Origin of the sequence: Streptomyces sp. NPDC050988 (assembly GCF_044456225.1) — a bacterium.
Taxonomy (GTDB): domain Bacteria; phylum Actinomycetota; class Actinomycetes; order Streptomycetales; family Streptomycetaceae; genus Streptomyces.
The window spans coordinates 57,672-114,475 of sequence record NZ_JBITFQ010000021.1 but is presented as its reverse complement, the minus strand read 5'-3'; the positions used below and the strand labels follow the sequence as shown (position 1 = coordinate 114,475).

At 70.2% G+C, this 56,804-nt stretch carries 52 protein-coding genes, 1 tRNA gene and 1 riboswitch (2 of these 54 cut by a window edge); of the genes, 31 read left to right on the top strand and 22 right to left on the bottom strand.

Annotation, left to right across the window (positions count from 1 at the left end; translation table 11 throughout):
- The 5 genes from ACIBEI_RS33790 to ACIBEI_RS33770 all read left to right on the top strand — a co-directional run.
- Window positions 1-112, top strand: partial view of an N-6 DNA methylase gene (locus ACIBEI_RS33790; protein WP_398894133.1) — the 3' portion only. Its footprint begins 1,952 nt before the window's first position; 112 of the gene's 2,064 nt are visible here — the last part of the coding sequence; the start codon falls outside the window, past its left edge; its stop codon occupies window positions 110-112.
- A 154-nt stretch (window positions 113-266) separates the two neighbouring features.
- Window positions 267-890: a hypothetical protein gene (locus ACIBEI_RS33785; protein WP_398894048.1), complete on the top strand. Its 624-nt coding sequence runs from the start codon at window positions 267-269 to the stop codon at window positions 888-890.
- A gap of 38 nt (window positions 891-928) precedes the next feature.
- Window positions 929-2,410, top strand: a complete 1,482-nt coding sequence (locus ACIBEI_RS33780; RefSeq protein WP_398894131.1) for a protein kinase — start codon at window positions 929-931, stop codon at window positions 2,408-2,410.
- Window positions 2,411-2,594: 184 nt separating this feature from the next.
- On the top strand, window positions 2,595-3,242 hold the full coding sequence (locus ACIBEI_RS33775) for a SurA N-terminal domain-containing protein (protein ID WP_398894046.1): 648 nt from the start codon (window positions 2,595-2,597) through the stop codon (window positions 3,240-3,242).
- A 55-nt stretch (window positions 3,243-3,297) separates the two neighbouring features.
- Window positions 3,298-4,284, top strand: a complete 987-nt coding sequence (locus ACIBEI_RS33770) for a nucleoside triphosphate pyrophosphohydrolase (RefSeq protein ID WP_398894045.1) — start codon at window positions 3,298-3,300, stop codon at window positions 4,282-4,284.
- A 33-nt stretch (window positions 4,285-4,317) separates the two neighbouring features.
- On the opposite strand, the gene ACIBEI_RS33765 is transcribed toward ACIBEI_RS33770, so the two are convergent.
- On the bottom strand, window positions 4,318-5,538 hold the full coding sequence (locus tag ACIBEI_RS33765; RefSeq protein ID WP_398894043.1) for a globin domain-containing protein: 1,221 nt from the start codon (window positions 5,536-5,538) through the stop codon (window positions 4,318-4,320).
- A gap of 170 nt (window positions 5,539-5,708) precedes the next feature.
- Between ACIBEI_RS33765 and ACIBEI_RS33760 the strand changes: the two genes are divergently transcribed.
- The 9 genes from ACIBEI_RS33760 to ACIBEI_RS33720 all read left to right on the top strand — a co-directional run bounded on the left by ACIBEI_RS33760 (window position 5,709) and on the right by ACIBEI_RS33720 (window position 17,079).
- On the top strand, window positions 5,709-7,004 hold the full coding sequence (locus ACIBEI_RS33760) for a cytochrome P450 (RefSeq protein WP_398894041.1): 1,296 nt from the start codon (window positions 5,709-5,711) through the stop codon (window positions 7,002-7,004).
- Between the two features lie 211 nt (window positions 7,005-7,215).
- Window positions 7,216-8,151: a transglycosylase family protein gene (locus ACIBEI_RS33755; protein WP_398894040.1), complete on the top strand. Its 936-nt coding sequence runs from the start codon at window positions 7,216-7,218 to the stop codon at window positions 8,149-8,151.
- 225 nt (window positions 8,152-8,376) lie between these two features.
- Window positions 8,377-8,547, top strand: a riboswitch (cyclic di-AMP (ydaO/yuaA leader).
- A gap of 4 nt (window positions 8,548-8,551) precedes the next feature.
- Window positions 8,552-9,250, top strand: coding sequence for a transglycosylase family protein (locus ACIBEI_RS33750; protein WP_398894039.1), 699 nt, complete (start codon window positions 8,552-8,554; stop codon window positions 9,248-9,250).
- Between the two features lie 427 nt (window positions 9,251-9,677).
- Window positions 9,678-10,958, top strand: a complete 1,281-nt coding sequence (eno, locus tag ACIBEI_RS33745) for a phosphopyruvate hydratase (RefSeq protein ID WP_186001238.1) — start codon at window positions 9,678-9,680, stop codon at window positions 10,956-10,958.
- Between the two features lie 171 nt (window positions 10,959-11,129).
- Window positions 11,130-11,606, top strand: coding sequence for a septum formation initiator family protein (locus ACIBEI_RS33740; protein WP_125534845.1), 477 nt, complete (start codon window positions 11,130-11,132; stop codon window positions 11,604-11,606).
- 74 nt (window positions 11,607-11,680) lie between these two features.
- The gene (locus tag ACIBEI_RS33735; protein ID WP_398894036.1) at window positions 11,681-12,202 is read left to right on the top strand and encodes a DUF501 domain-containing protein; all 522 of its coding nucleotides are present in this window, start codon (window positions 11,681-11,683) and stop codon (window positions 12,200-12,202) included.
- Window positions 12,203-12,467: 265 nt separating this feature from the next.
- Window positions 12,468-13,409: an exopolyphosphatase gene (locus ACIBEI_RS33730; RefSeq protein WP_398894035.1), complete on the top strand. Its 942-nt coding sequence runs from the start codon at window positions 12,468-12,470 to the stop codon at window positions 13,407-13,409.
- 468 nt (window positions 13,410-13,877) lie between these two features.
- Entirely contained in the window at window positions 13,878-15,278 is a 1,401-nt protein-coding gene (locus ACIBEI_RS33725; RefSeq protein WP_398894033.1) for an NAD(P)/FAD-dependent oxidoreductase, read from the top strand.
- Window positions 15,279-15,789: 511 nt separating this feature from the next.
- Window positions 15,790-17,079 carry a class I SAM-dependent methyltransferase gene (locus tag ACIBEI_RS33720; RefSeq protein ID WP_398894031.1) on the top strand — a complete coding sequence of 430 codons (1,290 nt, stop codon included), beginning with the start codon at window positions 15,790-15,792 and terminating at the stop codon, window positions 17,077-17,079.
- 107 nt (window positions 17,080-17,186) lie between these two features.
- Here the strand turns inward: ACIBEI_RS33720 and ACIBEI_RS33715 are convergent, their stop codons facing one another.
- On the bottom strand, window positions 17,187-19,724 hold the full coding sequence (locus ACIBEI_RS33715; protein ID WP_398894029.1) for an ABC transporter permease: 2,538 nt from the start codon (window positions 19,722-19,724) through the stop codon (window positions 17,187-17,189).
- Window positions 19,725-20,131: 407 nt separating this feature from the next.
- Window positions 20,132-20,902: an ABC transporter ATP-binding protein gene (locus ACIBEI_RS33710; RefSeq protein WP_398894027.1), complete on the bottom strand. Its 771-nt coding sequence runs from the start codon at window positions 20,900-20,902 to the stop codon at window positions 20,132-20,134.
- Between the two features lie 393 nt (window positions 20,903-21,295).
- Between ACIBEI_RS33710 and ACIBEI_RS33705 the strand changes: the two genes are divergently transcribed.
- From ACIBEI_RS33705 to ACIBEI_RS33695, 3 genes are all read left to right on the top strand, one after another.
- Window positions 21,296-21,378 (top strand) — tRNA-Leu (locus ACIBEI_RS33705).
- Window positions 21,379-21,570: 192 nt separating this feature from the next.
- Window positions 21,571-22,746 carry a 4-hydroxybenzoate 3-monooxygenase gene (locus ACIBEI_RS33700; RefSeq protein ID WP_398894026.1) on the top strand — a complete coding sequence of 392 codons (1,176 nt, stop codon included), beginning with the start codon at window positions 21,571-21,573 and terminating at the stop codon, window positions 22,744-22,746.
- A gap of 185 nt (window positions 22,747-22,931) precedes the next feature.
- Window positions 22,932-23,828 carry a Bax inhibitor-1/YccA family protein gene (locus ACIBEI_RS33695; RefSeq protein ID WP_383954101.1) on the top strand — a complete coding sequence of 299 codons (897 nt, stop codon included), beginning with the start codon at window positions 22,932-22,934 and terminating at the stop codon, window positions 23,826-23,828.
- 138 nt (window positions 23,829-23,966) lie between these two features.
- Here the strand turns inward: ACIBEI_RS33695 and ACIBEI_RS33690 are convergent, their stop codons facing one another.
- Complete coding sequence (locus tag ACIBEI_RS33690; RefSeq protein ID WP_200396381.1) at window positions 23,967-24,197, bottom strand: DUF4287 domain-containing protein; 231 nt, start codon at window positions 24,195-24,197, stop codon at window positions 23,967-23,969.
- Window positions 24,198-24,299: 102 nt separating this feature from the next.
- Between ACIBEI_RS33690 and ACIBEI_RS33685 the strand changes: the two genes are divergently transcribed.
- Window positions 24,300-24,611, top strand: a complete 312-nt coding sequence (locus ACIBEI_RS33685) for a hypothetical protein (protein ID WP_398894024.1) — start codon at window positions 24,300-24,302, stop codon at window positions 24,609-24,611.
- An 85-nt stretch (window positions 24,612-24,696) separates the two neighbouring features.
- Here the strand turns inward: ACIBEI_RS33685 and ACIBEI_RS33680 are convergent, their stop codons facing one another.
- From ACIBEI_RS33680 to ACIBEI_RS33670, 3 genes are all read right to left on the bottom strand, one after another.
- Complete coding sequence (locus ACIBEI_RS33680) at window positions 24,697-25,488, bottom strand: hypothetical protein (protein WP_200396379.1); 792 nt, start codon at window positions 25,486-25,488, stop codon at window positions 24,697-24,699.
- Between the two features lie 326 nt (window positions 25,489-25,814).
- Entirely contained in the window at window positions 25,815-27,035 is a 1,221-nt protein-coding gene (locus ACIBEI_RS33675) for an acetyl-CoA C-acetyltransferase (protein WP_398894022.1), read from the bottom strand.
- 351 nt (window positions 27,036-27,386) lie between these two features.
- Window positions 27,387-28,418 (bottom strand): SGNH/GDSL hydrolase family protein, encoded by a 1,032-nt coding sequence (locus tag ACIBEI_RS33670; protein ID WP_398894021.1) that lies wholly within the window; start codon window positions 28,416-28,418, stop codon window positions 27,387-27,389.
- 145 nt (window positions 28,419-28,563) lie between these two features.
- Between ACIBEI_RS33670 and ACIBEI_RS33665 the strand changes: the two genes are divergently transcribed.
- Window positions 28,564-29,955, top strand: a complete 1,392-nt coding sequence (locus ACIBEI_RS33665) for a cystathionine beta-synthase (RefSeq protein WP_398894019.1) — start codon at window positions 28,564-28,566, stop codon at window positions 29,953-29,955.
- Window positions 29,956-30,459: 504 nt separating this feature from the next.
- Here ACIBEI_RS33665 and ACIBEI_RS33660 read toward each other — a convergent pair.
- The 5 genes from ACIBEI_RS33660 to ACIBEI_RS33640 all read right to left on the bottom strand — a co-directional run bounded on the left by ACIBEI_RS33660 (window position 30,460) and on the right by ACIBEI_RS33640 (window position 34,394).
- Window positions 30,460-30,885 (bottom strand): hypothetical protein, encoded by a 426-nt coding sequence (locus ACIBEI_RS33660; protein WP_398894130.1) that lies wholly within the window; start codon window positions 30,883-30,885, stop codon window positions 30,460-30,462.
- A gap of 122 nt (window positions 30,886-31,007) precedes the next feature.
- On the bottom strand, window positions 31,008-31,940 hold the full coding sequence (locus ACIBEI_RS33655; RefSeq protein WP_398894017.1) for an ABC transporter substrate-binding protein: 933 nt from the start codon (window positions 31,938-31,940) through the stop codon (window positions 31,008-31,010).
- 117 nt (window positions 31,941-32,057) lie between these two features.
- Entirely contained in the window at window positions 32,058-32,720 is a 663-nt protein-coding gene (locus ACIBEI_RS33650; RefSeq protein ID WP_398894015.1) for an ABC transporter permease, read from the bottom strand.
- Between the two features lies 1 nt (window position 32,721).
- Window positions 32,722-33,363, bottom strand: a complete 642-nt coding sequence (locus ACIBEI_RS33645; protein WP_398894013.1) for an ABC transporter permease — start codon at window positions 33,361-33,363, stop codon at window positions 32,722-32,724.
- The gene (locus ACIBEI_RS33640; protein WP_398894012.1) at window positions 33,360-34,394 is read right to left on the bottom strand and encodes an ABC transporter ATP-binding protein; all 1,035 of its coding nucleotides are present in this window, start codon (window positions 34,392-34,394) and stop codon (window positions 33,360-33,362) included. Before ACIBEI_RS33640 ends, ACIBEI_RS33645 begins: the two co-directional genes overlap by 4 nt.
- A 141-nt stretch (window positions 34,395-34,535) precedes the next feature.
- Here ACIBEI_RS33640 and ACIBEI_RS33635 point away from each other — a divergent pair, with 141 nt between their 5' ends.
- The 3 genes from ACIBEI_RS33635 (at window position 34,536) to ACIBEI_RS33625 (ending at window position 37,833) form a co-directional block, all read left to right on the top strand.
- Window positions 34,536-36,170 (top strand): aromatic amino acid ammonia-lyase, encoded by a 1,635-nt coding sequence (locus ACIBEI_RS33635; protein ID WP_398894010.1) that lies wholly within the window; start codon window positions 34,536-34,538, stop codon window positions 36,168-36,170.
- A 92-nt stretch (window positions 36,171-36,262) separates the two neighbouring features.
- Entirely contained in the window at window positions 36,263-37,144 is an 882-nt protein-coding gene (locus tag ACIBEI_RS33630) for a MurR/RpiR family transcriptional regulator (RefSeq protein WP_398894129.1), read from the top strand.
- A 104-nt stretch (window positions 37,145-37,248) separates the two neighbouring features.
- Window positions 37,249-37,833, top strand: a complete 585-nt coding sequence (locus ACIBEI_RS33625; protein WP_398894008.1) for a hypothetical protein — start codon at window positions 37,249-37,251, stop codon at window positions 37,831-37,833.
- 14 nt (window positions 37,834-37,847) lie between these two features.
- On the opposite strand, the gene ACIBEI_RS33620 is transcribed toward ACIBEI_RS33625, so the two are convergent.
- The 6 genes from ACIBEI_RS33620 to ACIBEI_RS33595 form a co-directional block, all read right to left on the bottom strand.
- Complete coding sequence (locus tag ACIBEI_RS33620; protein WP_398894006.1) at window positions 37,848-38,222, bottom strand: hypothetical protein; 375 nt, start codon at window positions 38,220-38,222, stop codon at window positions 37,848-37,850.
- A gap of 83 nt (window positions 38,223-38,305) precedes the next feature.
- On the bottom strand, window positions 38,306-38,788 hold the full coding sequence (locus ACIBEI_RS33615; RefSeq protein ID WP_398894004.1) for a roadblock/LC7 domain-containing protein: 483 nt from the start codon (window positions 38,786-38,788) through the stop codon (window positions 38,306-38,308).
- 38 nt (window positions 38,789-38,826) lie between these two features.
- A complete protein-coding gene (locus ACIBEI_RS33610; RefSeq protein WP_398894128.1) occupies window positions 38,827-39,747 on the bottom strand; it encodes a transcriptional regulator in 921 nt (306 codons plus the stop codon).
- Between the two features lie 176 nt (window positions 39,748-39,923).
- The gene (locus ACIBEI_RS33605; protein ID WP_055617535.1) at window positions 39,924-40,322 is read right to left on the bottom strand and encodes a hypothetical protein; all 399 of its coding nucleotides are present in this window, start codon (window positions 40,320-40,322) and stop codon (window positions 39,924-39,926) included.
- A 134-nt stretch (window positions 40,323-40,456) separates the two neighbouring features.
- Window positions 40,457-41,821 carry an APC family permease gene (locus tag ACIBEI_RS33600; protein WP_398894003.1) on the bottom strand — a complete coding sequence of 455 codons (1,365 nt, stop codon included), beginning with the start codon at window positions 41,819-41,821 and terminating at the stop codon, window positions 40,457-40,459.
- Window positions 41,822-41,934: 113 nt separating this feature from the next.
- Window positions 41,935-43,404 carry a diaminopimelate decarboxylase gene (locus ACIBEI_RS33595; protein ID WP_398894002.1) on the bottom strand — a complete coding sequence of 490 codons (1,470 nt, stop codon included), beginning with the start codon at window positions 43,402-43,404 and terminating at the stop codon, window positions 41,935-41,937.
- Between the two features lie 139 nt (window positions 43,405-43,543).
- Between ACIBEI_RS33595 and hutU the strand changes: the two genes are divergently transcribed.
- From hutU to ACIBEI_RS33565, 6 genes are all read left to right on the top strand, one after another.
- Window positions 43,544-45,217: a urocanate hydratase gene (hutU, locus tag ACIBEI_RS33590; RefSeq protein ID WP_398894000.1), complete on the top strand. Its 1,674-nt coding sequence runs from the start codon at window positions 43,544-43,546 to the stop codon at window positions 45,215-45,217.
- 170 nt (window positions 45,218-45,387) lie between these two features.
- Window positions 45,388-46,596: an allantoate amidohydrolase gene (locus ACIBEI_RS33585; protein ID WP_398893998.1), complete on the top strand. Its 1,209-nt coding sequence runs from the start codon at window positions 45,388-45,390 to the stop codon at window positions 46,594-46,596.
- Window positions 46,593-47,954, top strand: a complete 1,362-nt coding sequence (locus ACIBEI_RS33580; protein ID WP_398893996.1) for a formimidoylglutamate deiminase — start codon at window positions 46,593-46,595, stop codon at window positions 47,952-47,954. Before ACIBEI_RS33585 ends, ACIBEI_RS33580 begins: the two co-directional genes overlap by 4 nt.
- A gap of 41 nt (window positions 47,955-47,995) precedes the next feature.
- A complete protein-coding gene (hutI, locus tag ACIBEI_RS33575; RefSeq protein WP_398893994.1) occupies window positions 47,996-49,180 on the top strand; it encodes an imidazolonepropionase in 1,185 nt (394 codons plus the stop codon).
- 342 nt (window positions 49,181-49,522) lie between these two features.
- Window positions 49,523-49,894, top strand: a complete 372-nt coding sequence (locus ACIBEI_RS33570; protein ID WP_398893993.1) for a YciI family protein — start codon at window positions 49,523-49,525, stop codon at window positions 49,892-49,894.
- A gap of 43 nt (window positions 49,895-49,937) precedes the next feature.
- Window positions 49,938-51,167: an RNA polymerase sigma factor gene (locus tag ACIBEI_RS33565; protein WP_398893991.1), complete on the top strand. Its 1,230-nt coding sequence runs from the start codon at window positions 49,938-49,940 to the stop codon at window positions 51,165-51,167.
- Window positions 51,168-51,318: 151 nt separating this feature from the next.
- Here ACIBEI_RS33565 and ACIBEI_RS33560 read toward each other — a convergent pair whose 3' ends face one another.
- The 4 genes from ACIBEI_RS33560 to ACIBEI_RS33545 all read right to left on the bottom strand — a co-directional run bounded on the left by ACIBEI_RS33560 (window position 51,319) and on the right by ACIBEI_RS33545 (window position 54,763).
- On the bottom strand, window positions 51,319-51,588 hold the full coding sequence (locus ACIBEI_RS33560; protein WP_398894127.1) for a DUF397 domain-containing protein: 270 nt from the start codon (window positions 51,586-51,588) through the stop codon (window positions 51,319-51,321).
- 152 nt (window positions 51,589-51,740) lie between these two features.
- A complete protein-coding gene (locus tag ACIBEI_RS33555; protein WP_398893989.1) occupies window positions 51,741-52,073 on the bottom strand; it encodes a hypothetical protein in 333 nt (110 codons plus the stop codon).
- A 136-nt stretch (window positions 52,074-52,209) separates the two neighbouring features.
- A complete protein-coding gene (locus tag ACIBEI_RS33550) occupies window positions 52,210-53,580 on the bottom strand; it encodes a DUF418 domain-containing protein (RefSeq protein ID WP_398893988.1) in 1,371 nt (456 codons plus the stop codon).
- A gap of 283 nt (window positions 53,581-53,863) precedes the next feature.
- Entirely contained in the window at window positions 53,864-54,763 is a 900-nt protein-coding gene (locus ACIBEI_RS33545; RefSeq protein WP_398893986.1) for an RNA polymerase sigma factor SigF, read from the bottom strand.
- A gap of 249 nt (window positions 54,764-55,012) precedes the next feature.
- Here ACIBEI_RS33545 and ACIBEI_RS33540 point away from each other — a divergent pair, with 249 nt between their 5' ends.
- From ACIBEI_RS33540 to ACIBEI_RS33530, 3 genes are all read left to right on the top strand, one after another.
- Window positions 55,013-55,450, top strand: coding sequence for an STAS domain-containing protein (locus tag ACIBEI_RS33540; protein WP_398893984.1), 438 nt, complete (start codon window positions 55,013-55,015; stop codon window positions 55,448-55,450).
- Window positions 55,451-55,721: 271 nt separating this feature from the next.
- Window positions 55,722-56,225: an ATP-binding protein gene (locus ACIBEI_RS33535; protein WP_398893982.1), complete on the top strand. Its 504-nt coding sequence runs from the start codon at window positions 55,722-55,724 to the stop codon at window positions 56,223-56,225.
- 318 nt (window positions 56,226-56,543) lie between these two features.
- Window positions 56,544-56,804, top strand: the beginning of a protein-coding gene (locus ACIBEI_RS33530; protein ID WP_398894126.1) for an LPXTG cell wall anchor domain-containing protein. It continues 426 nt past the right edge of the window; 261 of the gene's 687 nt are visible here — the first part of the coding sequence; the start codon lies at window positions 56,544-56,546; its stop codon lies off the right edge, out of view.

Genomic DNA, 56,804 nt, shown 5'->3' with positions numbered 1-56,804 from the left:
CCGGGCGCTCGCCGGGTTCGAGGAGGCGCTACGGCTGGCCGGCCGCCTCGGCGAGCAGCTGGTCCGCGGCATGTACGACGGTCTGACGGACGGCACGGTCGAGCCCGGCTGAGACGGTTGGGGCGGACGGAGTGATCAGCACGACAACGGTTCGGTACAACCCGGGAACAGTTGTCCTTGTCGGCCTATACGCTCGGACTTCCAACTCGTAGGTTCGTCCTCCGTCCGACCCTTCGTCCGTCCTCATCAGGTCTCCAGGAGCAACCATGCAAGGCCACGGCCAGGCGCAGCCGGTGAAGCCGCCACCCTCGACCGGGTTGCTGGTCTTCCTGCGCGTGTTCTTCGTGGTGATCTCGGTGTGCAGCTTCGGCCTGCTCGGCTGGACGATGATGCTGCGCCTGGCACTCGTGACCCGGAAGTCGCTCGACTGGGGCCTGTTCGTGGCCACACTCGCGGCCGAGATCCTCGGCCTCGTCCTGCTCGGCACCGAGGGTGGCGACGAGATCCACACCCCGGGCGGCTGGCTGGGCCTCGCCCTGCTCTTCGGCTCGCTGGTGGTCGTGATCTCGTACTACCTCGCGGCGGACATCCGCCACTTCCACCAGCTCAGCTACGCGACAGCGGGCTACGCACCGGGCCGGCAGTCCACGTCGCCCGTGTACGGCTACCCGCAGCAGCAGTCGCCGTACAACTCCGCGACGGGCCCGCACACCCCGGTGCCCCCGATGGCGCCGATACCGCAGCCGGCCACGCCCCAGCCCGGCACGCCGACCCCGGCCCCGGCCCCGCCGCCCCAGCCGCAGCGCCCCGCGCCGGCCAGGATCGACCAGGTGCGCGCCGAGCTGGACGAGCTGAGTGACTATCTCCGCAAGCACGAGGACGGCAGGTGACCGTGGCGCCGGGACGTGTGATCACCGGCCGCTACGAACTGTCCACGCTCATCGGGCAGGGCGGCATGGGCCAGGTGTGGACGGCGTACGACCAGCGCCTCGACCGGCGCGTCGCCGTCAAGCTGCTGCGCCCCGACAAGGTCGCGGGCGCCGAGGCCGACGAACTGCGCCGCCGCTTCGTGCGCGAGTGCCGCGTCACCGCCCAGGTCGACCACCCCGGCCTGGTCACCGTCCACGACGCGGGCAGCGAGGGCGAGGAGCTGTTCCTCGTCATGCAGTACGTCGACGGCGCCGACCTCTCCGACCACCTCGCCGAACACGACCCGTACCCCTGGCAGTGGGCCGTCTCGGTCGCCGCCCAGCTCTGTGCCGTGCTGTCCGCGGTGCACGCCGTGCCGATCGTCCACCGCGACCTCAAGCCGCGGAACGTGATGGTCAAGCAGGACGGCACGGTCACCGTCCTCGACCTCGGCGTCGCGTCGGTCATGGACACGGACACCACCCGCCTCACCCACACCGGCTCACCCATCGGCTCGCCCGCCTACATGGCCCCCGAGCAGGCGATGGGCGGCGCGGTCGGCCCGTACACCGATCTGTACGCGCTCGGGGTGCTGCTGCACGAACTCCTCAGCGGAGACGTGCCGTTCTCCGGCTCCACGGCCCTCGGCGTCCTCCACCGCCACCTCTACGAACCGCCCCTGCCGGTCCGCCGCCTGCGCCCCGAGGTCCCGGAGGCGCTCGAAGCCCTCGTACTGCGGCTACTCTCCAAGGACCCGCAGCATCGCCCGGACTCCGCACAGGAGACGTACGAGCAACTGCTGCCGCTGCTCCCCGCGCGCGGGATCCCGTCCGGCGGCCCGCTCGATCCCACCCGCCCCTTCCTGCGCCCGCACGCCCCCTGGCCGGACCGCGCCCGGACCCCCGCGGCCCAGCCGCAGGCCACCCCGGCCGCCGAGAAGCCCGACGTCGCGGGAGCCGTCGACGAGGTCAAGCGCCTCCTCGGCGAGGGCCGCATCACCCAGGCCGTCGACATCCTCGGTGGCATCCTCCCGGCCGCCGCCGCCCAGCACGGCGAGCACTCACCCGTCGTCCGCACCCTGCGCAAGCAGTACGCGGCCACGCTGATGGACGACGGCCAGTACCGCCGCGCCCTGCCCGAACTGCGCCTCCTCGCCGACGAGCGCGCCGCCGAGGCGGGCCAGGCCGACCCGCAGTCCCTGCGCTTCCGCTACGAGGCCGCCCAGTGCCTGGAACAGCTCGGCGAACCGGCCGCCGCGCTCGCCGAGTACCGCGCGCTGCTCCCGTACTACGAGAACCAGTACGTCGCCCAGGACGCCGAGCTCTCCTTCGAGGTCCGCCGCCGCATCGGCCACCTGCTGCTCGCCCTCGGCGACCGCGCCGCCGCCCACGACACACTGGCCCGCCTCCAGTACGACGTCGAACGGCTGCGGGGCCCCGGCCATCCGCTGGTCGCGGAGATCAGCCGGACCCTGCAATGGCTGGGGCAGGTCCGGGGCTGACCACCTGCCCGCGGCCACCGGCCGGGGCCGCTGTGCGGCGTGTGGATGGAGAAGGCCCGGGGACGGTGCCCGAAGTCCTGGCGAATCGTTGGGTCGAATGGGTGGCCGAGAGCCGGTCCCCTGCCTACCATCGATCACCGCAAGACTTTGTGCACCGCCGCACAAGCTCCTACAGGAGGTCTCCTTGCACCGCCGCCGTCGCACCGCGTTCCTCCTCTCCGCCGCGCTCGTCACCGCGGCCCCCCTCCTCACCGCCTGCGGCAACGAAGCGCATCCCGGCGCCGCGGCCGTCGTCGGCGGCGACCGCATCACCGTCTCCCAGCTGGAGAACCGGGTGAACGAGGTACGGTCCGCGCAGCGGGCGGCCACCACGGGCGAGGCGCAGTATGAACAGGCCATCGCCAAGTCCGGCGGCCTCACCCGCGACACCCTGCACGTCATGGTCCTCGACCGCGTCCTGCACCGGGCCGCACAGGACGCGGGCGTGACCGTCACCCGCAAGGAGGTCCAGAGCTTCCGCGGCGAACTGGAGAAGCAGGCGGGCGACTCGAAGGCGCTGGAAGTGGCCTGGCTCCAGCAGTACGGCGTCGCGCCCGAGCGGCTCGACGACAACCTCCGCGTCCAGATCGAGGCCCAGAAGCTCGCCACCGCACTCGGCACGGACACCAGCCAGCCCGCCTTCTGGAAGGCACTGTCCGAGGCGTCCAAGAAGCTGGACGTCGACCTGAACCCGCGCTACGGCGACTGGGACGTGGAGAAGAGCAGCCGCGTCGACGCCAAGCTGCCCTGGCTGCGCGAGGTCACCTCGTCGGGAAGCAAGGAAACGGCGTAGCCGGTCCGGCCCTGATCCTTCTTCGCTCACGGCACGTGACCTTGATGTCAGTGGCGTGGGTTACGTTCGGTGTGTGAACGCATCCAGCCCGGGGCGCATCGTCCTGCTCACCACCAGCCACCGAGTCGCGCCCGGACTCCTGTCCTGGCCCGCCTGGCAGACGCTGCACGGCGCCGACCGCGTCCTGTGCGCGGACGGCACGCACCCCCAGCTGCCGTATCTGCGCGAGGCGGGCATCCAGGTCGACGAGTCCGCGCCGACCGCCGAGGACCTGGTCGACGCCTGCGCCGGCGGGCACACGGTCGTCGTCGTGGCCACCGGCGAGGGCGAGCCGCGCCTGACGGACGGCCTGGCCCGGCTCGCCGGCTCCGGGCGCGTTCAGATGCCCGACCTCGAACTGCTCCCCGCGTCGTACGACCTCCCGGGCGCCCGCCTCCTCGACCTCGTCCAGGTCATGGACCGCATCCGAGTCGAGTGCCCCTGGTCCTCCCAGCAGACCCACAAGGGCCTGGCGAAATACGGCATCGAGGAGGCGTACGAACTCGTCGAGGCCATCGAGGAGGGCGACCGCGACGAGCTGCGCGAGGAGCTCGGTGACGTTCTGCTCCAGGTCGTCTTCCACGCTCGGATCGCCGAGGAAGGCGGTCCGGAGGACGATGACGAGCCCTTCTCCATCGACGACGTGGCGGGCGGCATCGTCACCAAGCTCATCCACCGCCACCCGCACGTCTTCGGAGACGAGACCGCCTCGACCCCCGAGGAGGTCAAGGAGCACTGGCTGCGCACCAAGGCCGTCGAGAAGCGGCGGACATCCGTGACCGAGGGCGTCCCGCTCGGCCAGCCGGGCCTCGCACTCGCCGCCAAACTGGCCTCCCGCGCGCGTACGGCAGGCTTGGAGGTGCCGCTGCCTCAGGGCGAGGGCGTCGGCTACGAACTACTGGCGCTGGCGGTCCGCGCCGAGACGGACGGCGTGGACCCGGAGGCGGCGCTCAGGGTGGCGGCGCGGGCGTACCGGGACGCGATACGGGTGAGTGAGGGCTAGGCGGGAGTCGGTCAGGTTCCCGTGCTGAGGCCCTCAGTCGGGAGCGCGCGCCGACGGGTTGTGCCAGTGCGGGCGGGGCCGGTGGAGAAGCCATTGGCCCGGGCCGAGCGGGCGGGCCTGTCCCTGGTCGGCGGGCGGCAGATCGTCGCAGAAGACGCGCTCGGGGTCGGCGCCGAGAGCGGGGAGGACATCGGCGGTCTCGTCGACCAGCCTGGGCGGACCGGCCAGATAGATGTCGTGGCGGGCCCAGTTGGCCCGGTTGCCCAGAGCCGTCAGCAGCCGGCCGGTGGCCTGGGCCTTCGGCCGGCCGGGCGCGGGCGTTATGACGGTGACGTCGAGGTGCGGCAGCCGCGTGCATAACTCCCCGAGCGCGGCCCGGTCGTAGAGGTACGTGGTGTCCCGGGCGACAACGAAGAGCCGGGCCTCGTCGTACGAGCCCGGCTCCCACACCAGCTGCTCCAGCAGCGCCTTCACCGGAGCCCACCCGGTACCCGCGGCGATGAAGGTGACGGGCCGCTCCACCGGCGTCCGCAGGGTTAACCGGCCACCTGGCGCGCCGAGCCGCAGGACATCGCCCTCCCGGGTGCGCCGCACGAGCTCGGTGGACAGGACACCGTCCTCGACGAGGCTGACATGTAAGTCGACGGTGTCGTCGGGACGGGGCGCGTTGGCCAAGGAGTAGGGGCGCCAGACGCCCGGGATCCGGGGGCTGTTGACGCTCACGTACTGGCCGGGCAGATGGAGGAGGGGGCGGTGGGGGCGCAGCTTCAGCACGGTGAGGTCGTCCCCGTGCCTGGTGCGGCCGAGCACCTCGGCGTCCCACCAGGGCGGCTCGCCCCTGCTCTCCGCCTCCCACGCGCCGTCCATCATCGCGTCCGCGATCACGGCGTACGCCTCGTCCCAGGCCTTCTCCACCTCCGTGTTCCATGCCGCCCCCGAGACGGTGGCGAACGCGGCGATCAGGCTCGTGCCCACCGCCGCGTAGTGCTCCGGCCGCGCCAGATACTTCCGGTGGTCCCGCCCCAGTTCCCACAGGTACTCGTGCATCCCCGGTTCTCCCAGCCGCCCCACGACAAGCGTCAACGCGGCGAACAGACGGTCCCGTTGGCGTTCCATGTCCTCCGGGAAATCCAGCGGGAACAGGGAGCGGACATCGGGGTGGTGCCAGAAGAGGTGCGAGTAGAAGTACTTGGCCGCGAATTCGGCTCGTCTTTCGACGACCGAGAAACTGGTCCGGAGGAGATCGGGGTCCACGGGCGCGAATGTATGGAGTTTCCGGCTCACGGGGTCAAGGAGCAGGTGATTCAAGGATGTTCCGGGACGAACAGCGCAAGCCGCGGAACTGAGCCCGGCTCGGAGAGCGGCCGCGGCGGGCCACGACGATCTCGGGGCGGCTTTCACCACCCTCCCGATACGGTCGAGGAGTGACGGAAACACCTGCTCAGCTCTCCGCGGGGGAACCTGCCCCGGAACTCTTCACCTGGGAGTTCGCGACCGACCCCTACCCGGCGTACGCCTGGCTCAGGGAGCACGCCCCCGTGCATCGGACGAAACTCCCCAGCGGGGTCGAGGCCTGGCTGGTGACCCGGTACGCGGATGCCAAGCAGGCCCTTGCCGACGGCCGGCTCAGCAAGAACCCCGCCCATCACGACGAGCCCGCGCACGCGAAGGGGAAGACCGGCATCCCCGGCGAGCGCAAGGCCGAGCTGATGACGCACCTCCTCAACATCGACCCGCCGGACCACACCAGGCTCCGGCGGCTCGTCAGCAAGGCGTTCACACCTCGACGGGTGGCCGAATTCGCGCCCCGGGTGCAGGAGTTGACCGACCGGCTCATCGACGGGTTCGTGGAGAAGGGAGAGGCCGACCTCATCCACGAGTTCGCGTTTCCGCTCCCCATCTACGCCATCTGCGATCTGCTGGGCGTCCCGCGCGAGGACCAGGACGACTTCCGCGACTGGGCCGGGATGATGATCCGGCACGGCGGAGGGCCGCGCGGGGGCGTGGCGCGGTCCGTGAAGAAGATGCGCGGCTATCTCGCCGAGCTCATCCACCGCAAGCGCGAGGAACTGACGGAGCTGCCCGCGCCGGGCGAGGACCTCCTCTCCGGTCTCATCCGGGCCTCCGACCACGGCGAGCACCTCACCGAGAACGAGGCCGCCGCGATGGCCTTCATCCTCCTGTTCGCCGGTTTCGAGACGACGGTGAACCTGATCGGCAACGGCACGTACGCGCTGCTCACCCACCCCGAGCAGCGGCAACAGCTCCAGGACTCCCTCGCATCCGGCCGCATGGACCTGCTCGCGAGCGGTGTCGAGGAACTGCTCCGCTACGACGGGCCGGTGGAGCTGGCCACCTGGCGGTTCGCCACCGAGCCGCTGAGCATCGGCGGGCAGGACATCGCCGCCGGCGACCCCGTACTCGTCGTGCTCGCCGCCGCCGACCGTGACCCCGCCCGGTTCGACGAGCCCGACACCCTGGACCTCTCCCGCCGTGACAACCAGCACCTCGGTTACGGCCATGGCATCCACTACTGCCTCGGCGCACCCCTCGCCCGGCTGGAGGGCCAGACCGCGCTGGCCACGCTCCTCACCCGCCTCCCTGATCTGCAACTCGCGGGCGATTCCGCCGATTTGCGATGGCGTGGGGGGCTCATCATGCGCGGATTGCGCACGCTTCCGGTGGAGTTCGCCCCTTCCGGGAAGGTGCGTACGGACTAGCGGGTGACTAGCAGACGGAGTCGACGGAACATGAGACTCCGTCAAGTTTGTGATCTTCACGTTATCTGCGCTGCATCGACTTGTGACAAGAGTTCGACTGCCTATACGTTCACCCATCAATGCGGCCGGTCCCACCTGCCGCAGCAGTCACAGGCGCAGTCGTCGGCTGCGCGCTGTGCGCAGTCCTTGCTGTCACGCGAAAGGCAACCGCATGCTCTCCGGGAACGGTCGTCACCGTCGCCCCCGTCAGGCTCCGGCTCTCCTCGTCGCGGCGGGCGTGACCGGGTCGGCCATCGCGATCCCGCTGCTCGGTGCGACCGGCGCGAGTGCCGCAAGCGGTACCACCTGGGACGCGGTCGCGGAGTGCGAGAGCGGTGGCTCGTGGAGCGCGAACTCCGGCAACGGGTACTACGGCGGCCTCCAGATGACCCAGGAGACCTGGGAGGACAACGGCGGCCTCGACTACGCGCCGAGCGCCGACCAGGCCAGCCGTTCGCAGCAGATATCCGTCGCCGAGAAGATCCTCGCGAAGCAGGGCGCGAGTGCCTGGGCGACCTGCGGTCTCGTCGCGGGTCTGACGCAGAACTCCGGCTCGGCCGACGTCGACACGGGGGTCGCGGACGACTCCCCGACTCCGTTGTCCGGCCTGGGTATGGGGGACGACAGCAACGGGACGAAGTCCGACACGTCTGGTTCTTCCAGTTCGTCCGACTCGTCCAGCGGTAGCGGTGACAGCGCCGACTCACAGGATTCCGGCAGCCCGTCCACAGGTGCCACCGCAAAGAGTGACGACCCGGACAAGTCGTCCCAGAGTGGGGATGCTTCGGCCGAGGGTTCCGGAACGGAAGACACTGGCTCCGGCCGTCACAGGGGTGGCAGTGCCGACGAGGGCGCCACCGACTCCCGCGCGGACGACTCCGCCGGCCGGCACGCCTCGCGCAGCGACAGCGAGTCGCGCGTCGCCGCCGAGGGCTCGTACGCCGTGCGTTCCGGCGACAGCCTCTGGGAGATCGCCGACTCCCTTGGCGTCGAGGGTGGATGGCAGGCGCTCTACGCCGAGAACAAGGAAGCCATCGGCGACGACCCGGACTTCATCATCCCCGGTCAGAGCCTCGATGTGGACGGCCTGCGGACGGCGGACAAGTAGCGGTACGCGCGATGTGCCATGTGGTCATCAAGGCGTCGAATCGGGCGAAAAACAGCGGTAGTTCGCGCTGAATGTCCGATTTGGTGAAAGTGAGACATGGATCTCAAGAGCCTGATCGTCTTTGAAATTCGGCGGATCGCGTGTCTACGGTCGTGACCGCTCGCCACTGGTGAGCCCCGACGGTCGCAACGCCGAATCCTGCCAGCGGCCGTACGGGAACAGTCGTCGCGTCAAGCGCCGTAGGCAGGAGCGGGGGACCCAAGGTAAGTGCCGGACCCGGTCGTTGAGGCCGGGTACGGCTTGGGGTTAAGCCGCGTGACAGCAGTGTCGCGCGGCCGGGCAACTCACTCGGCCCGAACCCGACAGCTCACCTCGCAGGCGTCGGTGAGGGGATCACTTCATGCTGCTTTCCGGCAAGGGCAAGCACCGCCGCCCGTCCAAGGCCACCCGCATCGCCACGCTCGCCGGTGTCACCACCGCGGCCGTCGCCGTCCCGCTGATGGGCGCCACGGGAGCCTCCGCCGCCACCGCCTCCGAGTGGGACGCCGTCGCCCAGTGCGAGTCCGGCGGCGACTGGTCGATCAACACCGGCAACGGCTACTACGGCGGCCTGCAGTTCTCGGCCTCCACCTGGGCCGCGTACGGCGGCACGGCGTACGCCTCCACCGCCAACCAGGCCTCCAAGGCCGAGCAGATAGCCGTCGCCGAGAAGGTCCTCGCGGGCCAGGGCAAGGGTGCCTGGCCGAGCTGTGGCGTGGGCCTGTCCGGCGCCTCGACCGGTGGCGCCCCGGCTCCCTCGAACTCGGGCGACTCCGGCCAGAGCACCTCGCAGTCTCAGCAGCAGAGCACCAAGTCCTCCGAGGAGCGCGCCTCGCGTTCCCAGGAGCGCTCGACCGCGAAGAAGACCGTCGAGACCCCGACCGGCAAGAAGGTCGAGAAGGGTGACGGCGAGTACAAGGTCGTCAAGGGTGACACCCTCAGCGAGATCGCCGAGAAGAAGAACGTCAAGGGCGGCTGGGCGAAGCTGTACAAGCTGAACGACGACATCGTCGACGACGCCGACTTCATCTTCCCGGGCCAGCAGCTGCACCTCAGCTGACACCGCTGACCTTCGGTCAGCCGCGCCCCGGCCGAGGCCTTGGCCGCTCAGCCTCGGCCGGATCTCCGGACTCCGAACCTCCGGGTTCATATTCGGATTGCGGCTGAACCACAGCGCCCTCACATCCGTGTCCCCCATAGTGGAGGCCTCGTGAGGGCCACCCCCGTCCCCCACGGGCTCCCCGCTCCGGTGCGTGTTCCCCCGTACGCACCGGGGCGGGGCTTTTTCTTTCCCGCGCTTCCCTCTCGCCGTCCTCCCGCTTTGTTCCGTTCGGAAACAATTTACTCTCGGTTCTGTCCAGGAGGCGGTCGAGGGCTGGCCGAACCCCGGCAGCCGGTTAGGCTCATGCCGCGGGGCCACCACAGGTCCGCACCCAACCGGGCCCTCGGCCCGGACAGCTTGCGTCACATCCCAGAAGGAGATGCTCGTGCCGTCCATCGACGTCGTCGTAGCCCGGGAAATCCTGGACTCCCGAGGCAACCCCACGGTCGAGGTCGAGGTCGGCCTCGACGACGGCAGCACGGGTCGTGCCGCCGTTCCGTCCGGCGCCTCCACCGGTGCCTTCGAGGCTGTTGAGCTCCGTGACGGAGACCCCAACCGCTACCTCGGCAAGGGTGTCGAGAAGGCCGTCCTCGCCGTCATCGAGCAGCTCGGCCCGGAGCTCGTCGGCTACGACGCCACCGAGCAGCGCCTCATCGACCAGGCCATGATCGACCTGGACGCCACCGACAACAAGGGCTCGCTCGGCGCCAACGCCATCCTCGGCGTCTCCCTCGCCGTCGCCCACGCCGCGTCCGAGGCGTCCGACCTCCCCCTCTTCCGCTACCTGGGCGGACCGAACGCGCACCTGCTGCCGGTCCCGATGATGAACATCCTGAACGGTGGGTCGCACGCCGACTCCAACGTCGACATCCAGGAGTTCATGATCGCCCCGATCGGCGCGGAGTCCTTCTCCGAGGCCGTGCGCTGGGGCGCCGAGGTCTACCACACCCTCAAGAAGGTCCTGAAGAGCCGCGGTCTGTCCACCGGCCTCGGCGACGAGGGCGGCTTCGCCCCGAACCTCGGCTCCAACCGCGAGGCCCTGGACCTGATCCTCGACGCGATCAAGGAGGCCGGTTACATCCCCGGCCAGCAGGTCGCCCTCGCGCTCGACGTCGCCGCCTCCGAGTTCTACAAGGACGGCAAGTACCTCTTCGAGGGCAAGGAGCGCTCCGCCGCCGAGATGACGGAGTACTACGAGGAGCTCGTCGCGGCCTACCCGCTCGTCTCCATCGAGGACCCGCTGTACGAGGACGACTGGGCCGGCTGGAACGTCATCACCGAGAAGCTGGGCGACAAGGTCCAGATCGTCGGCGACGACCTCTTCGTCACCAACCCGGAGCGCCTCGCCCGCGGCATCGAGGAGGGCTCCGCCAACGCCCTGCTCGTCAAGGTCAACCAGATCGGCTCGCTGACCGAGACCCTGGACGCCGTCGAGATGGCCCAGCGCAACGGCTTCAAGTGCATGATGTCCCACCGCTCCGGCGAGACCGAGGACGTCACGATCGCCGACCTCGCCGTCGCGGTGAACTGCGGCCAGATCAAGACCGGCGCCCCGGCCCGCTCGGACCGCGTCGCCAAGTACAACCAGCTGCTGCGCATCGAGGAGATCCTCGACGACGCGGCGGTGTACGCGGGCCGTTCGGCCTTCCCGCGCTTCAAGGGCTGAGCCCTCGGGCTTCGTCTTCGGGCTTCGTCTTCGTAGGAAGCGTCGTACGTACGTCCCCGTACTCGGTCCCGTACCGTGTGCGGGGACGTACGCACGTGATGGGCTCGACGGGCTCGACGGGCTCGATGTACGCGATGTACTCGACTGGTTCGTACCGGGGAGGCGGGACAGATGGCCGTGAAGGACCGCGACCGGTTCTCCACCTCGACCAGGTTGCGGCTGCTCGGTGAGCAGACCGCCGCCCGTGTCTACCGCTCGCAGACCAAGCGGCAGGCTCGCCGCTCGCGGCTGACCGGCCGGGCGGCACTCCTCGCGCTCGTCCTGTGCACGCTCGTGGTGGCTCTCGCCTATCCCATAAGGCAGTACGTCTCCCAGCGCGCCGAGGTCGCCGACCTCCAGCGCGAGCGGGAGCAGGCCCGGCAGCGGGTCGAGCAGCTGCGCGACCTCAAGGCGCGGTGGCAGGACGACGCGTACGCCGAGCAGCGCATCCGGGAGCGGCTGCACTACGTGATGCCGGGCGAGACCGGCTACATCGTGATCGACCCCGACGCGGCGAAGAAGACGCGTACGGATCAGACGGCGGCCGACCGGGCCTGGTACGCCAACGTCTGGGACGGCGTCGACAAGGCAGACGCCGCCGACAGGTGACCCGACAGGTGATCCAGCCGGTGATTCGCCGGTGATCCACTCAGAGAACTGACTAGAGAGACTTACCCACAGGCATGGAAACGCCCCCGCCGCCCACCCCGCGCACCGAGCCCACCGACGCGGACGTCGAGGCCTTCAAGCAGCAGCTCGGGAGGCCGCCGCGCGGGCTGCGCGCTATCGCGCACCGCTGTCCGTGCGGGCAGCCGGACGTCGTCGAGACGGCTCCCCGTCTTCCGGACGGGACTCCCTTCCCGACGACCTACTACCTCACGTGTCCGCGGGCGGCCTCCGCCATCGGGACGCTGGAGGCGAACGGGGTCATGAAGGAGATGACCGACCGGCTCGCCACGGATCCCGAGCTGGCGGCCGCGTACCGGGCGGCGCACGAGGACTACATCGCTCGGCGCGACTCCATCGAGGTGCTCGAGGGCTTTCCGAGCGCGGGCGGTATGCCGGACCGGGTGAAGTGCCTCCACGTGCTCGTCGCCCACTCCCTGGCCGCCGGGCCGGGGGTGAACCCCCTGGGGGACGAGGCGATCGCGCTGCTGGCGGAGTGGTGGCGCAAGGGGGCGTGCGTGGTGTCCACCGAGGTGTGATTTCGCCCCCGCCGCCCCTACCCATTCCCGTCCCCTGGGGCTCCGCCCCAGACCCCGTGGGGTGCGTTTTTGGGTGCGGGTCCGGCTGTGGCTGATCGCGCAGTTCCCCGCGCCCCTAAAGACCTTGGGGGCGCGGGGAACTGCGCAGTCTTTTGGGGGTTCGGGGGCTGGCCCCCGAGTAGTGACGGGAATGGGTAGGGGCGGCGGGGGCGAGAAAATGCTCGGGCGCCCCCGGAGCCACGATCGCAACAGGAGAGCATCACTCATGACTCGCGTCGCCGCCATCGACTGCGGTACCAACTCGATCCGGCTGCTCGTCGCGGACGCGGATCCGGCGACGGGGGAACTCGTCGACCTGGACCGCCGGATGACGATCGTCAGGCTGGGCCAGGGCGTCGACCGGACGGGAAGACTCGCTCCGGACGCGCTGGAGCGGACCTTCGCGGCCTGCCGCGAGTACGCGGCCATCGTCAAGGAACACGGCGCGGAGCGACTCCGCTTCGTGGCGACCTCCGCCTCCCGAGACGCCGAGAACCGAGACGAGTTCGTACGAGGAGTCCTCGACATCCTGGGCGTGGAGCCCGAGGTCATCTCCGGCGACCAGGAGGCGGAGTTCTCGTTCACGGGCGCCACCAAGGAGCTCACGGGCCGGGACGACCTGGCCAAGCCCTACCTCGTGGTGGACATCGGCGGCGGCTCCACGGAGTTCGTCGTGGGCGAGGACCACGTCCGGGCCGCCCGCTCGGTCGACATCGGCTGCGTACGGATGACGGAACGGCACCTCGTGCACGACGGCGGGGTCGGCGACCCGCCGGCCCCGGAGCAGGTCGCGGCGATCCGCGCCGACATCGAGGCCGCCCTCGATCTCGCCGAGGAGTCCGTGCCGCTGCGCGAGGCCCGTACGCTCGTCGGGCTCGCCGGATCCGTGACCACGGTCTCGGCGATCGCCCAGGACCTCCCTGAGTACGACTCCGAGGCCATCCACCATTCCCGGGTCTCCTACGAACGCGTCCGCGAGATCACCGAGCGGCTGCTGTCCGCGACCCACGCCGAGCGTGCCGCGATCCCCTCGATGCACCCGGGCCGGGTCGACGTCATCGGCGCCGGCGCCCTCGTACTGCTCTCGGTCATGGAGCGGATCGGGGCGGACGAGGTGGTCGTGAGCGAGCACGACATCCTCGACGGGATCGCGTGGTCTGTGGCCTAGGGATGGCCTAGGGATGGACTAGTGATGGCCTGGAGATGGCCTGGAGTGCTCCTCGACTGAGCAGGTCGGATGACGTATGAGCGCTTCGGAAGGCCTCTGAACGGTCTTGGAAACGGTCCCGGGAACGCCCCGTCGGAAAAGTTCGTGAAGTTCTTCACAAGAGAATCGGCCCTGTTGGGCGAGGTTTTCGTCCCTACGGGTCACCCGGGGCCTTCGAGCGGCCCCGGAGCATGATCAACAGGGTGTTCCGCGAGTGCTGCGATCGTATGAAAAAGGGGGCTGGTTCAGGGGGGTCGAACGGCCGGAGCGGCAGCTCACGCGGCATTGACAACGGCCCGCACCGCACCCCGGTTCCCCTGCCGGACCATGACCTCGCTCACGTGAGCCGCGCAGTGTAGCAGAGGGTGTGAAGAAGCTTGTGAAGGGGCGCACGAGCCACCCCCCTGAGGCAGGTGGATACTCGATGGCATGAGCACCACGGAGCGTCCCAGGATCCTCGTAGTAGGCGGTGGGTACGTAGGCCTGTACGCAGCTCGGCGCATTCTCAAGAAGATGCGCTACGGCGAGGCGACCGTCACGGTCGTCGACCCCCGGTCGTACATGACCTACCAGCCCTTCCTCCCCGAAGCCGCCGCCGGCAGCATTTCGCCTCGGCACGTCGTCGTCCCGCTGCGACGCGTGCTGCCCAAGGCGGAAGTTCTGACCGGCCGGGTCACGACCATCGACCAGGACCGCAAGGTCGCCACGATCGCCCCCCTCGTGGGTGAGGCGTACGAGCTGCCTTTCGACTACCTCGTCATCGCGATGGGCGCGGTCTCGCGCACCTTCCCGATCCCCGGCCTCGCCGAGCAGGGCATCGGTATGAAGGGCATCGAGGAGGCCATCGGCCTGCGCAACCACGTGCTTGAGCAGCTCGACAAGGCCGACTCCACGACCGACGAAGACGTGCGGCGCAAGGCGCTGACCTTCGTCTTCGTCGGCGGTGGCTTCGCGGGTGCGGAGACCATCGGCGAGGTCGAGGACATGGCCCGCGACGCGGCCAAGTACTACAACAACGTGTCGCGCGAGGACATGCGGTTCATCCTCGTCGACGCCGCGGACAAGATCCTTCCCGAGGTCGGTCCGAAGCTCGGCCAGTACGGCAAGGAGCACCTCGAAGGACGTGGGGTCGAGGTCTACCTCTCCACCTCCATGGACTCCTGCGTCGACGGCCACGTGGTGCTGAAGAACGGCCTCGAGGTCGACTCCAACACCATCGTGTGGACGGCCGGCGTCAAGCCCAACCCGGTGCTCTCCCGCTTCGGTCTGCCGCTCGGTCCCCGTGGTCACGTGGACACGCAGACCACGCTCCAGGTGCAGGGCACGGACTACGTCTGGGCCGCCGGCGACAACGCCCAGGTGCCGGACCTCGTCGGCCGCAAGGCCGGCAACGAGAACGCCTGGTGCCCGCCGAACGCGCAGCACGCGCTGCGGCAGGCCCGGGTCCTCGGCGACAACGTGATCTCCGGTATGCGGGGCTTCCCGCAGAAGGACTACAGCCACGCCAACAAGGGTGCGGTCGCCGGGCTCGGCCTGCACAAGGGCGTCGCGATGATCGTCATGGGCAAGATGAAGATCAAGCTCAAGGGTCGTCTCGCCTGGTACATGCACCGGGGTTACCACGGGCTGGCCATGCCGACGTGGAACCGCAAGATCCGTGTCTTCGCGGACTGGACTCTCGCGATGTTCCTGAAGCGTGAGGTCGTCTCGCTCGGGGCCATGGAGACTCCTCGTGAGGAGTTCTACGAGGCTGCGAAGCCGGCGCCGGCGGTTGCCCCGAAGGCCGAGCCGTCGCCCGCCAAGACCGAGGAGAAGGCCAAGGCCTCCTGACCTCCGGTCACCTGCTCCACCCCGAAGGGGGCCTCCCGCCATCCGTGGTGCGGGCGGCCCCCTTCGGTGTTTTCTCTCGCCCCCGCCGCCCCTACCCATTCCCGTCACTTACTCAGGGGCTCCGCCCCCGAACCCCCGTATCGCGCTGAACGCGCTCGTCCTCAAACGCCGGACGGGCTGGAGGTGGCCGGACGGGCTGGAGGTGGCCGGACGGGCTGGAAGAGGGGACGCCGGGTCTTTTTAGGGGCGCGGGGAACTGCGCGACCAGCCACACACAACCCGCACTCGACGTCAGGCAAGCAGCCACCCTGCATTCCAGCCCCTCCGGCGTTTGAGGAGCGGGGGTTCGGGGGCGGAGCCCCCGAGTGAGGGGGCGCTCAAGCCCCTGGTTTGCGTGTCGACTGCACGTATTTTGCTCAGAAGTAACACTTTGGCGGGACTGCGCATCGGGCCCGTTGGTGTTTACGTGGTGTTGGAGTCTGTGGGATCCGTCGTCACGGAGGTGTGCGTCATGCAGGACGCGGCGCTGCGGCTGAAGGCGCTGATGGAGCAGTTGCTGGGAGCCCCGCTCCCGGTGCGCATTCGCGCCTGGGACGGCTCGGAGGCGGGCCCGCCCGAGAGCCCCGTACTCGTCGTACGGAACCGCCGGGCCCTGCGCCGGCTGCTCTGGAAGCCTGGCGAACTGGGCATGGCCCGTGCCTGGGTCGCCGGGGACCTGACCGTGGACGGCGATCTGTACGCCGTCCTGGACGTCATGGCCGAGCTGGTGTGGGAGCGCGGCGAGGACGCCCGGACCCTGCGCGAGGCCCTGCGGGACCCGGACGTGCGGGCCGCCGTGTGGGGGCTCGTACGGATGGCGGGGCCGCCCCTGCCCCCCGCCCCGCCCCGCGAGGAGGTGCGCAGACGCTCCCACCTGCACACCAAGCGCAGCGACAGACGGGCGATCAGCCATCACTACGACGTGGGGAACGACTTCTACGAGATCGTCCTCGGGCCGTCCATGGTCTACTCGTGCGCCTACTGGGACTCCCCGGACGGCACCCTGGAGGACGCCCAGCGCGACAAGCTCGGACTCGTCGCCCGCAAGCTCGATCTGAAGCCGGGCATGCGGCTGCTCGACGTCGGCTGCGGCTGGGGTTCGATGGCCATCCACGCCGCCCGTGAGTACGGCGTGAGCGTCGTCGGCGTCACCCTCTCCCAGGAGCAGGCCGCGTACGCCCGCAAGCGTGTCGCGGAGGAGGGGCTCACCGACCGGATCGAGATCCGCGTCCAGGACTACCGCGACGTCACCGACGGTCCGTACGACGCGATCTCCTCCATCGGCATGGCCGAACACGTCGGCAGCGACCGCTATCTGGAGTACGCGCGGGATCTGTTCGCCCTGCTGAAACCGGGCGGACGGCTCCTCAACCATCAGATCGGGCGTCGGCCCCGGCGCGACGAATCGGCGTACGAGATCGATGAGTTCATCGACGCGTACGTCTTCCCGGACGGCGAACTCGCCCCGATCGGCGGGACCGTGAGCCGGCTGGAGACGGCTGGGTTCGAGGTCCGCGATGTTGAGTCGCTCCGCGAGCACTACGCGCTCACGCTGCGCCACTGGGTCGCCAACCTGGAGGCGGACTGGGCGAACGCGGTCCGGCTCACCAGCCCCGGGCGGGCCCGGGTCTGGCGGCTCTACATGGCCGCCTCCGCCCTCGCCTTCGAGCGGAACCGGATCGGGGTGAACCAGGTGCTGGCCGTTCGGACGCCCGAGTCGGGGGCTTCGGGGATGCCTCTTCGGGCTCGTACCTGGAACTAGGGGTACGAACTGGGGTTCTGGCCGCGTTCTGCGTTCGGCGGCCGTACGGAGTTGGGGCCCGTTCCTATCGGAACGGGCCCCCTCTTCTTGCTGCTTCGAGCTGGGTGTTACTCCGACTTGATCGCCGTCAGCATGTTCAAGCGCGCCGCGCGCCGCGCCGGCCACAGGGCCGCGAGGATGCCGACCGTCGCCGCCAGGAGCAGGAAGAGGCCCATCCGGCCCCAGGGCAGGACCAGTTCGTACGTCGGCATCTTGCCGGCCAGGAGTTCACCGGCCGCCCAGCCGAAGAACACGCCCAGGCCCACGCCGAGCACGCCGCCGAAGAGGGAGATGACCAGGGACTCCAGACGGACCATCCGCTTGATGCCCTTGCGGTCGAGGCCGATCGCGCGGAGCATGCCGATCTCCTGCGAGCGCTCGAAGACCGACATCGCGAGCGTGTTGATGACGCCGAGGACGGCGACGATGACCGCCATCGCCAGCAGGCCGTACAGCATGTTCAGAATCAGCGTGAACATCTGCGCGATCTCGTTCGAGACGTCCTGCTTGTCCTGGACCTTGATGGCCGGGTTGTCGCCGAGCGCCTTCTCCAGGCTGTCCTTGGTCGCGTCGGACGGGCCGCCCGACGTCTTCACCATGACCTGCATGTCGGCCGGGTCCGCCCGGTTCGCCTGGTGCGGGGCGAGTGTCGCGGTGTCGAGCAGGATGCCCCGGATGAGTTCGTTGCCCTCGTAGACCCCGGAGACCGTCAGCTGCTGCTTCTTGTCGTCCTCGAACGAGGCCGTGAACGTCGAACCGGCCTTCCAGCCGCGGTCCTTGGCCGTCTCGTCGTCCACGACGACCTGCGTGCCGCCGACCTTGAAGGAGCCGTTGTCGACCTTCAGGTCGGTCAGCTCGCCGATCGTGGAGCCGTTCACGCCCGTCAGGTACTCGGTCTGGTCGTCGATGCGGGCCGGCGCGTTGCGCATGGGGCTCGTGGCGGTGACGCCCTTCACCTTGTCGAGCTTCTTCTCGACGTCGGGGGAGAGGGAGTTCATGTTCGCCATCGAGACCACGTAGTCCGCCTTGAGCGCGGCGGTGGCCATCTTGTCGATCGACGTCTGCAGGCTGCCCGCCATCACCGTCATGCCCGTGATGAGCGTGAGCCCGATCATCAGCGCGGAGGCCGTGGCGGCCGTGCGGCGCGGGTTGCGTACGGAGTTCTGGCGGGCCAGCTTGCCCGAGACGCCGAAGATGCGCAGGACCGGGGCCGCGGCGGCGATCAGCGGGCGGGAGAGGAGGGGCGTGAGGATGAAGACGCCGATGATCAGCAGGACCGCGCCCATGCCCATCGGGGCCTGGCCGGCCGAGCCGTCCAGCGTCGTCGCGAAGAGCACCACCGCGATGCCCGCCGCGGAGAACAGGGCGCCGAGGGTGTTCCGCAGGACCAGCGACTTGGTCGTCGCCGCCGCGTGCACGCTGCTCATCGCCGCGACCGGGGGGATCTTCGCGGCGCGGCGGCCCGGGAGCCAGGCGGCGAGCATCGTGATCAGGATGCCGACGGCGAACGACGTGGCGATCGTGCCCGGGGAGATGACCAGCGGGCCCGCCGGGACGGTCGCGTCCAGCATGCCCATCAGGCTGCGCAGGCCCGCGCCGATGCCGATGCCGGCGATCAGGCCCGTCACCGCTGCGACCGTACCGACCACGAAGGCTTCGAGGAGTACGGAGCGGGTGACCTGCTTGCGTGAGGCGCCGACCGCGCGCAGGAGCGCGAGTTCCTTGGTGCGCTGGGCCACCAGCATGGTGAAGGTGTTGGCGATGATGAACGTGCCGACGAACAGGGCGATGCCGGCGAAGACCAGGAGGCCGGTCTTGAGGCCGCTCATCGACGACTCGATCATGGCGGCCTGGTCGTCGGCGAGCTGCTGGCCCGTCGTGGTGTCGACGGTGTCCTTCGGGAGGACCTTGTCGAGGCTCGTCCGGAGGGCGGTCTGGCTGGTGCCCGGGGCCGCCTTCACGTCGATCTCGTCGTACGTGCCCGTCTTGTGGAACAGCTGCTGTGCGGTGGCCGTGTCGAAGAGGGCGAGGCTGCCGCCGGCGGCGACGTTGCCGTCGTCCGTGGTGAAGACGGCGGTGATGGTGGGGGTGAGGACCGGGCCGTCGATCGAGATCCGGATGGTGTCGCCGACCTTGTAGCCGGCGCGCTTGGCCGTTTCGGCGTCGATCGCGACCTGGTTCTTGCCGGTCGGGGCCTTGCCGCTGTCGAGCGGGTAGCGGGGGTCCTTGTCGCCCCAGTAGTTGCCGCCCTGCGACTGGAAGCCGCCGCCGATCAGCTTGCCGTCCTTGTCGGCGATGGCGGTGAAGCCGGTGACCACGCCTATGGCCGACTCGGCGCCGGGGGCCTTGGCGGCCTTGTCCAGCAGCGCCTGGGTGAGCTCCGGGTCCTTGCCGAGCTTGTCGCCTTCGTCCTTCACGGATTCCGGCTGGACGGCGACGTCGACCTGGTCGAAGCCCTTCGCCGAGCTCTTCTGGTACGCGTCGGAGATGGTGTTGGTGAAGACCAGGGTGCCGGAGACGAACGCCACGCCCAGCATCACGGCGAGCACGGTCATCAGCAGCCTGGCCTTGTGCGCTAGCACGTTGCGCAGGGCGGTTCGGAACATGTCTTCTCAGTCCAGGTGTACGAGGTGTACGGCGAGTTCGGGGTACGGCGCCGAGTGCGGGGTGCGGGGTGCGGGGTGCGCGGTGTGGGATGCGCCTCGGGGCGTCGTGGGGCGGGGCCGGGCCGGGGGGTATCCGTCCTCGGTCTGGCGCGGAATCGGTGGCTTTCACAGGGCGAGCGAGTTGACACGCCAGCCGCTGCGGGCGGACACCCCCCGACCCGGCCCCTCCCGAGCGTCGGCGGCTGCGGCCCGGTGGCGCAGCACGTTCACCACTGCGGGTCGCGTCCCCTTGTGTGTCGGGTGGCGGGCGTGCCCCTTCAGGGGCACGGGGAACTGCGCGATCAGCCACTGACGGCCCGCGGACGGAACGTAACAGTGGACGAACGCAAGGAAAGGAGAGACCGCGCCTAACTGGTGCGACCCTTCGCGTCGAACTGCTTCATGCGGTCCAGGACCGCGTCCGCCGTGGGGGTGTGCACCTCGTCCACCACGCGGCCGTCGGCCAGGAAGATGACGCGGTCGGCGTAGGCGGCGGCCACCGGGTCGTGGGTGACCATGACGACGGTCTGGCCCAGTTCGCGTACGGAGTTGCGGAGGAAGCCGAGGACTTCGGCGCCCGAGCGGGAGTCGAGGTTTCCGGTCGGCTCGTCGCCGAAGATGATGTCCGGGCGGGAGGCCAGCGCGCGGGCCACGGCGACGCGCTGCTGCTGGCCGCCGGAGAGCTGGGAGGGGCGGTGGGTGAGGCGGTCGGCCAGGCCCACCATCCGGATCACGTTGTTGAGCCACTCCTTGTCCGGTTTGCGGCCCGCGATGTCCATCGGAAGAGTGATGTTCTCCAGGGCCGTGAGAGTCGGAAGGAGGTTGAACGCCTGGAAGATGAAGCCGATCTTGTCCCGGCGCAGCTTGGTCAGCTGCTTGTCCTTGAGGGAGCCGAGTTCGGTGTCGCCGATGCGGACCGAGCCGGAGGAGAAGTTGTCCAGGCCGGCCACGCAGTGCATCAGCGTGGATTTGCCGGAGCCGGAGGGACCCATGATCGCGGTGAACTCGGCCTGCCGGAAGTCGACGGAGACCCGGTCCAGGGCGACCACCTGGGTCTCCCCCTGTCCGTAGACCTTGGACAGTTCCGAGGCGCGGGCGGCCACCGTGGTGGCACGGTCGGCGAGGGGCGTGGTGGTCACGGGAGGGTGCTCCTTGTCGGGACGACGACGAGTGATGACGACCGTTCCATCGTCGGCGCCGATCGGCGCTGTGTAGTCACCCGCTGTTCTGGTTCCGAAGGCAGCCTTGGGTCGGACCCGGCGAGCCCGTGTCATACCTGGGGATGAGGCCCGTCCCTGAGAGGGAATCGGCGACGGTTCGTCAGGTTCCGCTTGTTCGGGCGGTGAAATCACGTCATTCCCCATACGCCGTCAAGCTTCGGTCGAAGGGCATTTGGCATGTGCGGATGGCGCGTACCGTGGGCTGATGCACCCTCAGACGTCAATAAAATAAGACAACATCGGGCTGCCCTTCCGCTGTTCGGGGGATCTGTCCCGATAGGCTCGGAACACTCGACGCGGAGCCCATGGCCTGCCCGGATGGTGGAATGCAGACACGGCGAGCTTAAACCTCGCTGCCCCTCGCGGGCGTACCGGTTCAAGTCCGGTTCCGGGCACCTCCGACACTTCCGCTTTTTCCGGCGTATCCCAATGAAGGGTGCATCCTTCATTGAAGACTTCATCTCGTGGGCGTTGACAGTGGGTTCTGTCCGTCGGAGACTCACCGTAGTTAATTGGTGAAGTTTGGTTCACTGGGCGAACGCGATGAAGGTCGCTCACTTTGGTTTCGGAGCGCGAGGGGCTGGTCGATGCGTACCACTGTCGGGATCATCGGGGCCGGGCCGGCCGGGCTGCTGCTGGCGCGGCTGTTGCGCAACGCGGGGATCGACTCCGTCGTGCTGGAGAGCCGGGGCCGGGCCTATGTGGAGCAGCGGCAGCGGGCCGGGATCCTGGAGCAGGGGACCGTGGACGTGCTGCGGGCAGCGGGCGCCGGTGAGCGCATGGACCGTGAGGGGCTGCGGCACGACGGCATCGAGCTGCGGTTCGACCGGCGGCGGCACCGCGTCGACTTTCCCGCCCTGACCGGTGGGCGGTCCGTGATGGTCTACGCCCAGACCGAGGTGTGCAAGGACCTCATCGCGCTTCAGCTCAAGGAGGGCGGGCCCCTTCTTTTCGGGGCGGAGGCCCTCGCCCTGGAGGGGGCGGGCGGGGAGGCGCCGCGGGTGCGGTTTCGGCATGAGGGGCGTGAGGAGGTGTTGGAGTGCTCGTACGTGGTCGGGTGCGACGGGTTCTGGGGGGTCGCCCGCAAGGCCATTCCCGCCGAACTCACCCGGGTCTTCGAGCGGACCTACCCGTTCGGGTGGCTCGGGATCCTCGCCGATGTGCCGCCCTCGCACGACGAGCTCGTCTATGCCCGTCATGAGCGTGGCTTCGCGTTGTTGTCCATGCGGTCGCCCCTCGTCTCGCGGCTCTATCTCCAGGTGCCCGAGGGCACGGACGCTGAGGAGTGGGGGGACGAGGAGATCTGGGACGAGTTGGAGCGGCGGTTCGAGACGGGGGACGGGTGGCGGCTGGAGCGGGGGCCCATCACCCAGAAGTCCGTCACCCCCATGCGCAGTCATGTGCACGAGCCGATGCGGTACGGGCGGCTCTTCCTGGCCGGTGATGCCGCTCACATCGTGCCGCCTACCGGCGCCAAGGGGCTGAACCTCGCGGTCGGTGACGTCGTCACCTTCGCCCGGGCCCTGGCGTACGAGCAGGAGACCGGGTCGGCGGAGTTGCTCGACGCGTACTCCGAGACCTGTCTGCGGCGGGTGTGGCAGGCCGAGCGGTTCTCGTACGAGATGACGACGCTGCTGCACCGGCCGGCCGACGCGACGCCCTTCGAGGACCGGATCCAGCTCGCCCGGCTGGCGCGGATCGCCGGCGCCCGCGCGGCTGAGCAGGACCTCGCCGAGGGATACACGGGCTTCCCGCTGGAGTGAGACACCTCGGAAGGGGGAACCGGAACAGTGCGTACCGGCGTTGTAACGGTGCGGGGAATGCCAGGTCCAGGCCTGGTGTTCCCGGTCACAAGAGGGGAAAGATCCTCCCCAGGCACTAGAGGCTTTCTTTTGCCTACCCATTACTCTTGAGCCAAGGCCACGCAGGGTGGCCATGGAGGAGTGAAATGAGGAGCAGCAACCCGGTCTTCTCGCGACGGGGGTTCAGCCGCGACAACGGCTACGCGGGCTTCAACACCGCGCCGCAGGCCGGGGGCCCCGCTGTCGGAACGCAGGGCAACCCGTACGCGGGCACCCCGCACGCCCCGCAGGGCGGCAACCCGTACGCGCAGAATCCTTACGCCCCGCAGGACCTCCAGCACGGCGCGCCGCCGCAGGCCCCGCCCGCCGCCGGCCGTATGACGATGGACGACGTCGTCTCGCGTACGGCCATGACGCTCGGCACGGTCACCGTCGGTGCCGTGCTCGCATGGGCCTTGCTGCCGGTCACGTCGAGCAGCTTCGGCCTGGCCATCGGCTCCGCGCTCATCGCGATGGTCTTCGCGCTCGTCCAGGCCTTCAAGCGCAAGGCCTCGCCCCCGCTGATCCTGGCGTACGCCGCCTTCGAGGGCGTCTTCCTCGGCGTGATCAGCGAGATGTTCAACAGCCGGTGGAGCGGCGCGCCCTTCCAGGCGGTGCTCGGCACCATGGCGGTGTCCGGCGCCACCCTGCTGATCTACAAGGCGGGCTGGATCCGCGTCACCGCCCGGTACGCGCGCATCGGCATGGCCATCGCCATCGCCTTCGTGCTCGTCATGGCGGTCAACCTGCTGCTGGTCGTCTTCGGTGTCGCCGATGACGGCGGGCTGCGGAGCATGGGCCCGCTGGGCGCGATCGTCGGCATTCTCGCGATCGTCCTCGGTGCGTTCTTCCTGACGCTCGACTTCAAGCAGATCGAGGACGGCATCGCCTACGGCGCCCCGCGCGACGAGTCCTGGCTGGCCGCCTTCGGCCTCACCATGAGCCTCGTCTGGATCTACCTGGAGATGCTGCGCCTGGTCGCGATCTTCAGCGGCAACGATTAGCGCCTCTTTAGGGGCGCGGGGAACTGCGCGATCGGCCCCCATCGGCCGGTGGCGTAGGAACCGCAGTCGGAAGGGCCCGCGAACCATGGTTCGCGGGCCCTTCCATTTCTGTCGGGTGCAGGAGCAGAGCGAAACCGCTCAGCGCAGTTTGCGCGCGGCCCTCCTCAGGTCGTACTCGTGAATGATGGCTTTGGCGTGGCCGTACGCGAGGTCGTGCTCGGCGCGGAGCCAGCTGACCTTCTCCTCGAAGCGGAAGAGGGCGGGGCCTTCGTCGACGGTGCGCAGCCAGTCGGAGATCTCACGACCGGTGCAATGGGGGATGCGGGCGAGCAGATTGCGATGGGTCTCCTCGGAGAAGACTTGGGACATCGGCGCCTCCGGACGCATGGGATGTAAGCCGGTCCTTCAAGTCACCGTGCCTGAGCGTTGGCCTGTTGGCAACAGTCCAGATGAGGCGCGTAGGGTCGGCGCGTGCTTGATACGACGCCTTTGACGCGGGCCGTGGAACATTTCGCCGACCGGTTGCGGGCCGCTCCGCAGAGTCGGTTGCAACGGGGGGCTGCCGCGGAGGCGCTGGGGCTGGCCAGGGAGTTGGCACTGCGTGCCCAGCGGTTGGAGGATCCCTTGCGGGAGCCTCTGGAGATGCCGGATGTGGGGATGTTCGCCGCGGCCGATCAGATCACTCTCGCTGGGAATGATTTGGCGGTTGTGCTGACTTCCGAGGATGGGCTCGCGGAAGCGGTGCGGGTTGTTGAGGAGGCGCAGAAGAGGGCGGGGGTTTGAGCGTTCGTTGGCGGCTGCCGGCCGGATGTGGCTTGTCGCGCAGTTCCCCGCGCCCCTGACGGGGCGCTCAATGTCGGGGCGTGCTTCACAGGGAAGCTATGACCCGGTCCGCCAGGACGTAGACGTTCTCGTCCGCGCATTCGAAGGTTAGGGCGTAGGCGCCTGAGACTCCGGAGCCGCCCAGGAGGACCGGGGGGTGGCCGGTGCGGAGGGAATCGGCGAGGCGTTCGGCCGTTTCGCGGTGGCCCGGGGTCATGCAGAGGGTGGTGCCGTCGGCGAAGACGTAGACGTCGAGCGTGCCGAGGGGGCCGGGGCGGATGTCGGTGAGTTCCGTGCGGGACTCGGCCAGTTCCTCCAGGCAGGACACCGTGCGCTCATGGTCGTTCACGACCGGTGACTGGACCGGTACGAAGTCCGGGTGCGAGGGGTGACGGCGGCGGGCCGCGGCCAGTTCGGGGGAGTCCCCGGCGAACTCGTCGGCGTCGGCGGCGGGCTCGGTCACCGGCTCCAGGTGTTCGAGGCCCGCGAAGTCCGACTGGCGCGGGAGGAACAGATCGCTGTCCGGCAGGCCGAGCAGAGTGGGCGCGTCCGAGGCGTCACGCGCCTCCTGGGCGGCCCAGAACGCCCGGGCCTCGGCGAGCTCCCGCTCCCGCTCCTCGGCGAGCGCCTCGGCCACGGCGGCACGTATCTCGTCCGTGTCCGTGGTCGAGCGCGCGGACGGCACGAGACCGCGGACGGCCGTGGCGCGGCTCTCGGCGAGCTGGGTGTGCAGGGCCGCCACCTGTCGGCGCAGCGCCAGCAGGGTGCGCAGAACGGCGACGCCCACGGCCGTGGTGGTGGCTGTGGCGAGCAGCAGAGCAAGAGACGTGGTGCTCACTGACGTACTCCCGGTTCAAAGTCGACCCCCGACTTCCTACATCAGCTTGAAGGGCGGACTAACCAGCTGTCAGTGCGTAACGTCACGAAAGGGACAGGACTTTAGCCCTGATGTTTGGTTGCGTAACGGCTCTGACCTGCGTAAATCCCTCTCCAGAGGGAGATAGGTCACATCCTGGGGGAGATTGGATCACAAATCGGCCCGTAGTCCCGGTGGTTGCGGGGTTCCGGGCCGATTCGGTCACGCTGAGTTCAACTGCGGTTACAGGTGCGGCGCTTCGGTTCGGGCGCCGGTTCCTGTGGTGGCCGCCGTGGTGGCTGCCGGTGCTAGCTCAGGCGCTCGATGACCATCGCCATGCCCTGGCCGCCGCCGACGCACATCGTCTCCAGACCGAACTGCTTGTCGTGGAACTGGAGGGAGTTGATGAGCGTGCCGGTGATGCGGGCGCCGGTCATGCCGAAGGGGTGGCCGACAGCGATCGCGCCGCCGTTCACGTTCAGCTTCTCCAGCGGGATGTTCAGGTCGCGGTAGGAGGGGATCACCTGGGCGGCGAACGCCTCGTTGATCTCGAAGAGGTCGATGTCGTCGACGGTCAGGCCGGCGCGGCTCAGGGCCTGCTTCGACGCCTCGACCGGGCCGAGGCCCATGATCTCGGGGGAGAGGCCGGTGACGCCGGTCGAGACGACCCGGGCGAGGGGGGTGAGGCCGAGCTCGCGGGCCTTGGTGTCGCTCATGATGACGACCGCTGCCGCGCCGTCGTTGAGGGGGCAGCAGTTGCCGGCGGTGACCAGGCCGTCGGGGCGGAAGACCGGCTTCAGGCCCTGGACGCCTTCGAGGGTGACGCCGGCGCGGGGGCCGTCGTCCTTGGAGACGACCGTGCCGTCCGGGGTCGTCACCGGCGTGATCTCGCGCTCCCAGAAGCCGTTCTTGATGGCTTCCTCGGCGAGGTTCTGCGAGCGGACGCCGAACTCGTCCATGTCCTGGCGGGTGACGCCCTTGACGCGGGCGAGGTTCTCCGCGGTCTGGCCCATGGCGATGTACGGGTCGGGGACGAGGCCGTCCTCGCGCGGGTCGTGCCAGCTCGCGCCCTCGCTGGCGGCGACCTCGGCGGTGCGGGCCTCCGCGTCCGCGAAGAGGGGGTTGTGCGTGTCCGGGAGGCTGTCGGAGTTGCCCTTCGTGAAGCGGGACACCATCTCCACGCCCGCCGAGATGAAGACGTCGCCCTCGCCCGCCTTGATGGCGTGCAGGGCCATGCGGGTCGTCTGGAGTGACGAGGAACAGTAACGGGTGATCGTGCAGCCGGGGAGGTGGTCCATCCCCATCTGTACGGCGACGATGCGGCCGAGGTTGCTGCCCTGCTCGCCGCCGGGGAGGCCGCAGCCGAGCATCAGGTCCTCGATGTCCTTGGGGTCCAGCTCGGGGACCTTGGCGAGGGCGGCCTGGATGATCGTGGCGGTGAGGTCGTCCGGGCGCAGGTCCTTGAGGGAGCCCTTGAAAGCGCGGCCGATGGGGGAGCGGGCGGTCGAGACGATCACGGCTTCGGGCATCTACGGCTCCATTGGCGTATGGCGTAACGGGGGTGTAGGCGGACCTGCCTTGGAAGTTACCCGTACGTATGGGCCAGGTCACGGGTGTGGGTGTGTGACTCGGACCGCATTTGTCTAAGCGCTTGCTTTTCTCGCCCCCGCCGCCCCTACCCATTCCCGTCACTAACTCAGGGGCTCCGCCCCCGAACCCCCAAAAGACTGCGCAGTTCCCCGCGCCCCTAGGTCTTCAGGGGCGCGGGGAACTGCGCAATCTTTTAGCCTCTCCGGCGTTTGAGGAGCGGGGGTTCGGGGGCTGGCCCCCGAGTCAGGGACGGGAATGGGTAAGGGCGGCGGGGGCGAGAAAACGCCCGTTCAGGCGGATGGCTCCCGGGTCGTCGTCGGAGACGGGTCCGTGGCCGGGACGCGGTGGCGGCGACGGCGCTTGAGGAGGGCCCACGGGGCACGCGGACCCGTGGGCATGGCCGCAGTGACCTCCGTACCCGCCTCGGACGCGGCCTCCGCAGCGGCCCGCGCCACCGGCAGGAACCCCTCCCGACGGGAGACGTCCGGACGCTCCTCCTCGGCCGGCCACAGGCCCAGCGCCGCACACACCGTGGGAAGTACCGCCATCGCCGCCGTGGCATAGCCCTCGGCGGACGGGTGGTAGTTGTCGGGCCCGAAGAGCTCCCGTGGATTCGCCGCGAACTCCGGCCCCAGCAGGTCGCCCAGCGACACCGTCCGCCCGCCCTGCTCCACCGTCCCGATGGTCTGGGCGGCCGCGAGCTGCCGCGAGGCCCGCCGGGCCAGCCACCGCAGCGGCTGCTGGACCGGCTCGATGGTGCCCAGGTCGGGGCAGGTGCCCACGACCACCTCGGCACCGGCGGTACGCAGACGCCGTACCGCCGCCGAGAGGTGACGGACCGAGCGTGTCGCCGGCATCCGATGCGTCACGTCGTTCGCGCCGACCATGATCACGCACACGTCGGGCACCCCGTCCGGCTCCCCGAGAACCACCGCGACCTGGCGGTCCAGGTCGTCGGACTGGGCGCCGGGCAGCGCCACGTTCCGCAGCCGCACCGGCCGCTCCGCCACCGCCGCCAGCCCGGAGGCGAGCAGCGCCCCAGGCGTCTGACGGGCCCGGTGCACCCCCTGCCCCGCCGCCGTGGAGTCACCCAGCATCGTCAGGCGCAGCGGTTCCTCGGAGCCGGCGTACACATACCCGTACAGCCCGTCCGCGCTCGGCGGATGGGGGCTGTGGCCGTTCCCCACCTGGCGCTTCGCCAGCTGGACCTCGGCCAGCACCACTCCGACCGTCGCCGCGCCCAGCAGACCGATCCCGCCACCGCCGTACGCGGCGCCCGCGGCGATCCGGCGTGCCACCCTCGCTCTCGACAAGCTCGTCATGCGTAGCCGCCACCTCCTCTTTGCCGTACACCCACTGCTTGCCCCGTACAGACCGTCGGCCAATCTCAACGCGACGTGAACGCCCGACACGGGGCTTAGGCTGACGACACACCCCGACCACTCTTTTTCAGCTCCGGAGACAACGGTGCAATTCCACGACTCGATGATCAGTCTCGTCGGCAACACCCCGCTGGTGAGGCTCAACAGCGTGACCGCCGGCATCCAGGCGACCGTCCTCGCGAAGGTCGAGTACTTCAACCCCGGCGGTTCCGTGAAGGACCGCATCGCGCTGCGCATGATCGAGGCCGCCGAGAAGAGCGGCGCGCTGCAGCCGGGCGGCACGATCGTCGAGCCGACCAGCGGAAACACCGGTGTGGGCCTTGCCATCGTGGCTCAGCAGAAGGGCTACAAGTGCATCTTCGTGTGCCCCGACAAGGTGAGCACCGACAAGATCAACGTCCTGCGGGCGTACGGCGCCGACGTCGTCGTCTGCCCCACCGCCGTTGACCCCGAGCACCCCGACTCGTACTACAACGTCTCGGACCGGCTCGTGCGCGAGACGCCCGGCGCCTGGAAGCCCGACCAGTACTCCAACCCCGACAATCCCCTCTCGCACTATCACTCCACCGGCCCCGAGCTGTGGGAGCAGACGGAGGGGCGGATCACCCACTTCGTGGCGGGCGTGGGGACCGGCGGCACCATCTCCGGGACCGGGCGGTACCTCAAGGACGCCAGCGACGGGAAGGTCCAGGTCGTCGGCGCCGACCCCGAGGGGTCCGTGTACTCGGGCGGGTCCGGGCGGCCGTACCTCGTGGAGGGCGTCGGCGAGGACTTCTGGCCGACCGCGTACGACCGGACCGTCGCCGACGAGATCGTCGCCGTGTCCGACAAGGACTCCTTCCAGATGACCCGGCGGCTGGCCAAGGAGGAGGGGCTGCTCGTCGGCGGCTCCTGCGGCATGGCCGTCGTCGCCGCGCTCGAGGTCGCCCAGCGGCTCGGGCCCGACGACGTCGTGGTCGTGCTGCTGCCCGACAGCGGGCGCGGCTATCTCAGCAAGATCTTCAACGACGAGTGGATGGCCGACTACGGGTTCCTGGAGGACGAGGGGCCCAGCGCCCGCGTCGCCGACGTCCTGAGCGACAAGGTGCACGGGGCCATGCCGTCCCTCGTCCACATGCACCCGGACGAGACCGTCGGCGAGGCCATCGAGGTGCTGCGCGAGTACGGCGTCTCGCAGATGCCGATCGTCAAGCCCGGCGCCGGTCACCCGGACGTCATGGCGGCGGAGGTCGTCGGGTCCGTCGTCGAACGCGAGCTGCTCGACGCGCTGTTCACCCAGCGGGCCTCGCTCTCCGACCCGCTGGAGAAGCACATGTCGGCGCCGCTGCCCCAGGTCGGCTCCGGTGAGCCCGTGGGTGACCTGATGACCGTGCTCGGGGGCGCCGACGCGGCGATCGTCCTGGTCGAGGGCAAGCCCACCGGTGTCGTCAGCCGACAGGACCTGTTGTCCTTCCTGGCCAAAGGTGGACACCAGTAGGAACGTCCGGTGAACTGCGCGCCCCGGAGGGGAACTTCCGGTGTGAGCGATCACGGCGGAACTTCGTGGAAGTGGTACGAGCGCGTCACGTCCGCGCAGCACACGCTTAACACGCGTCCGGCACATTGGTGGATGTCGGCAAGGGCGGGAGCGGCTCCCCGCCCCGGCCGGCACCGAAACGGCGCCAAGGACCTCCGGAGCGGCTCCCGGACCTCCATGGACGCCACGGACGCGTAAGCCTGGCCCTGACCCGGCCCGCGTCCCTCGCGGGGACCGCCGTCGTCCCGCCCCCCGGTATCGGGGGTGCGGCGGTCCCCGCGCAAGCTTGCGAAGGGCCCGGTGCCTTGAGGCACCGGGCCCTTTTTTGCGTGGGTTGCGCTGACGGTCCTTGCTGCGGGTCCGTGGGGGCTGGTCGCGCAGTTCCCCGCGCCCCTTATGGGGCGGGGCTCGGCGGCGCTTGCGGTGAGTGTGCCCTTACGGGGCGAGGTGGCGGTCAGCGGCGGGTCAGTCTTCCCACTCGCTGTTCTGGGAGGACTTGCGGCGGCTGAAGAAGTTCGGTGAGTTGCGTGCGGCCTGGACCACGTTGACTCCCGCGATGCCCGCCCAGGCGACCAGGAGGCCGGGCAGGTCCGCGACCCCGCCGCCGATCGCGGACAGGGGGATCGCGAGGACCAGCGAGACGATGCCGAAGCCGAAGCGCTCGCCGAAGGAGTCCGAGGATCCCTTCGCGGAGCGCGAGCCCCGGGCCACCACCATCTGCTGTTCCGCGAGCTGGCGGCGCACCCGGCGGTCGACCGCGCCGTCCAGGCGCTGCTCGACCTTCTCCAGGAACGAGTCGACCAGCGCGGACTCGTACTCTTCGCCCAGTTCCTTGCGTGCGTGCAAGGTGGCGTCGAGTTCCTTCTTGAGTTCGGCGTCGCGGGCTTCCATACCGGTCATATGTCAACGGTAGAGAGCCGGGGCCCGGTTGGCACGGGGGTTAGCCCCCCTGTCGCCGTTGGGTTGTTCCCCACCGGGTGGGGCGGCCGGCGAAGGATCCCGCCTCCCCGGCCCTACTTCGTCAGGCCCTTCTCCTTCGCGTACGCGTTCGCCACGTCCTCCGGGTCCTTCTTGTCCTTGTCGACCTGGCGGTTCAGCTCGGTCAGATCCGCGGTGGTGAGGACGTTGCCCAGTTCGGCGAGGGCCTTGCGGACCGTCGAGTCGGCCTTGCGGTCGGCTATGAGGGGGACGATGTGCTGGCCGGGGATGAGGTTCTTGGGGTCGGTGAGGACGACCCACTTGTTGGCCACGATGTCGGTGTCGGTGGTGAAGAGGTTCGCCACGTCCACGTCGCCCTTCTTCAGGGCGCCCTTCACCAGCGGGCCGGAGGAGTCGAGGGACTTGAACTCCTTGAACTCCACCCCGTACACGTCCTTCAGGCCCACCGCGCCGACCTCGCGCTTCTTCACCTCGGGCGCGGCGCCGATGACGAGCCTGCCGTTCTGCTTCTTCAGGTCGGCGAGGGAGGACAGTCCGTACTTGTCGGCCGTCTCCTGCGTGACGGCGAACGCGTCGGAGTCCTCGGCCATGCCGTACGGCAGCACCTGGAGCCCGGCGGGCAGCGCGATCGCGAGGGCGTTCTGCATCTCGCCCTCCTCCGTCGCCTCCGCCTTGGGGGAGAGGTAGTGCAGGAGGGCGCCCTGGTACTCGGGGAGCAGGTCGATGTCGCCGCCCTTGAGGGCGGGGATGAGGATCTCGCGGGTGCCGAGGTTGGGCCGGACCTTCGTCTTCACATCGGCGGCCTCCAGCACGGCCGCGTAGAGGAAGCCGAGCACCTGGTTCTCGGTGAAGTTGGCGGTGCCGATCGTGACGCCGTCCTTGCTGGACCCGCCCCCGCCACCGGCACTGCCCCCGCCGTCGAGCGAGGTGATCCCACTGCTGCACGCGGCGAGAGCGGGAATGGACGCGGCGGCGAAGAGCCCGCCGAGGAGAGTACGACGATTCATGGGAGGAAGCTCCTGAGGGGAGTTGCTGAGATCAGGGGCGCCCCGTAAGGGGCGCGGGGAACTGCGCGACCAGCCACGGCCGGCCCGCAGATTCAGAACTGCAGCCAGCGGCAGCGTTTACGCGGGGCGATGACGGAACAGCACCCGCTGCAACCCGCTCAGGCCGAGGTCGAGCACAACGGCGACCACAGCCACCAGCACCGCCCCGCCCAGCACCTGCACAAGGTCCCGCTGTGCAAGCCCGTCGAACACGTACCGGCCCAGCCCGCCGAAAGACACGTACGCCGCGATCGTGGCCGTGGCCACCACCTGGATCAGCGCCAGCCGCAGGCCCGTCATGATCAGCGGGAGCGCGAGGGGCAGTTCGACCTGGAAGAGGACCTGGTGCCAGCGCATGCCCTGGCCGCGCGCGGCATCCTTCACGTCCGGGTCGACGGCGGTCATCCCCGCGTACGTGTTCGTCACGATCGACGGGACCGCGAGGGCGACCAGCGCGACGTACACCGGCCACATCGACAGGCCGCTCGCGAGGAAGACGAGGACGACCAGGCCGACGGTGGGCAGGGCGCGGCCGAAGGACGCGAGGTTGATCGCGAGGAACGCGCCCCTGCCCGTGTGGCCGATGAGCAGCCCGATGGGGAGGGCGATCGCGGCGGCCACGAGGGTGGCGAGGAGGGAGTACTGGAGGTGTTCGGCGAGGCGGTGGCCGATGCCGTCGGGGCCGGTCCACTGCTCGCCGCTGACCAGCCAGTCGCCGAGGTCCTTGAAGAGTTCGTACATGTCAGGCTCGCCGCCTCGTCCACGGGGTGAGTACGTACTGGACGGCCACCAGGAGCGCGTCCGCGACCAGGGCCAGCAGGAGCGTCAGGACGACGCCGGCGATGACCGGGGTCGGGAAGTTGCGCTGGAAACCGTCCGTGAAGAGCTGGCCGAGGCCGCCGTCGCCGATGTACGTGGCCACGGAGACCAGTGAGATCGACATGACCGTGGCGATACGGACGCCCGCCATGATCACGGGGAGTGCGAGGGGGAGCTCGACCGTGAGGAGGGCGCGCAGGGGGCGCGTGCCCATGGCCTTCGCGGCCTCCTTCGTCTTCGCGGGGACCGAGTCGAGGCCTTCGACCGTGTTCCGCAGCAGGACGACGAGGGTGTAGATCGTCAGGCCGACGACCGTGGTGGTGCGGGTCAGGCCGGAGACCGGGAGGAGTAGTACGAAGACCGCGATCGACGGGATCGTGAAGAGGACGTTCGACAGGCCGAGGAGCATGCCGCGCAGGGGGCGGATCCGGTGGGCGACCACGGCCAGCGGGAGGGAGATCAGCAGGCCGAACAAGACCGCGGACAGGGCCGCCTGGAGGTGCGAGACGGTCAGGGTGGTGAGGTCGTCGGTGTGGTCGCCGATCCACGACCAGTCGATGGTCACGAGGCCACCCGGGCTTCCGCGTGGGCCTGGCCCGCGTGCTGGTGGATCTCGTCGCGCGAGGTCACACCGGTGAGGGCGCCGGCGGCGTCGACGCGGGCCACGAGTCCGGTCGGGGAGGCGATGGACTCGTTGAGCGCGGCGAGCAGGGAGTCGGTGTCGCGCAGCGGCCGTACGGGGAGTTCGGTGTCCCCGGTGCGCCAGTGCAGGGGCCTGCGGGCCGCGTCGAGGGCCAGTTCCCAGGTGCCGCCCTCGGGGGCCGGGGCCTGGGGTATGTCCTTGAGCGGCGTCAGGGACAGGAGCTTCAGGCCGCGCTCGGCGCCCAGGAAGTCCGCGACGAAGTCGTCCGCCGGGCGGGCCAGCAGCTCGGAGGGGGTCGCGCACTGGACGAGGTGGCCGCCGGTGCGGAAGATCGCGATCTGGTCGCCGAGCCGTACCGCCTCGTCGATGTCGTGCGTGACGAAGACGATCGTCTTGCTCAACTCCTTCTGGAGCCTCAGCAGTTCGTCCTGGAGCTGGGTGCGCACGACCGGGTCGACCGCGCCGAAGGGCTCGTCCATCAGGAGCACCGGCGGGTCGGCGGCGAGCGCGCGGGCCACGCCGACGCGCTGCTGCTGGCCGCCGGAGAGCTGGTGCGGGTAGCGCTTCCCGGACTCGGCGGTCAGGCCGACCGTCTCCAGGAGCTCGGCGGCCCGGGCCCGTGCCCTTCGGCGGCCGTGGCCGAGGAGCAGCGGCACGGTCGCGATGTTGTCGAGGACCGTGCGGTGCGGGAAGAGGCCCGACTGCTGGATGACGTAACCGATGGAGCGGCGCAGGTCGGCGGCGTCCTGGTCCAGCACGTCACGGCCGCCGACCCGGATGGTCCCGGAGGTCGGGTCGACCATGCGGTTGATCATTCGCAGGGTGGTCGTCTTGCCGCAACCGGAAGATCCCACGAGGACGGTCACGCCGCCTTCTGGCATCTCCAGGGAGAGGTCGTGGACCGCTGTGGTGCCGTTCGGGAAGCGCTTGTGGACCGCGTCGAACTGGATCATGAGGTGTCCCTTGCCCGGCTGCATATCGTCATGCAGAGTTCTCTGTATCTGAATAGGTTGTCAACGGGTCGGTGTTAATCGCCGGTTACTTATGACCGCCAGGAAAGATCCAACGTCCGGATTGAGGGGAGTTCGCGCTCTATGTCGTCTCGGGATGTGGACGCACCGGGTGCGGTGACCACCGGCCTCGTGGTGCTGGACGGTTGCAGCACCGGCGTCGCCGACGTCGTACGGCTCGCCGACGGGACCGCACGGCCGGTTCCGGGCACCGAGGCGATGAAACGCGTCGAGGAATCCTGGGACGCCGCCCGGCGGATCGCCGCGACCGGGCGGGTGTACGGCCGCTCCACCGGAGTCGGCGCCAACCGGAACGAGGACGTGCCGACCGAGGCGGCCGCCGAGCACGGACTGCGTCTGCTGCGCAGCCACGCCGGCGCCATCGGCGAGGAACTGCCCGCCCGGCAGGTCAGGGCGATGCTCGCCGTCCGCGCGAACCAGCTCCTCGCGGGTGGCGCGGGCCTGCGGCCCACCGTCGTCACGGCGCTGTGCGAGGCGCTGGAGGCCGGTGCGTACCCCGTCGTGAACGAGTTCGGCTCGGTGGGGACCGGGGACATCGCGGCGCTCGCCCAGCTCGGGCTGGCGCTGGCGGGGGAGCATCCCTGGCGGGGCGCGGACGGGTCGACCGGTGTGCGCGCGGTCGTGGGTGCCGGTGCCTCGGGGAGCGTGGGCGGCGGTGTGCTCGGCGGGGCGATCGCCGGTGCGGCTACGGGCGCGGTCGCCGGTTCGCCGGAGTCCGTGGGCGCGCCCGAGCCCCAGCCGCTCGACAACAACGACGCCCTCGCGCTGATCAGCAGCAACGCCCTCACCCTCGGACAGGCGGCCCTCGCCCTGCACGAACTGCGCGGGCTGATCGGGGCCACACAGGTCGTCGCCGCGCTGTCGCTGGTCGCGGTGGACGGCTCGTACGAGGCGTACGCGGCACCCGTGCACGCCGCGCGTCCGCACCGCGGTTCGAGTGAAGTGGCCCGGCGCATGCGGGAGTTGATCGGTGCCGCCGACCACCCGACGCCGCCGCTCGGCCGGATCCAGGACCCGTACGGATTCCGGTGTCTGCCGCAGATCCACGGGCCCGCGCACGACGCGGCCGACGCCCTGGAGGAGGTTCTCGCCGTCGAGATCAACGCGGCGGCCGAGAACCCGCTGATCTGCGCCGAGGACATGGCCGCCTACCACCACGGCGGCTTCTACCAGGCCCAACTCGCCCTCGCCCTGGACCACTTCAGGCTCTCCCTCACCCAGGTGGCCCGGCTGTCGACCTCACGCCTGTCGACCCTCAACGAACCCTCCTACACCCGGCTGCGCCCCTTCCTCGCCGACCACGAGCCTGCCTCCTCCGGCGTGATGATCCTGGAGTACGCCGCCGGGGCCGCCCTCGGTGATCTGCGGGCCTTCTCCGCGCCCGCCTCGCTCGGCCACGCTGTACTCTCCCGGGGCGTCGAGGAGCAGGCCAGCTTCGCCTCGCTCGCCGCACGTCAGACACTGCGCGCGTGCGATGCGTACCGGCTCGTCGTGGGCTGTGAACTCGTCGCCGCCGTACGGGCGTTGCGCCAGCGCGAGCTGCGGCCCGATCCGGAGCTGCCGGTGGCGCGGGCGCTGGAACTCGCCGAATCGGTGCTCGACGCCGACCCGACCGATCGTCCGCTCACGGACGACGTGACGGCGGCGGCCGCACTGCTCGACCGGTTCACGGACATCTGGAGGGGGAGCACGGCATGAGCGTGGACGGGAACATGAGCGTGAATATGGGCATGGACAGTGACATGGACACGGGCATGGACACGGGCATGGGCATGGGCACGGACAGGGAGATGGGCCCGGCCGGCGAGGCGGGCGCGGACGACGGGAGCGCGGGCGTGACGGACAGTCCTGCCGGGCGGCTGCAGACGCTCTTCGAGGGCCACCGGCTCACCCCCACCCAGCGGCGGATCGCGCACAGCATGGTGCGGCGGGCCGCCGACGTGCCGTTCCTGTCGAGCGTGGAACTCGCGGAGCTGGCCGGGGTCAGCCAGCCGTCCGTCACCCGTTTCGCCGTGGCCCTCGGCTTCGACGGCTATCCGGCGCTGCGCAAGCACCTGCGCGAGGTCACGCCCGCCGAACCCGCGGCGGACACGGGCTCGTACAACGAGTACCAGCAGGCTGTCGAGGCCGAGATCGAGAACCTGCGCCATCTCGCCTCCGTGCTCGCGGACCCGCGTCCGGTGGAGCGGGCGGGACGGCTGCTCGCCGCCTCACGGCCGCTGCCGGTGCTCGGACTGCGGGCGGCCGCGTCCCAGGCCTACGGCTTCGCGTACTTCGCCGCCAAGGTCCATCCGGACGTACGGCTGCTGCACGAGGGCGGCACGATGGTCCACGACCGGATCGACTCGGCCGTACGCGCCGGGGCCACGACCCTGCTCTGCTTCGCCCTGCCCCGGCACCCGCGGGAGGTCGTGGACACGCTGGCCTACGCGAAGGAGGCCGGGCTGACCGTCGTCACCGTCGCGGACTCGGCGTTCGCGCCGGTCGCCAAGGTGTCCGACCTGCTGCTGCCGGCCGCCGTCGGGACCGGGCTCGCCTTCGACACGGCCTGCGCGCCGATGCTGCTCGGGCGGGTGCTCCTGGAGGCGATGTGCGACGGGCTGCCCGAGGCGCAGGCACGCCTGGAGGAGTTCGACGCGCGGGCCGCCGCCCGGAGCCTGTTCGTCGAGTAGCGGTACCGCGTCGCTTTTTTTGGTCCGCTCTCAGACGTGTCTCACTTTTGCTCGCTAACCTGCGTGCCCAAAAGAGGCGTCGAAGAGTCGGTGAGGAGCGGATCGTGACGCGCGGAGGGCAGGGACTGGCGCGGGTGGCCGTCGTCGTACGGGCCGGGGCGGCACCGTTGTGGTGGCTCGGAGTGATCTCGGCGGGTGTGGGTGTACTGGTGCCCGGGATCACCGGGCGCCGGATCGGGGTGATGGCGGGAGCCGCGCTCTTCCTGATCACCGCGGCCGTGGTGGCCCTGGTACGGCACAAGCGGTACGTGGCGCTGGTCGGCGGAGCCGCCCGGGCCGGGAAGCACGACGTGCTCCAGGACCGGGCCGTGACGGTACGGAACTGGCGGCGCGGGCACCGGTGGTGGCTGCTGCTCGCCCTCGCGGGAGCACTGGGCTCGGCGTTCGCCGTCCCCGCGGCCGGCGGGATGCTGCTCGCCGGAGCCGGGGCGGGCCTCCGCCTCAAGGCGGCCCGGATCGGCCGGCTCGAACGGGCGGCCGAGTCGCTCGTCTGGGTCCGTGTCGACTGGCTCGGGCGCGGGGCCGGTGTTCCGGCGGGCAAGCAGGTCAGGGGCTATCGCGCCACGGGGATCGCCGCGGGCGACGCCGCGCCCGGTGGGGCGCGGCGCCGGGGTGGCGTGCTCGTCTGAGCTTCGGGCCGGGGTCAGACCTCCAGGTCCGCCTCGATCTTCTTCAGCTGATGCCTGGCCATCGCGAGGTTGGAGCGCTTGACGTCGAGGACCAGGTAGAGGAAGAGACCGTTGCCGCCACGGCCCTTGATCAGGCGGATCAGGTGGTACTGGTCGGACAGCGTGATCAGGATGTCCTCGATCTCGCCCTTGAGGCCCAGGTGCTCCATGGTGCGGATCTTGGCGCGTACGACGTCGGTGTTGCCTGCCGCCGCGACCGTGAGGTCGAAGCCCTTGCTGCCGCCGATCGTGCCGAGCGCCATGCCGCTGGTGTAGTCGACGAGAGCGGCTCCGGTCGCACCCTCGATGGAGGCCAGGGCCTCTTTCAGTGCGGTTTCGGTGTTGGCCATGGTCGTGCCTGTCCTTTCGGTTCGGTGAGGTCGGACCGGTGAGTGCGGTCCGGTGGATCCGGGCTCGACGGCTGTGCCGGTGCTCAACGGCTCTTGCCGGTCGGCTCGGTGGTGGTGCGCGCGACGCGCGCGGTTCGGGTGCGGGGCGCGGTGGGCTTCGCGGGGGCCCGCGCGGCCGGGGTCGGCCGGCTCTCGACCGCCGCCTCGACGAGCTCCGCGATCCGGGTTCCGGAGCGGCGTCCTTCGAGGTGCAGCCGGCCGACGTTCGTCCGGTCGCCGGCCAGCAGCGTCAGCACGGCGGAGGGTCCCGCCGCGTAGGTCGCCAGATAGCCGTGCTCGCCGTGCAGCAGCAGTTCGCGGAAATCGCCCCTTCCGGTCGCGTCCGCCATGCGCAGGGCGACTCCCAGCGCGGCGGCGGTGAGCGCGGCGAGTCCTTCCGGCTCCACGCCCGGGGTGTCCTGGGCCAGCACGAGGCCGTCGACGCTGGCCGCGAGGGCACCCGTCAGTTGGGGCACTCGGGCCCGCAACCGGTGTAGTTCGTCGAGGACTTCGGCCTCGGCCGCCATCAGTTGTCTCCTCTCGGCACGCTGTCGGAGCGCGCGGATCACAAGGCCTCCAAGGCGTCTCTGAGCCGGCGCAGCAGGGCGACGTCGGGATCGGCCGATGCCTGCGCCGCCTCCGCGGCCTGCGCGACCACCGTGGAGACCGGGGACAAGGGGGGTGCTGGTGCTTCTTGCGGTGTCCGGGATCCGTCCGGTCCGGACGTGCCCGGTCCGGACGTGCCCGGTCCGGATTCGGCCGCTCCGGATTCGGTTGGTCCAGACGCGGTGGAGCCGGACGGGACGGACCCGGTCGCGACGGACCCGGTCGGGACCGGTCCGGACGTGATCGTCGGCGATCGCGTCGTCACGATTCCGGCGGCCGCGAGCCGCCTGAGGTCGACCAGGGTGTGGAATCCCGGACGGCCGAGCACCAGCGAGATGTCCGACGCCGTGCGCTCGCCGTCCACCTGGTCCAGGACCGTGCGCTGCCGCGGAGGCAGGGTCGAGTCGACGGCACGGCCGGTCCGTACGAGCGGCTCGGTGTCCGTGCCCGGCTCCGGCCAGATGCGGTGCAGGAGATCGCGACGCCGAAGCGTCTCCCGCTCCACCGCGTCCACGGAGACCGGCCGCACGGGCCCGATCCAGTGCGCGACCCCGTAACGGAAGCGCGCCGGACCGCTGCTCGGGCCGAGCGTGAAGAACGCCGCGTCGTACAGCGCGCCCAGGTGGCACAGCTCCAGAGCGCCCGCCGTCAGTCGCCCGCTGTCCACCAGGAACCGTCCGACCCGCCGCTCGGCCCCCGCCTCCGAGACCGCCTCCCACCAGCCGTCCGAGCCCAGCGCGCCGCGGGTGGTGAGCAGCACGTCGAGCCCCGGTGTCGCCGGGCTTTCGGCGTGCACCACCTGGCCCTCGACCAGATACAGCACGCCGCGTTCCCGCGTCAGGACGCCGGTGGCGCGCTCCTCGGCGAGACGGCTGAGCATCGGGCTGAGGGTGGGAGGGATGCCGGACCGTGGTTCCGCGCGGTTCGGGGAGCCGCGGTCCGGGGTGGTGTGTTCCGGGGTGGTGCGGTCCGTCCCGACGCGGTCCGCCGTGTCCTCGTCGGCTCTGTCGTCGTCGGCTCTGTCGCGGCCGGGCAGGGGGCGTGCCTCCACCGTGGTCACCCCACCACCAGCCGTTCCGCCATCTCGCCCAGGCGTATGCGGGCCAGAGCGAGATTGCCGTCCGAACGACCCAGCCACAGATGCAGGAACACACTGCTGTCGAACGTCGTACGGACGAAGCGCAGGACGTGGTAGCTGTCCTTGTTGCAGATGATGAGATCTTCGACCGGCGGCTGTCCGCCGGACCAGTCGGCTCCTTCCTCGGGGGCGAAGGCCTTATGCTCCGCGGCCAGACGGGCGAGTTCCGCCGCCTCGGCCGCGGTGGCCTCGTGGTCCCCGTTGGGCGAGTCCCCGACCGTGCCCAGAGCCAGTCCGCTGGTCCAGTCGACCACCGAGGCTCCCCGGGCTCCGGGCAGTCTCATGGCCTCCAGCAGGCACTCGTCGATTCCGGGCACGGTGCTTCCCTCCCGCCCGTCGCTGTTCGGCTGAGTGACGCCGAAACTACGCAACGTGTGCGCGAGGAGTGATGGTTCTGGCATTTTCCTGTGGAACATGCCAGCAGCTGGCTAGAGTGTGTGGATTTTCCCTTTCAGTCCTCGCTCCTTACACGCAGCACCACCTTGTTCAGCGCCCACAGGCCCACCCCGACGGCCAGCAGCACTCCGGCGCGGATGTAGACGTCCGCGGGACGGTCGGCCAGCGGACTGGCGAGGATCAGGGCGGTGAGGGCGCCGAGCACCGGAAGCACGGTCGGTGTACGGAAGTGCCGGTGATCGACGGGGTCGCGGCGCAGGACGAGAACCGCGATGTTGACCACGGCGAACACGCACAGGAGCAGGAACGATGTCGTGTCGCCCAGGCCCTCGATCTCGCCCGTGGAGACCAGCCCGATCGCGAGCAGCGTCACGAAGGCGATGCCGACCACCGGTGTGCGACGCGTGGGCAGGACCCGGGCCATGCCGCGCGGCAGGATGCGCTCGTTGGCCATGCCGTAGCACAGGCGCGAGGCCATCATGATGTTGATCAGCGCGGAGTTGGTGACGGCGAACAGAGCGATGAGCGCGAAGAGTTTGTGCGGGAAGTCGACACCGCCCGCCTTCACGACCTCCAGCAGCGGACCGCTCGAACCCTCCAGCACCTTGTAGTCGACCAGGAGCGACGAGACCAGCGCCACGAGGACGTAGATCGTGCCCGTCACCGCCACACCGACGAAGATCGCCCGTGGGAAGGTGCGGACGGGATCCTTCGTCTCCTCGGCCATGTTCACCGAGTCCTCGAACCCGACGAACGCGAAGAAACCCAGCGCCGTCGCGCCCAACACCCCGGTGATCAGCGCGTATCCGGTGCCGCTCGCCTCGAACTCGCCCAGCCGGGACGGCTCCCCGTCGCCGTTCAGCACGGCCCACGCGCCGATCGCGAGGATGATCACCAGGCCCGTCAGCTCGACCAGCGTCAGCACCACGTTCGTCTTCACGGACTCCGACACACCCCGCAGGTTCAGGGCGGCCAGCAGCAGGATGAAGCAGATCGCGATGAGCGTCGGCGGCAGCGCGTCGCCCGTCAGCTCCGACAGGTAGTCGCCGCTGAAGGCGCGGGCCGCCGCGCTCGCCGACGACAGGCCCGAGCACATCACCATGAACGCGACGATGAAGGTCAGGAAGGGGACCTTGAACGCCTTCTGCGTGTAGAGCGCCGCTCCGGCCGCCTTCGGATACTTGCCGACCAGTTCGACGTACGAGGCGGCCGTCAGGATCGCCACCACGAAGCCGATGGCGAACGGCAGCCACAGCGCCCCGCCGACCTTCCCGGCGACCTTGCCGGTGGTGGCGTAGATGCCGGTCCCGAGGATGTCGCCGATCACGAAGAGGATCAGCAGCTTGGGACCGAGGACCCGCTTGAGGCCCGGCTCCTCGGCGGGCGCCGGAGTGCCCGCGGCGGTTTCTGCGGTGGACAAGAGAACCTCCCCCGATCGGTGACCCGTGCGGGACTTGTTCCCTGTGCCGCGCGCGGGATGCCGGTCGGGGCCCGTCTCAGAGGTTCATCAGAGCTTCGTCCGGCGTGGGCGCCTCAGAACATGTCCGTCAGCGACCCCGCGTGCGCCCCTCCCGACTCCGTCACGATCTCGTCGAGCGTCTGCGGCGTCCGGACCACGGCGAACCGCACCCCGCCCGCCCCGTCGGGACCGAAGCCGTGGATCCCGGGCCGCGCGAGGGAGTTGTACGCGTAGTGGTGCGCGAAGTAGTACGCGCCCGTGTCCAACGCGGCCGCGTAGTCGCCCTGTTCGAGCAACGGCATCGACCGCTCCTCCGCCAGCAGGTCGCCCGCGAAGCACGCGGGACCCGCCACGTCCTGCACCACGTCGGGCCCCGCCTTGGGCCGCCCCTTCGTGTCGTACGCCGCGACCCGCAGCGGCCAGGACTTCGGCGCGTAGACCGTGCGGGCCGCCACCTGCACCCCCGCGTGCGTCACCGCGATCGCCCGCCCGCCGGCCGACTTCGCGTACTCGACCCTCGCCAGCACCACTCCGTGCTTGGCGAGCAGCGACCGCCCGAACTCCGTGACCAGCCCGTACCGCCCGTCGAACAGCCCCGGCACGGTCGCCGCGAGCAGTCGCGCGTACTCCTCGTACGTGGGTGTGTGGGCGTCCGACCCGAAGTTCACCGGCAGTCCGCCGCCGATGTCGAGCGTGTCGATCTGGCGCCGCCCGGCCCGCTCGTTGACCTCCTCCGCGAGCCCGTACGTCTCCGCGACCGCGCGTGCCATCAGCTCAAGCGGCATCCCCTGCGAACCGGAGTGCGCGTGCAGCCGGGTCAGCCACGGCCGGTCCAGGTACGCCCGCACGACCCACTCGCGCGCGCCCTCGTCCCGCAGCGCCACCCCGAACTTCGAGGTCGCCGTCGCCGTCGACAGGGCTCCGATCGAACCACCGCCGACCTGCGGATTCACTCGGATCCCGATGGGGGAGCGGGTCGAGGCAGAGCGCACGAGGGCGTCGAGGCGGTCCAGCTCCTGCGGGTTGTCCGCGTTGACCGCGATGCCCAGGGCGAGCGCCTCCCGCAGCTCCGCCGGGGTCTTGGCGGGCGAGTCGAGGACCGTACGGGCCGGCGGGACCCCGGCCGCGCGGGCGAGGGCCAGCTCGCCCTGGCTCGCGACCTCCGCGCCGATGCCCTCCCGGTGCAGCAGTCGCAGCACCGGGACGAGCGGGGTCGCCTTCACCGCGAACGCGTGCAGCACGGGCGTCCCCGGTGCCGTCACCGCGTCGAAGGCCGCCCGCAGGGCCGCCGCCGAGGCCCGGATGCCGGTGATGTCGAGGAGCCCGATGATGGGGGTGGCGGGACCGACCAGCCCCTGTTCCACGGCCGCGCGAACGGCCTCGTCCCGCCGGATGCCCCCGTCCAGGGCCGGTCCCGGCTCCTCGTTCGAAGCGCCTCCCAGCTCCCCTTCCGGAGCGTACGGAGCCGCGTCCAGCTTCTTCGTGGGGCCGTCCGGTTCTTCGCCCGTCGGGTCCCCGTCTCCTGCGCCTGTGTATGCCGCCATACATCCAGCCAAACATCCGTGCCGCGCCCGTGCTGGCCCACGAAGGTATTGACTAGTTCTATTCAGGGGATCAGGATGTGAATACCGACTGAATGACCGACACCACCCGGAGCACTCACCAGCCGCCAGGAGGCAGACCATGTCAGGACCCCGCCCCGTCCGAGCACCGCGCGGTACGGAACTGAGCGCCCTGGGATGGCAGCAGGAAGCCGCGCTGCGGATGCTGCAGAACAACCTCGACCCCGAGGTCGCCGAGCACCCCGACAAGCTCGTCGTCTACGGCGGCACCGGCAAGGCGGCCCGCGACTGGCGCTCCTTCGACGCCATGGTCCGTACGCTGCGGACGCTCAAGCAGGACGAGACGATGCTCGTCCAGTCCGGCCGGCCCGTCGGCGTCATGCAGACCCATGAGTGGGCGCCGCGCGTCCTCATCGCCAACTCCAACCTGGTGGGCGACTGGGCGAACTGGGAGGAGTTCCGCCGCCTGGAGGCCCTCGGCCTCACCATGTACGGGCAGATGACGGCCGGCTCCTGGATCTACATCGGCACCCAGGGCATCCTCCAGGGCACCTACGAGACGTTCTCCGCCGTCGCCGCGAAGAAGTTCGGCGGCACCCTCGCCGGCACGATCACCCTCACCGCCGGCCTCGGTGGCATGGGAGGCGCCCAGCCGCTCGCCGTCACCATGAACGACGGCGTCGCGATCTGTATCGACGTCGACCCGCGCGCCATCGAGCGCCGCATCGAGCACCGGTACCTCGACGTGCAGGCCGACTCCCTGGAGCACGCCCTCCAACTCGCCGTCGAGGCCCGCGACGCCCGCCGCCCGCTCTCCATCGGGCTCCTCGGCAACGCCGCCGAACTGCTGCCGCGCATGCTCGCCGAGGGCGCCCCCGTCGACATCGTGACCGACCAGACCTCGGCCCACGACCCGCTGGCCTACCTCCCCGTGGGCGTCGACTTCGACGACATGGCCTCGTACGCCGCGAAGGACCCGGCCGGGTTCACCACCCGTGCCCGCGAGTCCATGGCCCGTCACGTGGAGGCCATGGTGGGCTTCATGGACGCCGGCGCCGAGGTGTTCGACTACGGCAACTCCATCCGGGGCGAGGCCCAACTCGCCGGGTACGAGCGGGCGTTCGCCTTCCCCGGCTTCGTCCCCGCCTACATCCGCCCCCTCTTCTCCGAGGGCAAGGGCCCCTTCCGCTGGGCCGCCCTGTCCGGTGAGGCCTCCGACATCCACAAGACGGACAAGGCGATCCTCGACCTCTTCCCGGAGGCTGAGTCCATTCAAAACGAGTCCCTGCACCGCTGGATCAAGCTGGCCGGCGAGCGGGTGCACTTCCAGGGCCTGCCCGCCCGGATCTGCTGGCTCGGCTACGGCGAGCGGGACAGGGCCGGCGAGCGGTTCAACGACATGGTGGCAAGCGGTGAGCTGGAGGCCCCCCTCGCCATCGGGCGCGACCACCTCGACTGCGGGTCCGTCGCCTCTCCCTACCGGGAGACCGAGGCCATGCTCGACGGCTCCGACGCGATCGCCGACTGGCCGCTGCTGAACGCCATGGTGAACGTGGCCTCCGGAGCGTCCTGGGTGTCCATCCACCACGGTGGTGGCGTGGGGATGGGGCGGTCCATCCACGCCGGGCAGGTGTCGGTGGCCGACGGGACGAAGCTGGCCGGGGAGAAGATCCGGCGCGTGCTGACGAACGACCCCGGGATGGGTGTCATTCGGCATGTGGATGCGGGTTACGACATCGCGGAGTCGGTTGCTGACGAGCGGGGCGTTCGGGTTCCCATGCGGGAGGGCGAGTGAGCCTGCCGTTCGGTGGGGAGCGGGACTCTTCTTCCCCCACCCCGCCCCTTCCCGAAACCATGGGCTCTGCCCCTGGACCCCGCCGGGGGCTCCGCCCCCAGACCCCCGATCGGCCTGAACGGCCTCGTCCTCAATCGCCGGACGGGCTGAAGGGTTCCTCCTTTCTCGACATGTGGCGGCAGTTGCAGCCCATCGGCCGGCACCCCGACTCCGGTGGCTACCGGCGGTTCGCCTGGACCGGGGCCGATCGGGACTGTCGGGACTGGTTCGAGGAGCAGGCACGGACCCGTGGGCTGAGCTATGAGCTGGACCGGAACGGGAACCAGTGGGCCTGGCTCGGGGATCCCGCCGCGGGGGGCGCCGTCGTCACCGGGTCGCATCTCGACTCGGTGCCCGATGGCGGCGCCTTCGACGGCCCCCTCGGTGTCGTGTCCTCCTTTGCCGCACTGGACGAACTGCGGAGCAGGAACGCGGAGTTCACCAGGCCGCTCGCCATCGTGAACTTCGGTGACGAGGAAGGGGCCCGGTTCGGGCTGGCCTGTGTGGGGTCCCGGCTCGCGGCCGGGGAGCTGACCGTCGAGCAGGCGCGGCAGCTCCGGGACGGTGACGGGGTCAGCCTTCCGCAGGCCATGGAGGCCGCCGGATACGACCCGGACGCCATCGGGGCCGACCCCGAGCGCCTGGCCCGGATCGGCGCGTTCGTCGAACTGCACGTCGAGCAGGGCCGTGCCCTCGACCTCTCCGGTGACCAGGTCGGCATCGCCAGCGCCATCTGGCCGCACGGGCGGTGGCGGTTCGACTTCCGGGGCGAGGCCAACCACGCGGGGACCACCCGGCTCGTGGACCGTCGCGACCCGATGCTGTCGTACGCGGAGACCGTGCTCGCCGCCCGGCGGGAGGCCCGGCTCGCGGGTGCCGTGGCGACCTTCGGCAAGATCTCGGTCGAGCCGAACGGCGTCAACGCCATCCCGTCCCTCGTGCGCGGCTGGCTCGACTCCCGCGCCGCCGACCAGGCGACCCTCGACACGGTCGTGAGCGGCATCGAGAAGGCGGCCCGCGAGTACGCCGACGAGCACGGGGTCCAACTGGACATCGTCAGGGAGTCGTTCACCCCCGTCGTCGAGTTCGAGCACGCCCTGCGGGACGAGATCGCCCGCATCCTGGGCAGGGAGAAGGAAGCGGACCTCAAGGTTCCCGTTCTCGGTACCGGGGCGGGACACGACGCCGGGATCCTCTCCGGATCCATCCCCACCGCCATGCTGTTCGTACGCAACCCCACGGGCGTCTCGCACTCGCCGGCCGAGTACGCCGCCGAGGACGACTGCGTGGCCGGGGTGACCGCACTCGCCGACGTACTGGAAGGGCTGGCCTGCACGTGAGCGCGCGAGGCACGACCTACTGGCTGGAGCACGCCTGGCTCGACTCCTTCGTCGAGCCGGGCGTGGCCCTGGACGTTGGCGGCGATGGGCGGGTCGCCGCTGTCCGTACGGGTGTCGACACCCCGCCGCCCGGCTCCGAGATCCTGCGCGGGCTGACCCTCCCCGGTCTCGCCAACGCCCACAGCCACGCCTTCCACCGTGCTCTGCGCGGGACCGTCCAGGTCGGCTCCGGCACCTTCTGGACCTGGCGCGAGATCATGTACTCCTTCGCGGACCGGCTGACCCCGGAGACGTACCACGCGCTCGCCCGCGCGGTGTACGCCGAGATGGCCCTCGCCGGAGTCACGGCCGTCGGCGAGTTCCACTACGTCCACCACGCGCCGGGCGGCACCCCGTACGCCGACCCGAACGCCATGGGCGAAGCCCTCATCGAGGCCGCCGCCGAGGCGGGCATCCGCATCACCCTGCTCGACACCGCCTACCTCGCCGCCGGCCTCCTCAACAAGCGCACCGGGCAGCCCCCGAACCGGCACCAGCTCCGCTTCTCCGACGGCACCGCGGAGGCCTGGGCCGAACGCTGTTCAGTTCTCAAAGACCGGGATCACGTTCGGATCGGGGCCGCCATCCACTCCGTACGGGCCGTGCCCGCCGGGCAGTTGGCGACGGTGGCGCGGTGGGCCGAGGAGCGGCGGGCCCCGCTCCATGTGCACCTGTCCGAGCAGACGGCGGAGAACGACGCCTGCCTGGAGGCGCACGGCTGCACGCCCACCCGTCTGCTCGCCGACCACGGAGTGCTCGGCCCGCGCACCACGGGCGTCCACAACACCCACCTCACCGACGAGGACATCGCGCTGCTCGGCGGCTCCGCGACCGGCACCTGCATGTGCCCGACCACCGAGCGCGACCTCGCCGACGGCATCGGACCGGCCGTCGCACTCCAGAGGGCGGGCTCACCGCTCTCCCTCGGCTCCGACAGCCACGCCGTCATCGACCTGCTCGAAGAGGCGCGTGCCCTGGAGCTGAACGAGCGCCTGCGCACCCGCACCCGCGGCCACTGGACGGCGGCGGCGCTCCTGCGCGCCGCCTCCGCGGACGGTCACGCGGCCCTGGGCTGGGACGACGCGGGCATCCTCGAAGCCGGCGCGCTCGCCGACTTCACGACGATCGCGCTCGACTCGGTCAGAACAGCGGGGCCGGTGCCGCGGCTCGGCGCCGAGACGGCCGTATTCGCGGCGACCGCGGCGGACGTGCGCCATACGGTCGTGGGCGGCCGGCACGTCGTACGCGACGGGGTCCATGCCCTCGTGCCGAACGTGCCGCAGGCCCTGGCCGACGCCGTCGAAGCCCTGCGCGCCTGATCCTCGCGCCCAGCCCGAGCCCGAGCCCCGACAAGGACGCCATGAGTACTGCGAACGGCACGACGACCGTCATCACCAACATCGCCAGTCTGGTCACCAACGATCCCTCCCTCGGTGACGAGTCCCCTCTCGGTCTGATCCAGGACGCGGCCGTCGTCATCGACGGCGACCGCATCGCGTGGACCGGTGATTCAAGAGAAGCACCCGCCACTGACAATCGGGTCGACGCCGGTGGCCGCGCGGTCATCCCGGGCTTCGTCGACTCCCACTCGCACCTCGTCTTCGCGGGCGACCGCACGCAGGAGTTCAACGCCCGGATGTCCGGCCGTGCCTACAGCGCCGGCGGCATCCGTACGACCGTCGCAGCCACCCGGGCCGCGAGCGACGAGGAACTGGAACGCAACCTCACCCACTACCTCGCCGAGGCCCTCCGCCAGGGCACGACCACGTTCGAGACGAAGTCCGGCTACGGACTGACGGTCGAGGACGAGGCCCGGGCCCTGCGCATCGCCTCCGCGCACACCGACGAGGTCACCTACCTCGGCGCCCACATCGTCTCCCCGGACTTCGCCGGCGACCCCGCCGCCTACGTGGCGCTCGTCACCGGTGAGATGCTCGACGCCTGCGCCCCGTACGCCCGTTGGATCGACGTCTTCTGCGAGAAGGGTGCCTTCGACGGCGACCAGGCCCGCGCGATCCTCACGGCGGGCAAGGCGAAGGGCCTGCACCCGCGCGTCCACGCCAACCAGCTCTCGTACGGCCCCGGAGTGCAGTTGGCGGTGGAACTGGACGCCGCCTCGGCGGACCACTGCACCCACCTCACGGACGCGGACGTCGACGCCCTCGCGAGCGGGAACACCGTGGCGACCCTGCTGCCCGGCGCCGAGTTCTCCACCCGTGCCGAATGGCCGGACGCCCGCCGCCTCCTCGACGCGGGCGCGACCGTCGCCCTCTCCACCGACTGCAACCCGGGCTCGTCCTTCACGTCGTCCGTGCCCTTCTGTATCGCCCTGGCGGTACGGGACATGGGCATGACCCCCGACGAGGCGGTGTGGTCGGCCACCGCGGGCGGGGCCCGGGCGCTGCGCCGCACCGACGTCGGCCGCCTCACCCCGGGCGCGTACGCCGACCTCGCGTTCCTCGACGCCCCGAGCCATGTCCACCTGGCCTACCGGCCGGGGGTGCCGCTGGTCAGCGAGGTGTGGCGAAAGGGCGCCCGAGTGTGAGGGTGATCCCCGCAGCCGCGGTGAAGGACTTCGACGGGCTCGTCGGCGCCATCGGGCTGGAACACCGTCTGCTACGCGCGGACTCTGCGCGGACTCTGCGCGGAATTGAGCGTCGCCGCCTTCCAAAGCCGCGACGACAGCTGCGAAGATAAGCCTTCTGATCAGCAGGGCGTCCGCGTCAGCCATCGATCAGGGGCCGGTCTGACGGGCGAGACGCCGGTCGGAAGGATCGGCTGCGTTGCGGCGAGAGATTTCTCCGGGACCGTGTCGATCCGTGGGCCGCTCGTTCGACGTGTGGGTGCGAGGGCCGAGAGGCGGCTCCCGCCGGACGAGGAGAACACGTTGTCGAAATACATGCTGATCATGCGGGGCACCGACGAGTCGAACGCGGCCATGATGGCCACGATCGACGAAATGATGGTCACCACCCGCCAGTTCATCGAGGATCTGGTCAAGGCCGGCGTTTTCGTCGCGGCCGAAGGGCTGGACGAGCCGGGCAAGGGCGTCGTGGTCCACTTCGGCGGCGAGGCCCCGGTGGTCACGGACGGGCCGTACGGGGAGACCAAGGAACTGTTCGGGGGCTTCTTCCTGGTCGATGTCGCCTCGAAAGAGGAGGCGGTCGAGTGGGCCAAGCGGGTCCCGGCCGCCCCCGGGGCCAAGATCGAGGTCCGGCGGGTGCCCGGGAGCGACGAGGTCCCGCAGGTCAACGCGTGATCGTCAAGGAACGGGCCCGGCGCGAGAGCAACGGCCACATCTGATGGGTACGGCCGACGTCGAAGCCGTCTGGCGGATCGAGTCGGCGCGGATCGTCGCCGCGCTGACCCGGTTCACCGGCGATTTCGGGCTGGCCGAGGACGCCGCCCAGGAGGCGGTGGCCGAGGCGCTGGTGTCGTGGCCGCTTGCCTCTCCGGCCAATCCGGCCGGATGGCTGATGGCCACGGCTCGGCGGCGGGCGATCGACACGATCCGCCGCCGGACCGCCCTCCAGGACCGGTACGCCCTGCTGGCGGCCGACGCGGTGGTCGACAAAAGAAACGACCCCGACAAGATCGATCCCGACAGGATCTACGACGACGTCCTGGCGCTGATGTTCATCAGCTGCCACCCGGTGCTCTCCCGCGAGGCCCAGGTGGCACTGACCCTGCGCGTGGTCGGCGGCCTGTCCAGCGAGGAGATCGCCCGCGCGTTCCTCGTGCCCGTGCCGACCGTGCAGGCCCGCATCACCCGGGGCAAGAAGACGATCGCGGCGGCCGGGGTGCCGTTCGAGCTGCCGCCGGCCGACGAGCGCCGGGAGCGGCTGGGCGGCGTGCTCAGCGTCCTCTACGTGATCTTCACCGAAGGGTCGACGGCCACGTCGGGCGACCGGCTGTTGCGCCCCGACGTCGCGTACGAGGCGATCCGGCTGGCCCGCACGCTGGCCGCGCTGCAGCCGGACGAGCCGGAGGTGCACGGCCTGCTCGCGTTGTGCGAGCTGACGGCCGCACGCTTCCCGGCCCGGACCGGCCCGGACGGTTCGCCGGTCCTGCTGGAGGACCAGGACCGGCGGCGGTGGGACTTCTCGGCGATTCGCCGTGGGCTGGCCGCGCTGGTCAAGGCATCGACTCGCGGCCTCGGCCCCTACGGGCTGCAGGCCGCGATCGCCGCCGCCCACGCGTCGGCGCCCTCCGTCGAGGCGACCGACTGGGACCGGATCGTGGTGCTCTACGAGGCGCTCGGCCGGGTCGCGCCCTCGCCGGTGGCCGAGCTCAATCGGGCCGTCGCCGTGGCCATGGCCTCGGGTCCGGCGCAAGCCCTGGCCATCGTGGACGAGCTGATCGCCTTGGACCGGCTCCCCGGTTCGCATCTGGTTCCGACCGTGCGCGGGGAGCTGCTGGCTCGCCTCGGCCGGCGACCGGAGGCGCGCGCCGAGCTGGAGCTGGCGGCCCGGCTCTGCGCCAACCAGCGCGAACGCTCCGTGCTGCTGCGCAAGGCTGCCGCGCTTGGCTGACTTCTCCAGCTCGGCCGACCGGGATCGGCGACCGGTCGGGGGGAGGCAGGGAGGACGGCTGGGGAGGCAGGGAGACGGCTGGGGTGGCCTGGAGGGCGTCTTCCCTGGTGGTCTCCGGGATGCCTCCGACGGGATCACCGGCGGGTTGTGATCAGGCGGTTGTGTGGAACAGGCCCGACTTCACTCCTCGTATGAGGTGAGCCAACGGGGCGGTGGCGGTGGTGAGTTCGGTGCCGGGGGTGTCGCTTTCGCGGAGGTGGAGGATCCCGGGGGAGGCGGCGACTTCGACGCAGGTGTTGCCGTCCCCGCCGTCGGCGAAGCCGCCTGGTCGGTGGGGATGATGCGGACAGTGACGCGGTCCTCGTCCCGGCCTTCCTCCCGGCCCTCCTCCCGGCTCCCGGCCGGGATCAGATCCCGGCAGGTCTCCCGCACGTCCGGCCCGACCATCTCGCCGACCAACTCGCCCATCGCCACATGACGAGTCCGGCCCTGCCGCTCACGCGGCAGGGCCGGAACCCAAGATCTTCATCGGCCTTCCAGGGGCGTCTGATGGATCTGGGAGTCCCGGGACGCTCAGCCGCCGTACTCGATCGCCACGCCGCCGACGCCGCTGCTCAACGGGCCGCAGCGGACACCGATGGCGGCGCTCGTGCCCGGCTTCACATATACCCAATTCGAGTAGGCGTCGGGGGCCCAGCCGCAGATGGCGCGTACGGAGAACGCGTGCAGCTGCGTCCCGGGGTTGTAGCAGTCGCCGATGGCGACATCGTCCGAGATCCAGGCGCTGCACTGCAGCACGTTGCGCTCCGCGGCCGCCGCGGGTGAGGCGGTCGCGAGACCGGCTCCGCCGGCGAGAGCGATCCCCGCTGTTCCGGTCGCGAGTGCGCGTTTCCAGAGGATCTTCATGTCCTGCCCTTCTGTTCCGCCCTGTGCCGGGCGTCCTGCGCGAAAGGCTAGGAGGCAGGCAGGCAGGAGGGTCCTGACAGATGTCAGGGCTCCCGAGCATGGGCACGGCGAGGCCCGGTGTGCTGACCCGGTTGCGTCATCCCGTCCGGTGCCGGCCCCCGTACATGAGTCGTCGCAGCACCGCCTCGGCCGGGCCCCGGCGCCCCGCACGCTCCAGGGCGTACGCCCCCGCCACCGTGATCAGCCACACGCCGACCGCGAAGAGCGCCATGGTCCAGCTGGACAGGTGCTCGCCGAGGCCGAGGCCCCAGGCGGCCAGCACCGGCGCGAAGAGCAGCGAGTGCGCGAGGTAGCAGGACAGGGACCGCTTGCCGACCGCCGCCACCGCCGTGACCACCGTGGCACCCGCACCCACACTCATACCTGCACCTGCGCCTGCGCCCACACCTGCGCCTGCGCCCGCGCCCGCGCTCGCAGCACCCGTACCCGCGTCAGCACCCGCCCCCGCCCCCACGCGCGCCCCCCGGCTGCTCCACCAGTGCACGAAGAGCGCGACGGCCGCCACGTAACCGAGCCCGGCGGCGTTGCCGGTGACGTCACGGAGCAGCGTGAGTGCTCCCTCCTCGCTCTGTGCGTCGGCCGGTACGTCCAGGGCGCCGACGTGGGCGAGCGCGGCGGGCAGCGCGCCGAGCCAGCCGACCGTGATGCCGATGACGGCCGTGCGGCGCAACAGGGTCCGATGGCGTCCGGGCTCCTCCAGGACGCGGCGCCGGGCCGCCCAGAAGCCGAGCAGGAAGACGACGTACCCGCCGCCGACCAGAGCCAGCGCGGAGGCCAGGAACGTGATGAACAGCCCGGTCTCCAGCCGGGTCTGGGCCGCCGTGAGCCAGTTCCCCTCCTGTGCCGCGTACGCCATGAAGCCGGGCTCCGCGCCCGCGTCCCCGAGCGTGCCCAACTCGCCCCGGAGCAGGGCCGATACGACGGGCTGGGCCGCGAAGAACACGAGCAGCACGGCGCCGGCGCGGATCCACCGCTTCAGCGCACGCTCGCTCCGCCGCAGGAAGACCAGGCCGAGGACGAGACTCAGCACTCCGTAGTAGCCGACGATGTCGCCCGCCATCAGCAGGGTGGAGTGCAGGAGCCCGATGACGATCAGCCACAGGCTGCGCCTGCGCAGGATCCTGGCGGCGCCCCGCTCGGAGTTGCCGGCGGCGGTCTGCCGGAGGAAGAGCTGCATCATCCCGTAGGCGAAGAGGAACGCGAAGAGCGGATAGACCCGCAGGTCCAGCACGATGATCATGGTGAACTGCACGGCGTGGTCGAGCCATGAGCCGTCCGCGGGCTGCCAGCCCGAGGGTCCGCGCCGGGCCGCCCAGAGGTGGAAGGCGGTGTTGGACAGCACGATGAGCAACAGCATGAGCCCGCGCGCGAGGTCGGGTGCGAGCGCCCGCTCCTCGGCCCGCACGCCCCCGCGCCGCACCGGCCTCTCTTCGCTCGTGGTCGTCATGGCCCCACGCTAGGAAGGGTGTGACACGGACGACATCGGTCGGCGGGCCATCGACGAACGACCAAAGGATGACACCGAGTCGGGGGCCCGCAACCAAAGTCGATACCCGAGTCGATACCCGAGCCGCTACCCGAGCTGACGACTGAGCCGATGACCGAGTCGATACGAAACGCGCTCGGGGCCGGGCCGGATGATCCGGCCCGGCCCCGAGCGCACACCTACGCGCCCTGTGTGCCGATACGACCACACACCTCGTGCGGTGGTGCGGTGGCGACGGCGACCGTCACTCCTCGACGGTCAGTCCCCTCCGCAGCCGCACCAGCGTCCGCGAGAGCAGCCGCGAGACGTGCATCTGCGAGATGCCGAGTTCGTCACCGATCTCGGACTGGGTCATGTTGGCAACGAACCGCAGGGACAGGATCTGCCGGTCGCGTGGCGGGAGTTCGGCGATCAGCGGCTTCAACGACTCGACGTACTCGATGCCTTCGAGTCCGTGGTCCTCGTAGCCGATCCGGTCGGCCAGCGCGCCCTCGGAGTCGTCCTCCTCGGGCTGGGCGTCGAGTGAGCTGGCCGTATAGGCGTTGGACGCCGCCATGCCCTCGACGACCTCGTCGTTCGACAGGCCCAGACGCTCCGCCAGCTCTCCCACCGTCGGAGCGCGGTCCAGTTGCTGCGCGAGTTCGTCGCCCGCCTTGGCCAGGTCGAGGCGGAGTTCCTGCAGTCGGCGCGGTACCCGCACGGACCATGAGGTGTCGCGGAAGAAGCGCTTGATCTCACCGACGATCGTCGGCATCGCGAAGGTCGGGAACTCGACGCCGCGGCTGAGCTCGAACCGGTCGATCGCCTTGATCAGGCCGATCGTGCCGACCTGGATGATGTCCTCCATCGGCTCACTGCGGGAGCGGAACCGGGAGGCGGCGAACTTCACCAGGGCGAGATTGAGTTCGACCAGGGTGTTGCGTACGTACGAGTACTCGTGGGTGCCTTCTTCCAGCGACTCCAGCCGCTCGAAGAGGGTCTTGGACAGGGCCCGTGCGTCCACTGGTCCGACCTCGTCGAAAGGCGGGATCTCCGGAAGTCCGGCGAGGCCGACGTTCTCGTCGGCGGACTCGTCTTCCAGTTGTTCCAGAGGGGGTGTCGACGTCGCCCTCTGGGTCTGCGATGCGTCGAGCCGGGGTGACATGGTGTCCTCCATCGTTCTCGGCATATGGCTGCCGATGCCAATACGTGCACTGCGGTGTGCGGCGCCTCCAAAGCCGGCCGTGTCGAAAACTGTCTCTACTAGCCCTACCCGCTTTCGCGACTCTCTCGCAAGTGTGTTTCACGGTGAAATGTCCGTTTCTTGGCGGTTGTTCGGGTGTTGAAGAGTGCAGGGAAGGCGTAGGGTTCGAGGGCGTATCAACAGCCACGACGGTCGGAAGAGAGACACGGCATGGACCGCGGGACGGTCGGCAGCGCACAGTCGGGCCGGCTTCTGGTCGAGGTGCGGGAAGAGGGCGCTAGCGCCGTTGTGACCCCGGCCGGTGAGTTGGATCACCATACGGCGGATCTACTGCGCGAACCGATCGAGGAATGCCTCGACCGAGGGTTCGCGCGTCTCGTCGTGGACTGCTCGCGGCTGGAGTTCTGCGACTCCACGGGGCTGAACGTGCTGCTCGGCGCCCGGCTGAAGGCCGAGGCCGCGGGCGGCGGGGTCCATCTGGCGGGCATGCTGCCGGTGGTGTCCCGGGTCTTCGAGATCACCGGGGCGGAAGCAGTCTTCACCCTCCACGACACACTCGAAGAGGCTCTGAGCGACCCCGGGGCCGACGGCTCCGGCGGATCCGGGGCCGGCAAACCCGAGCCCGACCCGGGCGACCAGTCGCCCTGAGGCGCTCCCGTGAGGCAAAGTTATGCCTCGGTTGTGTCCGTGTGATCAGCGCGTTACCAGAGTCACAGCATCCATGCCGAATAAGTGGGTGTTCTGACGGTTCGGTCGGGCAGGAGACATCCTGAATATGTCAACAGACCGAACGGCAAGCGCGCGGCAGTCCCCGGACGACTCCCGGATTCAGAGTGTCCCTGAGCTTTCCGAATGTCCTGAACGTGCTGAGTACTGAGTCTTGAATCGTGAACTGGTGAATCGGTGAGGTGAAGCGCTGATGAGCACCACCCGGCCTTACCCGCCGGGCGACCGCGGCCCGGAACCGGGCGACGGCGGCGCTTCCGGGACGCCTCCGGGCGGCACACCCGTCGTGCGTCGTGCCCGTCGGCTGAACTTCGACGGCGCGAGCGGGGTCGTCCCGCTCGCCCGCGACTTCGCCCGTCAGGCGTTGTACGAGTGGGGCTGGCTGCCGGCGGCCACCGCCGACCAACGGGCCGCGGCCGAGGACGTGCTGCTGGTCGTCTCCGAACTGGTCACGAACGCCTGCCTGCATGCCGAGGGTCCGGACGAACTCCTGATCGCCTGCGAGAACAAGGTGCTCCGCGTCGAGGTCTCCGACCGGGGGACGGGTCAGCCCGCGCCGCGCACGCCGCACCGGGCCGGGCGGCCCGGTGGTCACGGGATGTTCATCGTCCAGCGGCTGTGTCTGGACTGGGGTGTGGTCCGGACGACCGGGGTTGCGGGCAAGACGGTCTGGGCGGAGCTCGGAGCACCGGCTTAGCGCTCGGCTGGGTTTGGCTTGGCATGGCCTGCTCGTTCTTTGTCTGCGGGTGCGTTGGGGCTGGGCGCGCCCCGCGGCGGAGCCGCATATGTCACTGCCCCGCGCCCCTTGGGGGCCCGCCCTTAGGTGTCTCTTGGGGTTACCGGCGGTTCGGGTTTCTTCCCTCCCTCACTTGATGCGCGTCGGATCCCCACGGATCCGGCGCGCACTTTGTCTTCCCTCGGCAAGGCGCCGGGCGTACCTTGACGGCCGATCTGATGTGCCGTCAGGAACGCCATCAGGAAAGCCTTCAGGAATGAGGGGACCGTGTCATACCGGATGTACCCGAAACGAACCGCCGCGCTCGCGTCCGCCGCGGCCCTGGCCGGCTCGGCGGTGCTGATGGCCGCCCCCGCTGCCCGGGCCGACGTGGTGGACGTCAACTACCAGTGCAAGACACCCATCGGTGACAAGTCCGCCGTCTCGCCCATCGACATCAAGGGCGTCAAGAGCGGCAGCGGCTACCAGATCACCATGACCTTCGAGAAGGGCGTCTCGTCCAGCCCCGTCGACCTGGGCAAGGGCGCGATGAACCCGAGC

Coding starts and splice junctions, on each gene's coding strand:
- ACIBEI_RS33785 (WP_398894048.1), top strand. CDS start 267: ATGCAAGGCCACGGCCAGGCGCAGCCGGTGAAGCCGCCACCCTCGACC.
- ACIBEI_RS33755 (WP_398894040.1), top strand. CDS start 7,216: ATGCTCTCCGGGAACGGTCGTCACCGTCGCCCCCGTCAGGCTCCGGCT.
- ACIBEI_RS33750 (WP_398894039.1), top strand. CDS start 8,552: ATGCTGCTTTCCGGCAAGGGCAAGCACCGCCGCCCGTCCAAGGCCACC.
- ACIBEI_RS33740 (WP_125534845.1), top strand. CDS start 11,130: ATGGCCGTGAAGGACCGCGACCGGTTCTCCACCTCGACCAGGTTGCGG.
- ACIBEI_RS33735 (WP_398894036.1), top strand. CDS start 11,681: ATGGAAACGCCCCCGCCGCCCACCCCGCGCACCGAGCCCACCGACGCG.
- ACIBEI_RS33730 (WP_398894035.1), top strand. CDS start 12,468: ATGACTCGCGTCGCCGCCATCGACTGCGGTACCAACTCGATCCGGCTG.
- ACIBEI_RS33725 (WP_398894033.1), top strand. CDS start 13,878: ATGAGCACCACGGAGCGTCCCAGGATCCTCGTAGTAGGCGGTGGGTAC.
- ACIBEI_RS33720 (WP_398894031.1), top strand. CDS start 15,790: ATGCAGGACGCGGCGCTGCGGCTGAAGGCGCTGATGGAGCAGTTGCTG.
- ACIBEI_RS33715 (WP_398894029.1), bottom strand. CDS start 19,724: ATGTTCCGAACCGCCCTGCGCAACGTGCTAGCGCACAAGGCCAGGCTG.
- ACIBEI_RS33700 (WP_398894026.1), top strand. CDS start 21,571: ATGCGTACCACTGTCGGGATCATCGGGGCCGGGCCGGCCGGGCTGCTG.
- ACIBEI_RS33695 (WP_383954101.1), top strand. CDS start 22,932: ATGAGGAGCAGCAACCCGGTCTTCTCGCGACGGGGGTTCAGCCGCGAC.
- ACIBEI_RS33690 (WP_200396381.1), bottom strand. CDS start 24,197: ATGTCCCAAGTCTTCTCCGAGGAGACCCATCGCAATCTGCTCGCCCGC.
- ACIBEI_RS33675 (WP_398894022.1), bottom strand. CDS start 27,035: ATGCCCGAAGCCGTGATCGTCTCGACCGCCCGCTCCCCCATCGGCCGC.
- ACIBEI_RS33670 (WP_398894021.1), bottom strand. CDS start 28,418: ATGACGAGCTTGTCGAGAGCGAGGGTGGCACGCCGGATCGCCGCGGGC.
- ACIBEI_RS33660 (WP_398894130.1), bottom strand. CDS start 30,885: ATGGAAGCCCGCGACGCCGAACTCAAGAAGGAACTCGACGCCACCTTG.
- ACIBEI_RS33655 (WP_398894017.1), bottom strand. CDS start 31,940: ATGAATCGTCGTACTCTCCTCGGCGGGCTCTTCGCCGCCGCGTCCATT.
- ACIBEI_RS33650 (WP_398894015.1), bottom strand. CDS start 32,720: ATGTACGAACTCTTCAAGGACCTCGGCGACTGGCTGGTCAGCGGCGAG.
- ACIBEI_RS33640 (WP_398894012.1), bottom strand. CDS start 34,394: ATGATCCAGTTCGACGCGGTCCACAAGCGCTTCCCGAACGGCACCACA.
- ACIBEI_RS33635 (WP_398894010.1), top strand. CDS start 34,536: ATGTCGTCTCGGGATGTGGACGCACCGGGTGCGGTGACCACCGGCCTC.
- ACIBEI_RS33630 (WP_398894129.1), top strand. CDS start 36,263: ATGGGCCCGGCCGGCGAGGCGGGCGCGGACGACGGGAGCGCGGGCGTG.
- ACIBEI_RS33620 (WP_398894006.1), bottom strand. CDS start 38,222: ATGGCCAACACCGAAACCGCACTGAAAGAGGCCCTGGCCTCCATCGAG.
- ACIBEI_RS33615 (WP_398894004.1), bottom strand. CDS start 38,788: ATGGCGGCCGAGGCCGAAGTCCTCGACGAACTACACCGGTTGCGGGCC.
- ACIBEI_RS33610 (WP_398894128.1), bottom strand. CDS start 39,747: ATGCTCAGCCGTCTCGCCGAGGAGCGCGCCACCGGCGTCCTGACGCGG.
- ACIBEI_RS33595 (WP_398894002.1), bottom strand. CDS start 43,404: ATGGCGGCATACACAGGCGCAGGAGACGGGGACCCGACGGGCGAAGAA.
- hutU (WP_398894000.1), top strand. CDS start 43,544: ATGTCAGGACCCCGCCCCGTCCGAGCACCGCGCGGTACGGAACTGAGC.
- ACIBEI_RS33585 (WP_398893998.1), top strand. CDS start 45,388: ATGTGGCGGCAGTTGCAGCCCATCGGCCGGCACCCCGACTCCGGTGGC.
- hutI (WP_398893994.1), top strand. CDS start 47,996: ATGAGTACTGCGAACGGCACGACGACCGTCATCACCAACATCGCCAGT.
- ACIBEI_RS33565 (WP_398893991.1), top strand. CDS start 49,938: ATGGGTACGGCCGACGTCGAAGCCGTCTGGCGGATCGAGTCGGCGCGG.
- ACIBEI_RS33555 (WP_398893989.1), bottom strand. CDS start 52,073: ATGAAGATCCTCTGGAAACGCGCACTCGCGACCGGAACAGCGGGGATC.
- ACIBEI_RS33550 (WP_398893988.1), bottom strand. CDS start 53,580: ATGACGACCACGAGCGAAGAGAGGCCGGTGCGGCGCGGGGGCGTGCGG.
- ACIBEI_RS33545 (WP_398893986.1), bottom strand. CDS start 54,763: ATGTCACCCCGGCTCGACGCATCGCAGACCCAGAGGGCGACGTCGACA.
- ACIBEI_RS33540 (WP_398893984.1), top strand. CDS start 55,013: ATGGACCGCGGGACGGTCGGCAGCGCACAGTCGGGCCGGCTTCTGGTC.
- ACIBEI_RS33535 (WP_398893982.1), top strand. CDS start 55,722: ATGAGCACCACCCGGCCTTACCCGCCGGGCGACCGCGGCCCGGAACCG.